The sequence below is a fragment of the uncultured Albimonas sp. genome, from assembly GCF_963977235.1.
Taxonomy (GTDB): Bacteria; Pseudomonadota; Alphaproteobacteria; order Rhodobacterales; family Rhodobacteraceae; genus Albimonas.
Genome location: NZ_CAXBOD010000031.1, coordinates 1 through 55384, shown reverse-complemented (window position 1 = coordinate 55384; position 55384 = coordinate 1). Strand labels below are relative to the sequence as shown.

Annotated in this window: 53 protein-coding genes and 1 other RNA gene; 27 read left to right on the top strand and 27 right to left on the bottom strand. The window is 72.8% G+C overall.

Annotation, left to right across the window (positions count from 1 at the left end; all coding sequences use genetic code 11):
• Positions 1-177: 177 nt before the first annotated feature.
• Both serB and AAC134_RS14625 read right to left on the bottom strand, forming a co-directional pair.
• Positions 178-1032: a phosphoserine phosphatase SerB gene (gene serB, locus AAC134_RS14630; protein ID WP_339949843.1), complete on the bottom strand. Its 855-nt coding sequence runs from the start codon at positions 1030-1032 to the stop codon at positions 178-180.
• Between the two features lie 86 nt (positions 1033-1118).
• On the bottom strand, positions 1119-2492 hold the full coding sequence (locus AAC134_RS14625; protein ID WP_339949842.1) for a 3-deoxy-7-phosphoheptulonate synthase class II: 1374 nt from the start codon (positions 2490-2492) through the stop codon (positions 1119-1121).
• A 260-nt stretch (positions 2493-2752) separates the two neighbouring features.
• Here AAC134_RS14625 and AAC134_RS14620 point away from each other — a divergent pair, with 260 nt between their 5' ends.
• The 3 genes from AAC134_RS14620 (at position 2753) to AAC134_RS14610 (ending at position 7165) form a co-directional block, all read left to right on the top strand.
• Positions 2753-3937, top strand: coding sequence for a mechanosensitive ion channel family protein (locus AAC134_RS14620; protein ID WP_339949841.1), 1185 nt, complete (start codon positions 2753-2755; stop codon positions 3935-3937).
• A 146-nt stretch (positions 3938-4083) separates the two neighbouring features.
• A complete protein-coding gene (locus AAC134_RS14615) occupies positions 4084-5883 on the top strand; it encodes a hypothetical protein (RefSeq protein ID WP_339949840.1) in 1800 nt (599 codons plus the stop codon).
• A 226-nt stretch (positions 5884-6109) separates the two neighbouring features.
• A complete protein-coding gene (locus AAC134_RS14610; protein ID WP_339949839.1) occupies positions 6110-7165 on the top strand; it encodes a GlxA family transcriptional regulator in 1056 nt (351 codons plus the stop codon).
• Positions 7166-7237: 72 nt separating this feature from the next.
• Here AAC134_RS14610 and AAC134_RS14605 read toward each other — a convergent pair whose 3' ends face one another.
• From AAC134_RS14605 to AAC134_RS14585, 5 genes are all read right to left on the bottom strand, one after another.
• Positions 7238-7702: a GNAT family N-acetyltransferase gene (locus tag AAC134_RS14605; protein ID WP_339949838.1), complete on the bottom strand. Its 465-nt coding sequence runs from the start codon at positions 7700-7702 to the stop codon at positions 7238-7240.
• A 12-nt stretch (positions 7703-7714) separates the two neighbouring features.
• The gene (gene fumC / locus AAC134_RS14600; protein ID WP_339949837.1) at positions 7715-9106 is read right to left on the bottom strand and encodes a class II fumarate hydratase; all 1392 of its coding nucleotides are present in this window, start codon (positions 9104-9106) and stop codon (positions 7715-7717) included.
• Between the two features lie 92 nt (positions 9107-9198).
• Complete coding sequence (locus AAC134_RS14595; protein WP_339949836.1) at positions 9199-9678, bottom strand: ClpXP protease specificity-enhancing factor SspB; 480 nt, start codon at positions 9676-9678, stop codon at positions 9199-9201.
• A 363-nt stretch (positions 9679-10041) separates the two neighbouring features.
• Positions 10042-10417: a transfer-messenger RNA gene (ssrA, locus tag AAC134_RS14590) on the bottom strand.
• Between the two features lie 75 nt (positions 10418-10492).
• Complete coding sequence (locus AAC134_RS14585) at positions 10493-10846, bottom strand: hypothetical protein (RefSeq protein WP_339949835.1); 354 nt, start codon at positions 10844-10846, stop codon at positions 10493-10495.
• A gap of 197 nt (positions 10847-11043) precedes the next feature.
• On the opposite strand from AAC134_RS14585, the gene AAC134_RS14580 reads away from it, so the two are divergent.
• Both AAC134_RS14580 and argE read left to right on the top strand, forming a co-directional pair.
• On the top strand, positions 11044-12204 hold the full coding sequence (locus AAC134_RS14580; protein ID WP_339949834.1) for a M20 aminoacylase family protein: 1161 nt from the start codon (positions 11044-11046) through the stop codon (positions 12202-12204).
• A 20-nt stretch (positions 12205-12224) separates the two neighbouring features.
• The gene (gene argE, locus AAC134_RS14575; protein WP_339949833.1) at positions 12225-13385 is read left to right on the top strand and encodes an acetylornithine deacetylase; all 1161 of its coding nucleotides are present in this window, start codon (positions 12225-12227) and stop codon (positions 13383-13385) included.
• Between the two features lie 78 nt (positions 13386-13463).
• Here the strand turns inward: argE and AAC134_RS14570 are convergent, their stop codons facing one another.
• Together AAC134_RS14570 and AAC134_RS14565 are read right to left on the bottom strand one after the other, a co-directional pair.
• Positions 13464-14225 (bottom strand): DUF2927 domain-containing protein, encoded by a 762-nt coding sequence (locus tag AAC134_RS14570; protein ID WP_339949832.1) that lies wholly within the window; start codon positions 14223-14225, stop codon positions 13464-13466.
• Positions 14226-14532: 307 nt separating this feature from the next.
• The gene (locus AAC134_RS14565) at positions 14533-14856 is read right to left on the bottom strand and encodes a hypothetical protein (RefSeq protein ID WP_339949831.1); all 324 of its coding nucleotides are present in this window, start codon (positions 14854-14856) and stop codon (positions 14533-14535) included.
• Positions 14857-15048: 192 nt separating this feature from the next.
• On the opposite strand from AAC134_RS14565, the gene AAC134_RS14560 reads away from it, so the two are divergent.
• The 4 genes from AAC134_RS14560 (at position 15049) to AAC134_RS14545 (ending at position 17622) form a co-directional block, all read left to right on the top strand.
• Positions 15049-15303 (top strand): DUF4169 family protein, encoded by a 255-nt coding sequence (locus AAC134_RS14560; protein ID WP_339949830.1) that lies wholly within the window; start codon positions 15049-15051, stop codon positions 15301-15303.
• On the top strand, positions 15300-15620 hold the full coding sequence (locus tag AAC134_RS14555) for a ribbon-helix-helix domain-containing protein (RefSeq protein WP_339949829.1): 321 nt from the start codon (positions 15300-15302) through the stop codon (positions 15618-15620). Before AAC134_RS14560 ends, AAC134_RS14555 begins: the two co-directional genes overlap by 4 nt.
• A 114-nt stretch (positions 15621-15734) precedes the next feature.
• Positions 15735-16991, top strand: a complete 1257-nt coding sequence (locus tag AAC134_RS14550; protein ID WP_339949828.1) for a DUF2333 family protein — start codon at positions 15735-15737, stop codon at positions 16989-16991.
• Between the two features lie 121 nt (positions 16992-17112).
• On the top strand, positions 17113-17622 hold the full coding sequence (locus AAC134_RS14545; protein ID WP_339949827.1) for a hypothetical protein: 510 nt from the start codon (positions 17113-17115) through the stop codon (positions 17620-17622).
• Positions 17623-17835: 213 nt separating this feature from the next.
• Here the strand turns inward: AAC134_RS14545 and AAC134_RS14540 are convergent, their stop codons facing one another.
• Positions 17836-18342 carry a DUF882 domain-containing protein gene (locus AAC134_RS14540; protein ID WP_339949826.1) on the bottom strand — a complete coding sequence of 169 codons (507 nt, stop codon included), beginning with the start codon at positions 18340-18342 and terminating at the stop codon, positions 17836-17838.
• A gap of 428 nt (positions 18343-18770) precedes the next feature.
• Here AAC134_RS14540 and AAC134_RS14535 point away from each other — a divergent pair, with 428 nt between their 5' ends.
• From AAC134_RS14535 to AAC134_RS14520, 4 genes are all read left to right on the top strand, one after another.
• Positions 18771-20609, top strand: coding sequence for a L,D-transpeptidase family protein (locus tag AAC134_RS14535; protein WP_339949825.1), 1839 nt, complete (start codon positions 18771-18773; stop codon positions 20607-20609).
• Between the two features lie 339 nt (positions 20610-20948).
• On the top strand, positions 20949-22028 hold the full coding sequence (gene lpxD / locus AAC134_RS14530) for a UDP-3-O-(3-hydroxymyristoyl)glucosamine N-acyltransferase (protein WP_339949824.1): 1080 nt from the start codon (positions 20949-20951) through the stop codon (positions 22026-22028).
• 144 nt (positions 22029-22172) lie between these two features.
• Positions 22173-22472 (top strand): phosphopantetheine-binding protein, encoded by a 300-nt coding sequence (locus AAC134_RS14525; RefSeq protein WP_339949823.1) that lies wholly within the window; start codon positions 22173-22175, stop codon positions 22470-22472.
• A 4-nt stretch (positions 22473-22476) separates the two neighbouring features.
• Positions 22477-23712 (top strand): beta-ketoacyl-[acyl-carrier-protein] synthase family protein, encoded by a 1236-nt coding sequence (locus AAC134_RS14520; protein WP_339949822.1) that lies wholly within the window; start codon positions 22477-22479, stop codon positions 23710-23712.
• A gap of 147 nt (positions 23713-23859) precedes the next feature.
• Here the strand turns inward: AAC134_RS14520 and AAC134_RS14515 are convergent, their stop codons facing one another.
• The 5 genes from AAC134_RS14515 to AAC134_RS14495 form a co-directional block, all read right to left on the bottom strand.
• Positions 23860-24579: an invasion associated locus B family protein gene (locus tag AAC134_RS14515; protein WP_339949821.1), complete on the bottom strand. Its 720-nt coding sequence runs from the start codon at positions 24577-24579 to the stop codon at positions 23860-23862.
• A 402-nt stretch (positions 24580-24981) separates the two neighbouring features.
• Positions 24982-25920 (bottom strand): metal ABC transporter permease, encoded by a 939-nt coding sequence (locus AAC134_RS14510; protein WP_339949820.1) that lies wholly within the window; start codon positions 25918-25920, stop codon positions 24982-24984.
• Positions 25917-27125, bottom strand: coding sequence for a metal ABC transporter permease (locus tag AAC134_RS14505; protein WP_339949845.1), 1209 nt, complete (start codon positions 27123-27125; stop codon positions 25917-25919). The genes AAC134_RS14510 and AAC134_RS14505 overlap by 4 nt, the downstream gene beginning before the upstream one ends.
• A 10-nt stretch (positions 27126-27135) precedes the next feature.
• Positions 27136-27897, bottom strand: a complete 762-nt coding sequence (locus AAC134_RS14500; protein ID WP_339949844.1) for a metal ABC transporter ATP-binding protein — start codon at positions 27895-27897, stop codon at positions 27136-27138.
• Positions 27898-28046: 149 nt separating this feature from the next.
• On the bottom strand, positions 28047-29069 hold the full coding sequence (locus tag AAC134_RS14495) for a zinc ABC transporter substrate-binding protein (RefSeq protein ID WP_339949819.1): 1023 nt from the start codon (positions 29067-29069) through the stop codon (positions 28047-28049).
• Between the two features lie 386 nt (positions 29070-29455).
• Here AAC134_RS14495 and AAC134_RS14490 point away from each other — a divergent pair, with 386 nt between their 5' ends.
• Positions 29456-30289 carry an SDR family NAD(P)-dependent oxidoreductase gene (locus AAC134_RS14490; protein WP_339949818.1) on the top strand — a complete coding sequence of 278 codons (834 nt, stop codon included), beginning with the start codon at positions 29456-29458 and terminating at the stop codon, positions 30287-30289.
• Positions 30290-30386: 97 nt separating this feature from the next.
• Here the strand turns inward: AAC134_RS14490 and AAC134_RS14485 are convergent, their stop codons facing one another.
• Complete coding sequence (locus tag AAC134_RS14485; RefSeq protein ID WP_339949817.1) at positions 30387-31172, bottom strand: DUF2189 domain-containing protein; 786 nt, start codon at positions 31170-31172, stop codon at positions 30387-30389.
• 225 nt (positions 31173-31397) lie between these two features.
• Here AAC134_RS14485 and AAC134_RS14480 point away from each other — a divergent pair, with 225 nt between their 5' ends.
• A complete protein-coding gene (locus AAC134_RS14480; protein ID WP_339949816.1) occupies positions 31398-31895 on the top strand; it encodes a calcium-binding protein in 498 nt (165 codons plus the stop codon).
• A 46-nt stretch (positions 31896-31941) separates the two neighbouring features.
• Here the strand turns inward: AAC134_RS14480 and AAC134_RS14475 are convergent, their stop codons facing one another.
• From AAC134_RS14475 to AAC134_RS14465, 3 genes are all read right to left on the bottom strand, one after another.
• On the bottom strand, positions 31942-32637 hold the full coding sequence (locus AAC134_RS14475; RefSeq protein WP_339949815.1) for an SCO family protein: 696 nt from the start codon (positions 32635-32637) through the stop codon (positions 31942-31944).
• Complete coding sequence (locus tag AAC134_RS14470; protein WP_339949814.1) at positions 32634-33206, bottom strand: hypothetical protein; 573 nt, start codon at positions 33204-33206, stop codon at positions 32634-32636. Before AAC134_RS14470 ends, AAC134_RS14475 begins: the two co-directional genes overlap by 4 nt.
• A 296-nt stretch (positions 33207-33502) precedes the next feature.
• Positions 33503-34051, bottom strand: coding sequence for a hypothetical protein (locus AAC134_RS14465; protein ID WP_339949813.1), 549 nt, complete (start codon positions 34049-34051; stop codon positions 33503-33505).
• A 231-nt stretch (positions 34052-34282) separates the two neighbouring features.
• Here AAC134_RS14465 and AAC134_RS14460 point away from each other — a divergent pair, with 231 nt between their 5' ends.
• Complete coding sequence (locus tag AAC134_RS14460; RefSeq protein ID WP_339949812.1) at positions 34283-34753, top strand: PaaI family thioesterase; 471 nt, start codon at positions 34283-34285, stop codon at positions 34751-34753.
• 39 nt (positions 34754-34792) lie between these two features.
• Here AAC134_RS14460 and AAC134_RS14455 read toward each other — a convergent pair whose 3' ends face one another.
• The 3 genes from AAC134_RS14455 to AAC134_RS14445 all read right to left on the bottom strand — a co-directional run bounded on the left by AAC134_RS14455 (position 34793) and on the right by AAC134_RS14445 (position 37761).
• The gene (locus AAC134_RS14455; RefSeq protein WP_339949811.1) at positions 34793-35572 is read right to left on the bottom strand and encodes a hypothetical protein; all 780 of its coding nucleotides are present in this window, start codon (positions 35570-35572) and stop codon (positions 34793-34795) included.
• A 151-nt stretch (positions 35573-35723) separates the two neighbouring features.
• Entirely contained in the window at positions 35724-36851 is a 1128-nt protein-coding gene (locus AAC134_RS14450; RefSeq protein WP_339949810.1) for a carboxylate-amine ligase, read from the bottom strand.
• Between the two features lie 226 nt (positions 36852-37077).
• Positions 37078-37761 carry a DNA-3-methyladenine glycosylase I gene (locus AAC134_RS14445; RefSeq protein WP_339949809.1) on the bottom strand — a complete coding sequence of 228 codons (684 nt, stop codon included), beginning with the start codon at positions 37759-37761 and terminating at the stop codon, positions 37078-37080.
• A gap of 306 nt (positions 37762-38067) precedes the next feature.
• On the opposite strand from AAC134_RS14445, the gene AAC134_RS14440 reads away from it, so the two are divergent.
• The gene (locus AAC134_RS14440) at positions 38068-38442 is read left to right on the top strand and encodes an MTH938/NDUFAF3 family protein (protein ID WP_339949808.1); all 375 of its coding nucleotides are present in this window, start codon (positions 38068-38070) and stop codon (positions 38440-38442) included.
• A 202-nt stretch (positions 38443-38644) separates the two neighbouring features.
• Here AAC134_RS14440 and AAC134_RS14435 read toward each other — a convergent pair whose 3' ends face one another.
• Positions 38645-38887, bottom strand: coding sequence for a hypothetical protein (locus AAC134_RS14435; protein ID WP_339949807.1), 243 nt, complete (start codon positions 38885-38887; stop codon positions 38645-38647).
• Between the two features lie 1111 nt (positions 38888-39998).
• Between AAC134_RS14435 and AAC134_RS14430 the strand changes: the two genes are divergently transcribed.
• Positions 39999-40595 carry a superoxide dismutase gene (locus AAC134_RS14430; RefSeq protein ID WP_339949806.1) on the top strand — a complete coding sequence of 199 codons (597 nt, stop codon included), beginning with the start codon at positions 39999-40001 and terminating at the stop codon, positions 40593-40595.
• A 219-nt stretch (positions 40596-40814) separates the two neighbouring features.
• Positions 40815-41441, top strand: a complete 627-nt coding sequence (locus AAC134_RS14425) for a hypothetical protein (RefSeq protein WP_339949805.1) — start codon at positions 40815-40817, stop codon at positions 41439-41441.
• On the opposite strand, the gene AAC134_RS14420 is transcribed toward AAC134_RS14425, so the two are convergent.
• Positions 41438-41575, bottom strand: a complete 138-nt coding sequence (locus AAC134_RS14420) for a hypothetical protein (RefSeq protein WP_339949804.1) — start codon at positions 41573-41575, stop codon at positions 41438-41440. The genes AAC134_RS14425 and AAC134_RS14420 overlap by 4 nt on opposite strands.
• Before the next feature lie 65 nt (positions 41576-41640).
• Between AAC134_RS14420 and AAC134_RS14415 the strand changes: the two genes are divergently transcribed.
• Positions 41641-41973: a hypothetical protein gene (locus AAC134_RS14415; RefSeq protein ID WP_339949803.1), complete on the top strand. Its 333-nt coding sequence runs from the start codon at positions 41641-41643 to the stop codon at positions 41971-41973.
• Between the two features lie 123 nt (positions 41974-42096).
• A complete protein-coding gene (locus AAC134_RS14410; protein WP_339949802.1) occupies positions 42097-42762 on the top strand; it encodes a hypothetical protein in 666 nt (221 codons plus the stop codon).
• 61 nt (positions 42763-42823) lie between these two features.
• Here the strand turns inward: AAC134_RS14410 and AAC134_RS14405 are convergent, their stop codons facing one another.
• The gene (locus AAC134_RS14405) at positions 42824-43387 is read right to left on the bottom strand and encodes a TIGR00730 family Rossman fold protein (protein WP_339949801.1); all 564 of its coding nucleotides are present in this window, start codon (positions 43385-43387) and stop codon (positions 42824-42826) included.
• Positions 43388-43535: 148 nt separating this feature from the next.
• Here AAC134_RS14405 and AAC134_RS14400 point away from each other — a divergent pair, with 148 nt between their 5' ends.
• Together AAC134_RS14400 and AAC134_RS14395 are read left to right on the top strand one after the other, a co-directional pair.
• Positions 43536-44861, top strand: coding sequence for a LysM peptidoglycan-binding domain-containing protein (locus tag AAC134_RS14400; RefSeq protein ID WP_339949800.1), 1326 nt, complete (start codon positions 43536-43538; stop codon positions 44859-44861).
• A gap of 136 nt (positions 44862-44997) precedes the next feature.
• Positions 44998-46848 carry an ABC transporter ATP-binding protein/permease gene (locus AAC134_RS14395; protein WP_339949799.1) on the top strand — a complete coding sequence of 617 codons (1851 nt, stop codon included), beginning with the start codon at positions 44998-45000 and terminating at the stop codon, positions 46846-46848.
• 518 nt (positions 46849-47366) lie between these two features.
• Here AAC134_RS14395 and AAC134_RS14390 read toward each other — a convergent pair.
• On the bottom strand, positions 47367-47867 hold the full coding sequence (locus tag AAC134_RS14390) for a phosphatidylglycerophosphatase A (RefSeq protein WP_339949798.1): 501 nt from the start codon (positions 47865-47867) through the stop codon (positions 47367-47369).
• A gap of 30 nt (positions 47868-47897) precedes the next feature.
• Positions 47898-49109: a bifunctional 2-C-methyl-D-erythritol 4-phosphate cytidylyltransferase/2-C-methyl-D-erythritol 2,4-cyclodiphosphate synthase gene (locus AAC134_RS14385; RefSeq protein ID WP_339949797.1), complete on the bottom strand. Its 1212-nt coding sequence runs from the start codon at positions 49107-49109 to the stop codon at positions 47898-47900.
• Between the two features lie 183 nt (positions 49110-49292).
• On the opposite strand from AAC134_RS14385, the gene dusB reads away from it, so the two are divergent.
• The 4 genes from dusB to AAC134_RS14365 all read left to right on the top strand — a co-directional run.
• Positions 49293-50351 (top strand): tRNA dihydrouridine synthase DusB, encoded by a 1059-nt coding sequence (gene dusB, locus AAC134_RS14380; RefSeq protein WP_339949796.1) that lies wholly within the window; start codon positions 49293-49295, stop codon positions 50349-50351.
• A 55-nt stretch (positions 50352-50406) separates the two neighbouring features.
• On the top strand, positions 50407-51534 hold the full coding sequence (locus AAC134_RS14375; RefSeq protein WP_339949795.1) for an ATP-binding protein: 1128 nt from the start codon (positions 50407-50409) through the stop codon (positions 51532-51534).
• Positions 51531-52985, top strand: a complete 1455-nt coding sequence (gene ntrC / locus AAC134_RS14370) for a nitrogen regulation protein NR(I) (RefSeq protein ID WP_339949794.1) — start codon at positions 51531-51533, stop codon at positions 52983-52985. Before AAC134_RS14375 ends, ntrC begins: the two co-directional genes overlap by 4 nt.
• Positions 52986-53134: 149 nt before the next feature.
• Positions 53135-55384 (top strand): PAS domain-containing sensor histidine kinase (locus AAC134_RS14365; RefSeq protein WP_339949793.1); only part of this gene is annotated, 2250 nt, incomplete at its 3' end.

The following is a 55384-nucleotide window of genomic DNA, read 5'->3' as shown; positions in this document are numbered from 1 at the left end:
TGCGATGCCTGAGCGACTCGCCCCCGCCGGTCAAGGACAAGCCCCCTGCGGGGGTCGCTTCGCGATCCCTGACCGGCGGGGCCGCGTCGCTCCGGGCGGCATCCGCGAGAGACGGCTCCGGGGAACAGGCGCTTTGCGGGCCCCGGCGGGCGGCGCGCCGGGGCGCCAGGGGCGGGGTCAGTCGGCGAAGTCGGACTCGGGGATGCCTTGCAGGCTGAGCAGCGCGGTCAGGTCCGAGACGAAGAGCACCGCGTTGGCCTTGGCCGCAAGCGCGGGCTTGGCGTGGTAGGCCACGCCCAGGCCCGCGGCCTCGACCATGGCGAGGTCGTTGGCGCCGTCGCCGACCGCGATCGCGGCGTCTAGCCCCACGCCCGCCTCGGCGCAGAGGCGGCGCAGCGCGTCGAGCTTGGCCTGGCGGCCCAGGATCGGCTCGCCCGGCTCTCCCGTCAGGCGGCCGGCGTCCTCGAGCAGGGTGTTGGCCTGGGCGTGCTGGAAGCCGGCGGCCTCGGCGACGCGGTCGGCGAACCAGGTGAAGCCGCCCGAGACCAGCGCGGTGACCGCGCCGCGGGCGTTCATCGTCTGCACCAGCGTGCGGGCGCCGGGGTTGAGCGCGATGCGCTCGCGCCAGACGGTTTCCAGCGCCTCGACCGGCAGGCCGCGCAGCAGGCGGACGCGGGCGCGCAACGCGCCCTCGAAGTCGAGCTCGCCCTGCATGGCGCGCTCGGTGATCTCCTTCACGCGCTCGCCCACGCCGGCGACATCGGCGATCTCGTCGATGCACTCGACCGGGATGATGGTGCTGTCCATGTCGGCGATCAGCAGGCGCTTGGCCCGGCCGGTCCTGGCCACCAGGTTCACGTCCACCGCTCCGCCGAGCGCGGCGTGCAGCTCGGCCGCCATGCCCGCCGTGCCCGGGATCTCGGCCGCGCGCGCGCCCAGCCGGCGCGGAGCGGCGGCGCAGATCTTCTCGGCCTCGGCGAGGAAAGCGTCGGGCACGCCCTCCTGCGCGGTCAGCACCACCACGTGGGTCATTCACAGCTCCTGAACGGAAACCGCCCGGACGGCCGCGAGGGCTCGTCCGGGCGGAAGGGCAGGGGGACGGGCCCCCGAAAGTCGTCTCAGACGGCGGCGGCGAGGCCGACCCGACGCTCGCGCTCCAGTTCCTCGGCCAGCAGGAAGGCCAGCTCGAGGGCCTGGGCCGCGTTGAGGCGCGGGTCGCAGGCGGTGTGGTAGCGCGAGGCGAGATCCTCGTCGGTCACGTCATAGAGACCGCCGGTGCACTCGGTCACGTTGGAGCCGGTCATCTCGAAATGCACGCCGCCGGCATGGACGCCCTCGGCCTTGCAGATCTCGAAGAACTCCGAGACCTCCTGCTGCACCCGCTCGAACGGCCGGGTCTTGTAGCCCGAGGCCGACTTGATGGTGTTGCCGTGCATCGGATCGCACGACCAGACCACCTTGCGGCCGGCCTTCTCGACCGCGCGGATCAGGCCGGGCAGATGCTCGCCCACCTTGCCCGCGCCGAAGCGGTTGATCAGCGTCAGCCGCCCCGGAACGTTGTTGGGGTTCAGCAGGTCGATCAGCCGCAACAGGCCGTCGGGCGTCAGCGAGGGGCCGCACTTCAGCCCGATCGGGTTGATCACGCCGCGGGCGAACTCCACGTGCGCGCCGTCGGGCTGGCGCGTGCGGTCGCCGATCCAGATCATGTGACCCGAGCCCGCAACATACTGGCCGGTCAGCGAATCCTGACGGCACAGCGCCTCCTCGAAGGGCAGCAGCAGGGCCTCGTGCGAGGTCCAGAAGTCCACCCGGCTCAGCTTCTCCTCGGTCGCGCGGTCGATCCCCGCGGCCGTCATGAAGTCCAGCGCCGCCGATATCCGCTCGGCCAGCGCCGCATAACGCTCCGACCCCGGCGTTCCGCTGGCGAAGCCCAGATTCCAGGCGTGCACGCGGTGGATGTCGGCGAAACCGCCCTGGGAGAAGGCGCGCAGCAGGTTCAGCGTCGCGGCCGACTGCAGGTAGGCCTGCTTCATCCGCTCGGGGTCCGGCTCGCGCGCCTCGGGCGTGAAGTCGAAGCCGTTGATGATGTCGCCGCGGTAGCTCGGCAGTTCGACCCCGCCGACCTTCTCGACGTCGGACGAGCGCGGCTTGGCGAACTGGCCGGCCATGCGGCCGACCTTCACCACCGGCATCGAGGCGCCGAAGGTCAGCACGATCGCCATCTGCAGCAGCACCCGGAAGGTGTCGCGGATGTTGTCGGCGCCGAACTCGTTGAAGCTCTCGGCGCAGTCGCCGCCCTGGAGCAGAAAGGCCCGCCCCTCGGCAACCTCGCCCAGGCGCGCGGTCAGGGCCCGCGCCTCGCCGGCAAAGACCAGCGGGGGATACGAGGCAAGCTGCGAATAGGCGGCGTCAAAGGCGCTCTTGTCGCGATAGACGGGCATCTGCAGGGCTTCGTGGTTCCGCCAGCTGCGCTTGGTCCAGGCCTCGGTCATTGGCTCCATCCCCGGGTCGGGTTTTCGTCAGGGCGCCCCCTGTAGCCGAGAACCCCCCCCGTTCCAAGCCGCGACGGTGGGGAATCGGGCGTTTTTGCGGCGCGGCAAGGCATCCGGGCCGCAGGTGGGCGAGGATCTTTCGCGGCGCACGCCCCGTCCCGGCTTCCTTCGGCGCCGCAGCAGGACATCCTGCCGCGCTGCACAACGATCAGGATGCCCTAGCTTGTCTGGACCTCCGCCGAAACCCGGGAGAGCCGCGCATGGAGGAGCTGGAGCCTGCCGCGACCGTCAAGGAGGTCGTCGGCTCGATCGACGCCCTGACCGCGCCGGCGCGCGATTTCGTCGCCGGGATCCCCGCGCTGATGATCGGCGCCAGCGCCATGGTGGCGGGGGTGCTGATATGTCTGGCGCTGAACTGGCTGCTGCGCCGGGCGCTCCTGCGCGCCACCCGCGGGGCCGAGACCGGCTTCCTCCGCGAGGTGGTCCGCCGCACCGGCGGGCTCAGCCGGCTGGCCGCGGTGCTGGTGGGGATGATCGTGACCCTTCCGGCCACCAACCTGCCCTACGAGTGGATCGACCTCGTCCGCCACGCGATCTCGATCATGCTGATCGTGCTGATCGGCTGGGCGTTGATGTCGACCGTCAGCCACACCGCCGACCGCTCGCTGCGCCGCTGGATGGGCGCGGACGAGGAGAACGTCGAGGCGCGCAAGAACCGCACCCAGATCCGGGTCTTCCGGCAGGTGATCAACATCATGGTGTTCATGATCACCGCCGGCGCCTGCCTGCTGACCTTCGACGGGGTGCGCGAATACGGGGCGGGGCTCTTCGCCTCGGCCGGCGTCGCGGGGATCGTGGCCGCGGTCGCCGCGCGCCCGGTGCTGGCCAACATCTTCGCAGGCCTGCAGATCGCCATCACCCAGCCGATGCGCATCGAGGACGTGGTCATCGTCGAGGGCGAGTGGGGCTGGATCGAAGAGATCACCGCCACCTACGTCGTGGTCCGCATCTGGGACTGGCGCCGCCTGGTTCTCCCGATCAGCTATTTCATCGAGAAGCCGTTCGAGAACTGGACCCGCGAGAGCGGGGCGATCATCGGCTCGGTGGTCCTGCATGTCGACTACGCCGCCCCCTTCGAGGCGCTGCGCGAGAAGTTCGACGAGGTGGTGCGCGCCTCGCCCTGGTGGGACGGGCAGGTCTCGGTCTTCCAGGTGATCGGCGCCTCGGAGCGCACGGTCGAGGTGCGCGCGCTGATGTCGGCCCGCTCCTCGCCGCGCGCCTGGGAGCTGCGCTGCGAGGTGCGCGAGAAGATCCTGCTGTGGCTGCGCGACAGCCACCCCGAGGCGCTGCCCCGCGACCGCGGCGACCTGCGTCTGCAGCCCGATCCGCGCGACGGGGTCCGCGACGGGCCCGGCCCCTTGCGCAGGCCCGCGGCGGCGGAATGACGCCGCAGCCCCGTCGCCGCATCATGGAATCGCATCCCGTTATCGTGTCCTGACCTTGCGTCGCCCCCGTCGCGCAATTTAGCCGTAGCAATTGCGCGCCGGGTCCACTTGCGTCGGCGCGCCCGCAGCTTCCTGGGGGGACTTCCATGCGACGCATCCTGAGCGGCGGCCTGCTCGCGCTCGTCTCGATCCTTGCGGCGGCCTGCGAGCCGTCGTCGCCGCCGGCGGCCCCGCGGACGGTCGAGACGCCTCCCCCCGGAGCCTCGGAGTGGCCCTTCGCCGGCGACGAATACCGCGACTACGTCGAAGCGATCCAGGCGCGGGGCGGCGACTTCATCGGGAGCAAGCGGATGATTTCCGACGACGGCAAGATCGAGCACCTGCGCGGCCGCGAGCCGGCGCCGGATCGGCGGCTCTACCTCGCCGTCGAGATCCGGCGCGAGGGTCCGATTCCCCTTTACCGTCTCAGGGTTCAGCCGATGGCGATCCCTGCCTGGATCCGCGACGGCTGGCGGGACGTGATGAAGCTCAGGGTCGGCAACACCACCTTCTACGCGCGGCTGCCCGATGAGCGGATGGCGGGGACCTGGATGAACTCCCCCTGGACGCTGTGCCTGTCCTGCGTGGGCCGCGAACCCGACGGGCGGGAGGCCCCCGGACCCTCCCCCGCCGCCAAGCGCTACGCCGTCGAAGACCTGGGCGCGGGGGCGCGCCTATGGTTCACGTATCGGTTCCAGGACAATCTCCCGCCGGGGATCCTGAGCGGCGACGCCGCGGTGGCGGAGGCGCGCCGGCTCGCCGCCCGGCTGGAGGGCGACCCGTCCCCCGCCGCGCGTCGCGACTACGAGGCGCTGCGGCGCGCCTATCGGGACTCCAACCCCGCCCGGCGGCTGGACGAGGTCTGCGAGGACGATCTGATGGCCGATTACGAGTGGCGGGCGGTGCTCGCCGGAGACGTCGACTACGCGGTCTCGCTCGACCGGCTGGAGCGCCGGATGCCGCGGCTGCTGGACTGCGCCGACGGCGTTCTGGCGGGCATCGACTGGGCGCGCCGCGCCGAGGAGGTCGCCGAGATCGCCGCGCGCGAGCGGACCCTGGCCGAGGTCGGCGAGTTACGTGCCGCCGACCGCTTCCAGGCCTCGCCGGCCGGCGAGATCGAGCAGGTCGAGGACTGGTTCGCCGAGCAGCAGTCCGGCTATCGCATCGGGGCCTCCGAGATCGCGGGACAGATGGCCGACGAGCGCGACGTGGAACGCCACCGCGCTCGGCAGAGGGCCGCGGCCGACGCCGCCTGGGCGCGCCTGGCCGCCGATCCGCTGGGCGATTGGCGCCGGCGCACCCAGGCGCAGATGGCCGACCTGGCCGACTTCAACGCCCGGGTGGAGCGGATGGCCGATCGCGGCCCGCGCGCCCTGCCGAGCGTCTCGTCCCCCGCCTCTCCCTCGGCCGACGCCGAGGCGGAGGCCCGCCGCCGCGAGAGCGAGGCGAACCGGGCGGAGATGGAGACCCGCGCCCGGATGGCCGAGGCCGAAGACCGGGACGCCGCCGAGGACGCCTCCGGGGGCGCCTCCCCTCGCGCCGAAGCCGCCGGGCAGGGCGCCCAGCCCGAGGCCGACGACCAGCCCACCTGGTCCGAGGCTCTGGTGGGCGAGGACGAACCCCGCCGCGGCGGCATGGAGGGCTGCGTCGAGGTGATCGAGACCCGCAAGAGCACCGGCTCCTCGGCCCTCTCGTCGTGCTCCTACGACGAGCCCGACCGGCCCTCGATGACCCTCGTCTATCAGAACAACTGCGGCTTCCCGGTGGATGTCGAGACCCGCATCGCCCTCGACACCGGCGAGAGCGACGTGTGGACCGAATACGCGATCAAGCCCGGCCGGCGGCGGACCACCGCCGACCTCTGCGGCCTGATCTCCTACGAGTTCGGCTATGTGGAGAACGATTGAGCCGCGCCTCGCCGCGGCCCCGAGTCGGCCCCCGCCCGCCGGGGCCGGGCCCCGCGCGTCAGGGGCGCGGCGCACGCCCGCGGCCGAAGTCGTCGCCAGGCCCCGTCCCGTCGCATTCCGATCTTCGCGCGCCCTTGCGGAAGGGCGCGCGAAGGCGGCCCTTGCGCGGCGAGGCGTTTTCGTTTGACTTCGCGTCTTTCGCTGGTGATTCCGGCTGGGAGATACGATGAACACGCGACCGGCATCCTCCCCCCAGACGGGCGCCGCGGCCTCGGCCGCGCCGGCTCTGTTCGTCTTCGTCCTGCTGGACAATTTCTCCCTCATCGCCTTCGCCTCGGCGATCGAGCCGCTGCGGCTGGCCAACCACGTCTCGGGGCGCGAGCTCTACCGCTGGCGGCTGATCTCGGAGACGGGGGCCCCGGTGCGCGCCTCGGCCGGGATCGACACGGCCGTGAGCGGCGGGCTGGACGAGCTGCCCCGCGGCGCCGTCGCGGTGGTCTGCGGGGGCATCGACGTGGCCCGCGCCACCACCCGGGGCGTGCTGAACTGGCTGCGCCGCGAAAGCCGGCGCGGCGTGACCATGGGGGCGGTGTGCACCGGCGCCTATGCGCTGGCCCGCGCCGGCCTGCTGGACGGCAAGCGCTGCACCATCCACTGGGAAAACCAGGACGGCTTCACCGAGGATTTCCCCGACGTGGAACTCTCGGACCAGATCTTCGTCATCGACCGCGACGCGATGACCGCCGCGGGCGGGGCGGCGGCGGGCGACATGATGCTGCGCGTGGTCGCCGGCGCCCATGGGCCCGACATCGCGGGCATGGTCGCCGACCAGATGGTCTACACCAACCTGCGCGGCGACGAGGATCACCAGCGCCTCTCGGTCCCCGCCCGCATCGGCGTGCGCCACCCCAAGCTGAGCCGGGTCATCGCCCTGATGCACGAGAACGTCGAGGAGCCGGTCTCGGCCGCGCGCCTGGCCGAAAGCGTGGGCATGTCCACCCGCCAGCTGGAGCGCCTGTTCCGCCGCTACCTCGACCGCTCGCCCAAGCGCTACTACCTCGAGCTGCGGCTCGAGAAGGCCCGCCGGCTGCTGCTGCAGACGGACATGAGCGTGATCAACGTGGCGCTCGCCTGCGGCTTCACCAGCCCGTCGCATTTCTCGAAATGCTACCGCGCCCACTACAAGCGCACCCCCTACCGAGAACGGGGCGTCTCGGGCCCCGCCGCCGGCCCCGGCGCGCCCGGGGGCGAGGAGATCGACGAGGCCGACCTCGAGGAGTGACGCCCGCGCAGGGCGCATTTCAATGCGCCGCCTGCGCCTGCAGCCTGCGCAACAGGCGCATTGAAATGCGCCCTACAGCGTCTTCTCGAAGAACACCCGGTCGAACCCCGCCTCGCGCCGCCGCCCGGTCTCGACGTAGCCGAGCCGCGGGTAGAGGCTGAGGTTCTCGGTCATCATCGCGTTGGTGTAGAGGCGGATCGCGGCGAAGCCCTGCCGGCGCGCCTCGTCCTCGGCGAAGGCGACCAGCATCCGGCCCAGCCCCGTGCCCTGCGCGGCGGTCGCGACCGCCACCGTCTCGAGGTGGAAGGCGTCATCTTCGCCCCAGGCGACCAGCAGGCCCAACGGACCGGCGAGCCCGTCGACCATCCAGCAGCGGCGGGCGGCGATGTCGGCGGGGAAGTCCTGCGCCATCGGCGCAGGCTCGCGCCCCATTCGGGGCGTGTAGAGGGCGAAGGCCGCGCGCACGAGGGCCCGCAGCGCGGGGGCGTCGGACGCCTCTGCCCTGCGGATCGCGGGCGCGGCCTTCGGGGACCTCATCGGCCTGTCGCCTCACTTCGGGCCGAGCATGTCCTCGGGGCGCACCACGCGGTCGAAGGTCTCCTCGTCCACATAGCCCAGCGCGATCGCCTCCTGCTTGAGGGTCGTGCCGTTCTTGTGGGCGGTCTTGGCGACTTTGGTGGCGGCGTCGTAGCCGATGGTCGGCGCGAGCGCGGTGACCAGCATCAGGCTCTCGCGCATCAGCTTGCCGATCCGCTCCTCGTCGGCCTGGATGCCGACCACGCAGTTGTCGGTGAAGGCCGAGGCCGCGTCGCCCAAGAGCTGCATCGACTGCAGGAGGTTGTAGATCATCATCGGCTTGTAGACGTTGAGCTCGAAATGCCCCTGCGAGCCGGCGAAGCCGATGGCCGCGTCGTTGCCGAAGACATGGGCGCAGACCTGGGTCAGCGCCTCGGACTGGGTGGGGTTCACCTTGCCCGGCATGATCGAGGAGCCGGGCTCGTTCTCCGGCAGGATCAGCTCGCCCAGGCCGCAGCGGGGGCCCGAGCCGAGGAAGCGGATGTCGTTGGCGATCTTGAAGAGGGACGCCGCCACGGTCTTCACCGCGCCCGACATCTCGACCACCGCATCGTGGGCGGCCAGCGCCTCGAACTTGTTGGGGGCGGTGTGGAAGGCCATGCCGGTGATCTCGGCGACGTTCTCGGCGAAGGCCTCGGCAAAGCCCACCTTGGCGTTCAGCCCGGTGCCCACCGCGGTGCCGCCCTGCGCCAGCGCCAGGATGTTGGGCAGCGCCCGCTCCACCCGGTCGATCCCCTGCGAGACCTGCCAGACGTAGCCCGAGAACTCCTGGCCCAGGGTCAGCGGGGTCGCGTCCTGGGTGTGGGTGCGGCCGATCTTGATGATGTCCTTGAACGCCTCCTGCTTCTCCTGCAGGGCGGCGTGGAGCTTCTGGAGCCCCGGCAGCAGCACGTCGCGCGCGGTCATCGCGGCGGCGATGTGCATCGCGGTCGGGAAGGTGTCGTTGGACGACTGGCCCATGTTGCAGTGGTCGTTGGGGTGGACGGGTTTCTTGGAGCCCATCTCGCCGCCCAGGATCTCGATGGCGCGGTTCGAGACGACCTCGTTGGCGTTCATGTTCGACTGGGTGCCCGAGCCGGTCTGCCAGACCACCAGCGGGAAGTGATCGTCGAGCTTGCCCTCGACCACCTCGGTCGCGGCCTCGACCATGGCCGCGCCCAGCTTCTCGTCCAGCACGCCGAGGCTCATGTTGGTCTTCGCGGCGGCGCACTTGATCACGCCGAGCGCGCGGACCACGGCGACGGGCTGCTTCTCCCAGCCGATGGGGAAGTTCTTCAGCGAACGCTGGGTCTGCGCGCCCCAGTAACGGTCGGCGGGAACCTCGAGCGGGCCGAAGCTGTCGGTCTCGGTGCGGGTGGCGGTCATCTGGGGGAACCTCCGGAAATGCGATCCGGTGGCTGTATACGGGCGCGCGCGGAACGGAGCAACGGCGTCGGCGCGGGGCAGGGGCCCCCGGCTCAGGACTTGCGGAAGCGATCCAGGCTGACGACCTCGCCCTTGCCGCCCTTGGGGGGGGAGGGATCGTCGTCGTCGTCGTCCAGGCTCTCGTCCAGATCGCCCAGCTCGTCCTCGTCGTCGACCTCGTGGGGATCGAACTTCAGGCCGAACTCGGCATGGGGGTCGACGAAGGTCAGCACCGCGTCGAAGGGCACCGTCAGCTTCACCGGGCGCTCCGAGAACGACAGCCCCACCGAGAACCGGTCCGAGGTCACCGCCAGGTCCCAGTACTCATGCTGCAGGACGATGGTCAGCTCCTCGGGGTACTGGGCCTGCAGCCAGTCGGGCACGTCGACGCCCGGGTGCGAGGTGTCGAAGGAGATGTAGAAGTGATGCTCGCCCGGCAGCCCCTCCTCCACCGCGACGGCGAGGGCCTCGTGCACCACCGAGCGGAGCGCTCGTTGCATCAGGCGGCCGTAGTCGAGGGGATTGGAGGTCATCGGCGGTTCCGGCGGCAGGGGTTGTTTCGGGGGACCATATCCGATTCTGAGCGCGATGAAAGTCGCTGTGCCCGGCCGGGGGCAGGGCGTCCGCGGGCCGCGGCGCGGGCCTGCCGCCCGGCGGGGCCGGGGCCGTCCGGCGGGGCGCTGGCGCGTGCAGAGCGCGGCGTTTCCAATCGCTTGCGCGGCCTTGGCCGGTCGCGGTCGAGCCACGCCCGGCCCCAGCCGGCGCGCGGAGGCCGGCCAGCACGGGCAAGATTGCCGCAGCCGCGGGGCAGCGCGATGGGACGCCCTTTCGCGCAGGCGCGAATCCACCGGGGCGCGAGTCGCCTTGCCGCCGAATATTCGAAGATGTGGGGGGTTAGTGCAGGCTTCTGTTGCCAGGCGCCTGCGAGCCCCGCCTGAAGGTGCAAACCCCCAGGACTTCAAGAATCGGTGGTTTAAGCTGCGTTACGCAGCGACGGCCACCGGAGCACGGTTGTCATTGGCAACTGTACAATTTGAGCCGGTAACGGTGGCATCCTGCCGAGCGAAAGCAAACACCTTTACACGTCCGTCGATACTGTTTCGGCCCCTCGCGTCCCCAGGATCCCTCGACCATGACCGAGAGGGGGGAGATTGGTGGAGCCGCCGGGTACCGCCCCCGGGTCCGAACCGCTTATTTCGTGCGCGTTTATCGCCATAGTCCCCTTGCGGGAACAGGACACATATAGACCCCTGCGGCGGAGATTTGAAGGGGGCGCCGCGCGCCGCGTCGGTCGAATTTTCAGCGCGCCGCCCGGGCGCCGCCCTACCCGCGCCCTCAGTCGCGCCCTCAATCGCGCACGTCATAAAGCGCGTCGGCGATGCACGCGACCATCCGCTTGCCGTTCGAAAGAACCACGATCTCGGGCCGATAGGCCGAGCCCAGGCGCGTCTGCGTGCAGGCCACGCTGCGGTCGTCGTCGATCAGCAGCACCCGCCCCGGCACGCAGCCGCCGAAGGTCTCGCTGCGCCCATTGGGGTCGATCGTGCCCGAGAGCTGGCCCGCGTAGATGATCTGCCAGCCCACGAAGTCGGCCACGTTCATCCGGCACGAGGCCTGCGCCGCGCCCGGCGGGGCCAGCGCGACGGCCCCCAGCAGCGCGGCTGCGGCCGGGCCGCGAAACGAAAGGGCATGGCGTCTCATCGACCGTCTCCCGGATGGCGTCGGGCCCGCAATCGCCGGGGCCCGGCGTCCACCCTGACGCGGCAGGGTTTGCCAATCCTTACCCGCCGCGCCCCCCTCGCGCGGCCCGCCGCCGACGGGCGCCCCTTGACCGGCCCCTCCGGCGGAGCGACCAATGTCCGAACCAATCCGCCCCACGCCTCGTCCCCGGAGCCCCCATGCCCGTCATCCCAGAGATCGCCGACCGCCTCGAGACCTTCGCCGCGATCCGTCGCGACCTCCACGCCCACCCCGAGATCGGCTTTCAGGAGGTGCGCACCTCGGGCATCGTCGTCGAGAAGCTCAAGGAGTGGGGGATCGAGGTCCATACCGGCATCGGGGGCACCGGCGTGGTCGGCGTCGTCGAGGGCAATGCGCCGGGCCGCACCGTGGGCCTGCGCGCCGACATGGACGCGCTGCCGATCGAGGAGGAGACCAACCTCCCCTGGCGCTCGACCACGCCGGGCGTCTCGCACGCCTGCGGCCACGACGGGCACACCACAATCCTGCTCGCCGCCGCCCAGCGCCTGGCCGAGACGCGCGACTTCCCCGGCCGGGTGATCCTCATCTTCCAGCCGGCCGAGGAGGGCCTGGGCGGCGCCCGCGCCATGATCGCCGACGGGTTGTTCGAGAAATTCCCCTGCGACGAGGTCTACGGCCTGCACAACTCCCCCTACACCGATCCGGGCGTGGTGGGGATCAAGCCGGGCGTGGCGATGGCCGGCGCGGATTTCTTCGACATCCGCGTGAAGGGCGTCGGCTCGCACGGCGCCTCTCCGCAGCATTCCAAAGACCCGATCATGGTCGCCACCGCGCTCGCCCAGGCGCTGCAGACCATCCGCTCGCGCAACGCGCCCCCCCATGAGGCCGCGGTGCTCTCGATCACCCAGATCCACTCCGGCGCGGCCTACAACGTGGTCCCCTCCGAGGCGACGCTCTCGGGCACCATGCGCTTCTTCACCGACGAGGCGGCCCAGCGGATGCGCACCCGCATGCGCGAGATCTCGGCCGGGCTCGCCGCCGCCTTCGGGGTCGAGATCGAGGTCGACATCCGCGACATCTTCACGGTGCTCGAGAACGACGGCGGGCTTTCGGAGATCGTGGCCGGCATCGCCGCCGAGGTCACCGGCAAGGACCTGGTCAAGATCCAGGACGAGGCCGCCACCGGCTCGGAGGACTTCGCCGACATGCTCAAGACCGCGCCCGGCGTGTACTTCACCGTCGGCCACAAGGGCGACGTGCCCCTGCACAACCCCGGCTTCGTGTTCGACGACGATGCGATCCCGCTCGGCGCCTCGATGCTGGTGCGCGTCGCGCAAGCCCGCCTCGCGGCCGGCTGAACGCAGGGAGCGACAGCGCCATGGCCCGACGATACACGCCCCGCGAGATGCTCGAGAAGCTGGTCGCCTTCGACACGACCTGCACCCGCTCGAACCTCGCGCTGATCGACTTCGTGCGCGACTACCTCGAAAGCCACGGGGTGGCCTGCACGATCACCCCCAACGCCGAGGGCGACAAGGCGAGCCTGTTTGCCAACGTCGGCCCGATGGTTCCGGGCGGCGTGGTCCTCTCGGGCCACACCGACGTGGTCCCGGTCGAGGGGCAGGACTGGACCCGCGACCCCTGGACCCTGACCGAGGAGAACGGCCGCCTCTATGGCCGGGGCGCCTGCGACATGAAGGGGTTCGACGCGCTCGCGCTCGCCATCGTGCCCGAGGCGCTGGAGGCGGGGCTGAAACGTCCCATCCAGATTGCGCTCAGCTACGACGAGGAGGACGGCATGTACGGGGCCCCCCCGATGATCGAGCGGATGCGCGCCGAGCTGCCCCACGCCGCCGCGGTGATCGTGGGCGAGCCCTCGAACCTCGCGGTGGTCGGCGCCCACAAGGGCATCCTCGAGCTGATCGTGCGCACCAAGGGGTTCGAGACGCATTCCTCGATCCGCCACAAGGGCGTCTCGGCGGTGCACCTGGCCGCGCGCTTCGTGACCTGGCTCGACGACCGCCAGGACGAGAACCTGGCCAACCCGCTGCCGGGGGCCGAGCTGTTCGACCCGCCCTGCACCTCGGTCCATGTCGGAGAGTTCCAGGGCGGCGAGGCCCACAACATCACCGCCGGCCGGGCCTGGTTCTCGGTCGACGTGCGGGCCTGTCCGCCGCAGACCTCGGCCGAGTGGCTGGCCCGGATCCAGGAGAAGGCCGCAGAGCTTCAGGCCGCCGCCCAGAAGGTCCGCCCCGAGGCGCGCGTCGAGGTCGAGATCAAGGCCGACGTCCCCCCCTGCGCGCCCGAGCAGAACGGCGCCGCCGAGACGCTGCTGCGCCAGTTGACAGGTGACAACTCTTCCAACGCAGTGAGTTACGCCACCGAGGCGGGCCTGTTCCAGGGCGCGGGCTACTCGACCGCCGTCTGCGGGCCGGGCGACATCGCCCAGGCCCACCAGCCCGACGAATACCTCGAGATCTCGGAGCTGGAGAAGGGCGAGGCCCTGATGAAGCGCCTCGTCCAGACCCTCTCGACCTGAGGCCCGAGGCTTGAGGCCCGGGGGAGCGGGGGGCGGGCGCCGGCGGGCCCCGCCCTCAACCCCCGCCTTCGGGCGGGCTCAGTCGGGGGCGGGGCCGGTCAGCGCGTCGACCAGCGCCTCGATCTCGGGCTCGGCCTCGTCGCGGGTCATGCCGGTCTTCAGACGGGGATCGTAGAGGATCGACAGCGCCAGCCAGTCGTAGCTGGTGGGGATCGTCTCGCCGCGGTCGTCGTTGAACAGGGTCTGCGCGACGGTGCGGCTGTCGTTGATCGGCCCCAGCGCCTGCATCACCTCCTCGTAGACGCATTCGGGCAGGTCGGGCGAGGTCTCGAGCGCCACCACCGAAAGCGCCAGCTCGGCCGAATCCTCGGCCCGGAAGCGCACCTCGGCAAAGCAGACCGGGCGGCCGCGGACCACGAAGGGCAGGGAGAGGCGGTCGAAGCGCCGGGCCGCCTGCGCCTCGTCCGCGCCGGCGAGCCGCGCCAGCCCCACCAGGCTCTCCTTCAGCCAGGCCCGCTCGCCCACGAAGATCATCAGCCCCGGCGGCCCGTCCCACAGCTTGATGCGCGAGCGCGGGATCAGGGTCAGCCCGGTCAGCGCGGGCAGCTTCTCGGCCAGCAGGCGGAACGGCCCCCAGAAGGCGGGGTTGGAGGCGAAGTCGGGATCGTCGGAATAGACCTCGACCGGCACGCCGCCGCGCCGGAACCGGCGCAGCCGGGCGTCCGACCAGTGGGGGGCGTCGCCGGGAAGCTGGAACATCTCCCGCCCGAACCCGATGTCGAGCGCGAGCTGGCGCAGCACCTTGGGGTCAAGCGTCTCGCCCCCCGGCAGCCGGATCATCGGCGGGGCCTGCGACGGGGCCTGCGACGGGTCCTGCGGCGCCACCTGTGCCGTGGAGGGGGCCTGAGTCGCCTCCGCGGGGGCCGGGTCCTGCCGCGCCCCCTCAGCGGGGGCGTCCGCCGGCTGGGCAAGGGCCGCGGGGCTGAACGCGAGCCACGCGGCAGTCAGCGCGAGGGCGAGCGGGGGGGGACGGAACATCGGGCCTCCGGAATCGGTCGCCGCCACGATGCCCCCCCATCGCGGCGAGCGCGAGGCGCCCCGAGCGAGCGGCCCCGGGGCGGCGCAGGGCCCCGCCCCGGCCCCCGTCTCAGGCGACGGGGGGCAGCGGCTCGTCGGCCTCCAGCGGCAGCGGCCAGGGGAACAGCGTCCGCAGCCCGGCCCATGTCAGCCAGCAGGCCGGCGCGAGCAGGGCCGCCTCGGCCCAGAACAGCCCGCCCGCCTCGCCCGAGAGCGCCTCGGCCAGCGCGGCGGCGCCGCCGTAGGCCGCGCCGAACACCACCAGGTAGCTGACCGAGGCGCCGAAGACGTAGCCTCCGATCCCGGCCCTGCGCCCCGGCCGGTTCAGCCACAGGCGCGCGAAACAGAGCAGCAGAAAACCGGCGTAGATCACCGGCGGTCCGTAGCGAAGCATGGAACGAAGGCTCCTGTCCCGGCGGGCGCCGCGCGCGCCGCCGAAGCGCCGGCCGAGCGCCGGCGATCGAAGCAATTGGGGGGTCGCTCCGCTTTGCGCAAGCGCCTCCGCGCCGCGACCGAAACGCCAGTCTCGCAGCCCCTCGCGCCCGCCGCGCCGGGGGGCTATCCTGACCGGGCAAGGGAGACGCCGATGGCCGAGATCATCAACCTGCGCCGGGCCCGCAAGCAGCGCGGCCGCGACGCCCGCCGCAAGGAGGGCGACGCCAACGCCGCGCGCCATGGCCGCACCGCCGCCGACAAGGCGCAGGAGGCGGCGCAGGACGCGCTCGCCCGCCGCCGCCTCGACGGCCACCGCCTCGAGGAGCGCGACGCCCCGGACGCGGGCGAAGGGGGCGAGGCGCCTGACGCCGAAACCCGCCCCGACCCCGGCGCGCCGGAGCGATGAGCGCGCCGGCCTCCTATGCGCCGCCAGAGAAACGCTCGCTGACCCTGCGCGGTCACCGCAGTTCGGTCTCGCTGGAGCCGGAGTTCTGGGCGGCCTTCCGGGCGCTGGCCGCCCGGCGCGGCCAGGCGCTGAACGCGCTCGCGGCCGAGATCGACGCCCACCGCCCGCCCGAAGTCGGCCTCGCCTGCGCCCTGCGCACCTTCGTGCTGCGCGAAGCGCTGGCCGGCCGCCTCGGCCCCAGCCGCGGCCCCGACCCCGACACGACTCCAGAGGCCGATCGGGAGGCCGGGATCGCGGCCCTCGACGCCCCGGATTGACCCCCCTCGGGCGCGCCCCGCGTCCAACCGCGGCGCCCCGACGCCCCCCTTCGGCTTTTACTGTCGCCCCCAAGCCGCTACCTGTTAGGCGCTAGAGCGAAACCGGAGCGCCCAATGACCCGCATCGTCGACTTCCTGGTGGAGATCCTTGAGCGGATCGGGAGGTTCTTCGGCATTCGCCGCAAGAGCGACCCGAACGATCCGTTCGCAGAGCCCGGCCGCGGCCTGTTCCGCCGCACGCTGCGCGCGCTGCCCGCGGTCCTCGCCATCCTCGCCATCATCTATGTCGGGGCGCTGTTCTGGCGGTTCTGCTTCTATCCGGGCATGGACATCGCCTATCCCCAGCGGATCATCCCCGAGGAGGGCGTGGTCCTCGACCGGCCCGAGGTGACGATTCCCGAGAACGTCCAGACCGAGCCCGGCGCCGCCAGCACTGCGAGCGCCGACTCGGGCCTGCCGGCGGGGGACACCGACGCCACCGGCGCGTCAGACCCGCGGACCTGCGCCCACTCGCGCATCGTGCAGATGCAGATCGGCCTGCTGGATCTGATGGTCAACCAGAACCCCTGGGTGCCCGGCGACCCGCAGTATCGCTTCGGCTTCTTCGGCCTGATCGACTTCGGCGACACGCCCTGGTTCGACAACAAGGCGGCGATGCAGATGGGCATGCTGACGGTGGTGCGGCGCGTCTCGCTGGACCTCGCCGACACGCTGGGCCGGGTGCGCGGCACCTCGGAGGCCGACCCCGACCTGCAGGCCGCGCAGGGCCGCCTGCGGGTGAACGAGCGGGCCTGGGTGCTCAACAACCCCTTCGATCCGCAGCTGCAGACGGTGATGGAGGGCGCGCGCCAGTCTTATCGCGGCGCGATCCCCCTCTATGAGGGCTACAACGACCGGCTCGGCGCCTGCAACGCGCTGTTCGACGTGCGCCGCGACAACCTGCGCACGCTGGTCGACCGGCTGGCCTCGGACCTCGGTTCGATGGCCTCGCGGCTCAACACCCGTTCCAAGGCGATGGAGTGGTCGGTCGCGCAGAAGGCCTTCGTCGAGGCGGGGGGCAACAACCGCGGCTACTTCGACTTCCGCGCCGACAACCTGTTCTACGAGGCCCGCGGAGAGCTGTTCGCCCTGCATGGCGTGCTGCAGGCGGTGCGCCAGGACTTCGCCAAGACCATCGACGTGTCGGACCTGATCCAGGTCTGGGACCGCATGGAGGCCCATATCGCCGAGGGCGCGCGCCTGTCCCCGATGATCGTGGCCAACGGACGCGAGGACGGCACCCTGACCCCCGATCACCTCTCGATCATGGGCGAGAAGCTGCTGCGCGCGCGGGCCAACATGGTGGAGCTGCGCGACATCCTCGACCGCTGAGGCGCGGGAGCCGCGCTCGACCCCGGGTCGGGAGTCGGGCAGGATGAGGGACGGCGCGCCCGGCCGCGGGGCCGGGCGCGCCCTGCGTTTTGCGTGACCGCGCGTGCCGGAGGCGGGTCGAATGGCGAGCACTCAGGCCGACCTCCGGGTCCGTCGCAGCGTCCGCGGCGCGCAGATCAGCGTCGTCTCGTCCTTCGCGCTGCTGATCGCGCTCGCCATCTACGGCTCGACGCTGGGGCTGAGCGAGGAGATCGGCCCGGGCGACGGCGTCGGCGACTGGATCGACGAGCTTGCCGCAGAGACCGACCCGCAGGCCGCCGCCCGCCTCGAGCTGTACGAGATCCGCCAGCGCTTCCGCGACCGCGTCGCCCAGTGCACCGGCGTGGCAGGGAGCACCTGGCCCGTGCATCTCGACGACATGCCGGGCCGGGCGATGCTGCGCCATGGCTCCGAGGCGATGCCCGCGTTGACGGTGGATTTCCGGGCGCTGAAGGCGCAGGGCCTTTCGGGCGACTTCATCCGCCGCGGGGTCAGCTCGCAGATCCCGGCCGAGCGGATCGACGAGATCCTCGCCGCCGGACTGCTGGGCGTCTTCGCCCCCGGCCGCGCCTGTCCGCCCTCGGCCGGCTGAGCCGGCGCGGGGCAGACGGATCCCGCGCCTCGATTCCGATGTGGACGCCCGAGCCGGGCCGCGCGCGTTGCGGTCTGGCCGTGGTCGCCCGGAGCTCAGAACCGGCGCCGCGAAACGACGGCGGCCGGGCGCAGGGCCCGGCCGATCCGCATCGTTGCAGCGCCCGCGCCCGGAAGGGCGCCGGCGAGGTTTCGCGTCAGGCGCGCGTGGCGCTCAGGCGCCCCAGGTGCGCACGGGACCGCAGTCCATGTGCACGAAGTTGGAGCGGGAGTAGCGCCCCACGCCGCCGGCGCTCAGGCTCTCGGCCGCGCCCGCGATCTGGCGGACCGAGCGGCTCTTGAGCTTCACGTCCACGGCCATCGCCCGGGTGTGGTAGCTGTTGCGCGCCACCCCCGAGGAGCGCTGCCGCATCGCCGCGTTGGTCTGCGGCGAGCGATAGCCCGAGACCACCTCGAACGGCTCGTTCACGTCCATCCTGCGATGGGCCGCGGCCAGCACGTCGAGCGCCCGCTCGTGGTAAGGCTTGACCAGGTCGGCGCGCCAGTCCCGAAGGATGCCGCTGATTTCCTGGAGCGCCTCGGGCACGTATTCGCCGTCGATCCAGTACACCGCGTCGAGCCGCTCCTGCAGCCGCGAGTTGACGAACTGGATGCGTCGGAACGCGCCCTTGCCGGAATTGAGGGATGGCGCTGCAAGGGCCTGCCCGCCCATACCCGCCATGACGAGCCCGCCTGCGAGACCCATGAGGGCCGCACGACGGGACATACGCCCGTAATCGGTCGGTTTCACTGTCTGTCGCCTCGTTCGTCCTTGCCGATGTTTCTCGGCGGTTTTTGGTGGACATCGGGACTATGCCACAGGGGCGCCGCGCGCAAAAGTGGCAGATTCGCAGCGGTTTCCGCGTCCGGCGCCCGAAAATCGGCGCCGTGCGAAGGGCGGAAGGGACCCCTGCCTGCCGCTCGGGCAGGGCGCCGCAGAACGGGACAGATCGCCGCCTGTCGACGGCCTCCGCCCGGTCCGGCCCATATCTGCGGCGGAATTCACACGCCCTTGGTCTAGCGCAACCGTCTGTCGGGGCGGATCCTCGTCGCCCCCCGGCGATCGCGCTATGATCGGGCAAAGCGGATCCCTGTGTCAGAGGCGCCACTATGTCGTTCAAGTTCCACATTGCCGCCGCATTCGCGCTGGGCGGACTCGCCGGCGGCGCGTCGCTGCTGGCCGCCGGCCCCGCCGCCGCTCAGGCCATGGGCCTGACGGCCGCCCCCACGACCCCATCGTCGGAGACCTCGTCCCAGGCCTCCGCCGACGCCCCCGCGACGGCCCCCGCGACGGTCCCCGAGGCCGCGCCCGCGACGAGCCCCGAGACCGCCCCCTTGACGGGCCATTCGGCCGCGTCCTCGGCGTCCTCGCCCGCCTCGATCGTGTCCGGCCCGGTCGAGACCCTGGCCGCCGCGCCCCTCACCCCGGTGCAGGACGCGATCCTGCGCGCCGCCGCGTCCGAAGACGACGTGCTGGCCTGGTACCAGGCGCGCGACGGGCGGCCGGCGTGGAGCGTCTCGGGCGGCTCGATGGACGCGCAGGCCCTGCTCGCGCGCCTCGACGAGGCCGAGAGCCATGCGCTGCCGGCCGCGACCTACTCGCCCGCCGCGCTGCGGGCCCGGGCGCAGGGCGCGCTCGACTCCGGCGGCCACCCCGAGGACGTCGCGCAGCTCGAGCTCGATCTCACCCACGCGCTGCTGCGCTATGCCGGCGACATGGCCGCGGGGGCGCTGAAGCCCAGCCGCGTCGACTCCGAGATCCACGTCTTCCCCGAGCGGCCCGAGCCGCTGACCATCCTGACCTCCGCCGTCGCCTCGCCCGACCTCGGCGCCTGGCTCGATGCGCTGGCCCCCCGCGATCCGGGCTACCAGCAGCTGCGCGCGGTCTACGCCCGCCTGCAGCAGGAGGCCGAGGCCGGCGGCTGGCGCGCCACCCTGTCCGAGGGCGGCACCCTGCGCCCGGGCGACGCGGGTCCCCGCGTGACCCAGCTTCGCGCCCGCCTCGCCGAGCTGGGCGAGGCCGCCCCCGCCACCGCGCAGCCCGAGCTCTACGACACCGGGCTCGAGCAGTCGGTGAAGGGGTTCCAGCGCCGTCACGGCCTGAACGACGACGGCATCGCGGGCGCGCGCACCTTTGCCGCGCTGGGCGCGGACGTGGGCTTCCGCATCCGCCAGGTGGCCGTGAACCTCGAGCGGATGCGCTGGGCGCCCGACGACCTCGGCCGGCGCTACATCGTGGTCAACCAGCCCGACTACCGCATGCGCCTCTATGAGGATGGCAAGCTGACCCACGAGACCCGGGTGGTCATCGGCCAGCGTCGCCACCGCACGCCCGAGTTCATCGACATGATGGATCACATGGTGATCAACCCGTCGTGGAACGTGCCGCGCTCGATCGCCACCAACGAGATCCTGCCGGCGCTGCGCGAGGATCCGACCTACCTCTCGCGGCAGAACATGCAGCTGATCGCCACCGACGGGGGGCCGGTGCCGGCCGATCCCTCGATGCATGACTGGAGCCAGTACTCGAAGGGCTACTTCCCCTACCGGGTGAAGCAGGCGCCGGGGAACGGCAACGCGCTGGGCAAGGTGAAGTTCATGTTCCCCAACCAGTTCGCGATCTACCTGCACGACACGCCCTCCAAGAGCCTGTTCCGCCGCGACGCGCGGGCCTTCTCCCACGGCTGCGTGCGGGTCGAGAACCCGTTCGACCTGGCCTACATGCTGCTCGCCCCGCAGTACGACGACCCGCAGGCGGCCTTTCACGGGTTCCTCGACTCGGGGCGCGAGCGCTGGGTGAACCTCGACGAGCCGGTGCGCGTGAACCTGACCTACCGCACCGCCTGGGTCGACGAGGCGGGCAACGCCCAGTTCCGCGCCGACGTCTATGGCCGCGACGAGGCGGTCTGGGCGGCGCTGGAGGAGAAGGGGCTCGCCCCCGCGCTCTGAGCCGCGCCGAGACGCCGATATCGCCCCCGCGCCGCGCTCCGGCGCGGGGGTTTTCGTTGGCGCCCGGGCGGCGAGGGCAGGGCGGCGCGGGCCCGATCCGCACGCGCGTCCCCCGCGCCGGGGCGTGCGGGGGGCCGCGTCCGGGGGCCCGTCGGTGCGCGCAGGGACTGGCCGTGGGGGAACCTGACCGCTAATCAGGGCCGCGCGGTCCCGCCGCGCCGACCCGACGACCCCGCCCGCCACCCCGACCCGACACGCCCGCCAGACGACCGGCCCGCCAGACCCGCCCGCCCGGATCGTCCGCCTGATCTTCCGCCGACCCCGCCAACGGAGCCGCCCATGACCGCCCACCGCATCGCCGACGTCGCCGCCGCCCTGGGCCTGGAGCATGCCGGCGACGGGGACCTGCTGGTGCGCCGCCCGGCCCATCCGACGCAGGCCGGCCCCGAGGAGCTGGCCGTGGCGATGGACCCCAAGTTCCTGGGCGACCTCGCGCAGGGCTCGGCCCGCGCGGCGGTGCTGCCGGCGGGGGCCGACTGGCAGGGGCTCGGCCTCGCGGCCGCGATCTTCGCGCCGCGCGCGCGCTACGCCATGGCCGGGCTGACCACCCGCTTCCGCCACCCGCTCGACGCGGCCCCGGGGATTCACCCGTCCGCCATCGTCGACGCTTCGGCGCAGATCGGGCCGGGCGCCTCGATCGGGCCGTTCGTGGTGATCGGGCGCGACGTCGTCATCGGCGCCAACGCCTGCATCCTGAGCCACGTCTCGATCGGGGCCGAGGCGCGGATCGGCGACGACGCGCTGTTGATGGAGGGCGTGCGCATCGGCGCCCGCACCCGCATCGGCCACCGTTTCGTGGCCCACCCCAACGCGGTCGCCGGCGCCGACGGCTTCAGCTTCGTCACCCCCGAGCCCGGCGCGGTCGAGGCCGCCAAGGACCGCGGCGCCTCGGACGTGTTCGGCGCGGCGGCGACGGTCTACGTGCGCATCCACTCGCTGGGCTCGGTCGCGGTGGGCGACGACGTCGAGCTTGGCGCAGGCGCCTGCCTCGACCGCGGTACGCTGACCGACACCAGCATCGGCAACGGCACCAAGATCGACAACCTGGTCCAGGTCGGCCACAACGTGAGGGTGGGCGAGCACTGCCTGCTGTGCGCCCATGTGGGCATCGCCGGCTCGGCGGTGATCGAGGACCGGGTGGTGCTGGGCGGCAAGGCCGGCATCGCCGACCACCTGACCATCGGACACGACAGCGTCATCGCCGGCGGCTCGGGGGTGGGGTCGAACGTGCCGCCGCGCTCGGTGATGATCGGCGCGCCGGCGATCAAGCGCGACGAGTTCAACCGCATGTGGATGGCCATGCGCCGCCTGCCGCGGACCATGGACAAGCTGCGCGCGGCGGCGGCGGGCCTGCGCTGAGGCCCCCCGCGGCCCCTGCGCGCCCCCCCGGCCCGAGGGCCGATTCCGCCTTCCCTGACCCGGGTCGAGGCGCTAACACGTCCCTCGGGCGGGACCGACGCGCCGCGTCGGCCCCGGGATTTCACCGATCCGTGGGAGGTCGAGATGACCGATGCCGCCGCAGCAGCCGCCGCCGACAACGACGACGAGACGACCCGCAAGGTGATCCGCATCGTGGCCGAGCAGGCGGTGCTCGACCCCGCGGAGGTCAAGCTCACGTCCACGCCTGACGATCTGGGGATCGACAGCCTCGGGATGGTCGAGGCGGTCTTCGCCATCGAGGAGGCCTTCGACATCTCGGTCCCCTTCAACGCCAACGACCCCGGCCAGAGCGAGTTCGAGATCGAGAACGTCGCGGCCATCGTCGCCGGGGTGAAACGCCTGATCGCCGAGCAGAAGGGCTGAGCCGGTGAGCGCCCGCGCAGACGCCGCCGGCCCCCGCCGGGTCGTCGTGACCGGAATGGGCGTGGTCTCGGCGCTCGGGCTCGACGCGCCGGCCCACTGGGCGGCGCTGAAGGCGGGCGTCTGCGGCATCGGTCCGCTCGAGATCCGCGACCTCGACCGGCTGTCGGTGACCATCGGCGGGCAGGCGAAGGGGTTCGTGGGCGAGGATCGCTTCGCCCGCTCCCAGCTTTCGCTCTACGACCGTCACACCCAGTTCGCGCTGACCGCGGCGGCAGAGGCCTGGGCGCAGGCCGATCCCGCCCCGACGCAGGACGAGGCCCTGCGCGCGGCCGTGGTGATCGGCACGGCGCTGCCGGGGATGCAGACGCTCGACGACAGCTACCGCGCCGCGTTCGAGGAGGGGAAGAGCCGCGTGCATCCCTTCGTGGTGCCGCGGCTGATGGTGTCGGCGCCGGCCTCGCACATCTCGATGATCCATGGGCTGAAGGGGCCGGCCTGGTCGGTCTCGACCGCCTGCGCCTCGGCCAACCACGCCATCGGGCAGGCCTTCCACCTGGTGCGCTCGGGCGCGGCCGACCTTGCGGTGACCGGCGGGGCCGAGGCGCCGCTGACCTTTGGCGCGATGAAGGCGTGGGAGGGGCTGCGGGTGATGACCAGGGACGTCTGCCGCCCGTTCTCGAAGGGGCGCGCGGGCATGGCCATCGCCGAGGGCGCGGGGGTCTTCGTGCTCGAGGAGCGTGGCCGCGCGCTGGCCCGCGGCGCCACGATCCTGGGCGAGATCGCGGGCTTTGGCATGTCGGCCGACGCGGGCGACATCGTGCAGCCTTCGGCCGACGGCGCGGCGCGCGCGATCGCGGCGGCGCTGGCCGACGGGGGGCTCGACGTCTCGGAGATCGCCTACGTCAACGCCCACGGCACCGGCACCGCGGCCAACGACCGGACCGAGACGGCGGCCCTGCGCCAGGTCTTCGGGGCCCATGCCGACGGGCTCTCGGTGTCCTCGACCAAGTCGATGCACGGGCATGCGCTGGGGGCGGCCGGCGCGCTGGAGTTCGCCGCCGTCCTGGGCGCCCTGCGCGAGGGGGTGATCCCCCCCACGATCAATCACCTCGAAGCCGATCCCGAGTGCGACCTCGACGTGACGCCCAACACCGCGCGCGCGCGCGAGACGCCCGCCGCCCTCTCCAACGCCTTCGCCTTCGGCGGTCTGAACGCGGTGCTCGCCCTGCGTCGCGGCTGAGGCCGCGGCGGCGAGGCCCGGGCCGGGCCTGGAGTCTCCTGACTTCCCGATCCCGCAGCCGCGCGCCGCGAGTCGCTGCGAGTCGCTGAACGCGAACGGGCCGCCCCTTGCGGGGCGGCCCGTCGAGTCTCGACCTGGGGCCGAGGATCAGTTCGCCGACAGCGCGTTGTAGGCGGCGGTGAAGCCCGAGAGCGAGATCGGGACGTCGTATTTCTGGCCGCCCTGGCCCTGGGGCACGACGAAGCCGAACCGCGCGGTCGCGCCCTTCTTGAGGCCCGCGACCATCGCGTTGGGCAGGGGCTCGCGCATCAGGCAACCCTCGGAGAGGCAGATCGAGAACTGGCCGCGCTGCGGCTCGGAGCTGTCGATCTGCAGGCTCATGCCCTCGCGCAGAAACACGCCGAGGGGGACGCGCACATCCATCACCGCCTCGACGGTGCCCTGCTGGGTCTGCTGGGGCTCGATCCGACGGATCGACAGTTCCATCACCTCGCGGCCGTCGGCGTTGAAGCCGAGCTGGCGCATGATGCAGGGCGGATCGCCGTCCAGGCACAGGATCGTCCAGTCGCCATGGGTGGCGACCACTTCGGGCTGCGGGCCGGCGGGCTGCTGCTGGCCCTGCTGGGCGGGCGCGGCCGGCGCCTGGGCCTGCGCGGGGGCGGTCTCGGCAGGGGCCTGGGCCTGGGCAGGGGCCTGGGCGGGCGCCTCGGCCGGAGCCTGGGCGGGGGCCTCTGCGGGCGCCTGGGTCTGGGCAGGATCGCTCGTCCCGGTCTGCGCCTGCTGGGCGAGCGCGGGGACCGCCGCGCCGGCGAGCAGCGCGGCAAGCGCCGCGAGGCGGAGGGAAGAGCGGACGTGGGTTCTCGGCATGTCGGTTCCTGTGCGCTTCGGGCTCGGTCTCCGCGACGCTCGCCCAGGCCCGGCGCCGGATCGGGGTCCGGTGCGGGGCGGCGCGGGCCAGTCGCGGCTCGGCTCGGTTCGGGGTTCTCGCCGCCGCGAAAGGCGAAATCAAGGCCCCGGACCGGGGAGGCGGCGGGACCTCTCCCAAAAATGAAAAGGACGCCCTCCCAAGCGTCCTTTTCCCGCGTGTGCGGCGTTCTTTTGTGGTCCGCTCCAAGTTTCGCCCGGTATCCGGGTTCTCTGCGGGGGCGGACCTTCAGGTCCCTGTCGGACTGGCCGTGCCAATCGCAAGGGGACGCTACGGTGAGTCGCAGGGGGGGTCAAGCCCCTCACGTAAGGTGGCAAGGCCGAAGTGGGCGCGGCGACGAATCCTCAGGCAGCCGTAGCGCCTGCGCGACGCCGCCGAGGGGCCGCAACACAGGCCACGGCGAGGATCGCGCCGGCCACCACGGCGATCATTCCCGCCGCCCCGACCGCGTCCGCGCGCCCGAACCAGCCCGGCCCGTAGCCCGCCAGCACATAGCCCGCGATGGCCGAGATTGCGGCGAACAGCAGGCTCCAGGCCACCTGCCGGCCCAGCCGGTCGGTCATCAGACGCGCGGCGGCGGGCGGGCAGACGAACATGGCGATGACGATGATCGAGCCCACCGCGTCGAAGGCCGCCACCGCCGCCACCGCGGTCGCGACCGCGAGCCCCGCCCCGATCAGCCCCGTCGGCAACCCGATGGCCGAGGCATGGCCGGGGTCGAAGGTGGTCAGCGCCAGCTCCTTCCAGAACAGCCGCATCAGGACGGCGATCACCGCCAGAACCACCGCGAGCCGCGGCGCCGCGTCCGGCAGCCCCGCCAGCGCCGCGGGATCGAGCAGCGACCCCCAGCCCATCGCGTCGAACCAGATCAGCGACTCGAGATTGCCGTAGAGCGCGTGCTGCACGTCGAGATGCACCGAGGAGGCGTCCGACCGCTCGAGCAGCAGGACGCCCGCGGCGAACAGCGAGGTGAACACGACCCCCATCGCCGCCCCGCTCTCGATCCGGCCGAGGCGGCGGACGGCCTCGATCAGGGCCACCGCCACCAGGGCGGCGGCGCCCGCGCCCAGCAGCATCGGCCAGGCGGCCACCGTGCCGGTGATCAGGAAGGCCAGCACGATGCCGGGCAGGGCGACATGGCTGATCGCGTCCCCGATCAGCGCCTGCCGGCGCAGCAGCAGGAAGTTGCCCGGCAGCGCGCAGGCGAGCGAGGCCAGCAGCCCCACCAGCATCGGGGGCAGCGAGATCATCACGAACTCGGGCGAGAGGATCTCCTCGATCATGCGGGGGCCCTCCGGAGGTCGAGGTGGCGGTCGATCTCGGCGACCTGGTCGGGGGTCAGGCTGTCGCCGATGGGGGAGAGTCCGTCGTAGCGCTCGGCGACGCCGGCCTCGGGCAGCAGGCGGCGGGCGAGGCTCCAGCGGGCTTCGTCGCGGGCGGCCGCGGCGGCGGCGGCGCGGCCCGCGTCGGTCATCGCCCCGTCGGCGCGGATCCAGCCGCGCGAGAACAGAAGCCGCAGGGTCAGGCGGTCGTAGACGGCCTCGCCCCGGGCCAGCGCCAGCAGGCCCTGGCGAAGATGCACGCGGGCCTCGAGCCGGCGGCGGCGCAGCACCTCGGCCAAGACCCCGCGGCGGGGCGAGGCGAGGAACGAGACGACGAAGATCGCGAAGGCCACCAGCACGATGATCGGCCCGGTGGGCAGCCGCCCCTCGATCGAGGAGATCGCGGCCCCGACAAAGCCCGAAACCCCGCCAATGGCTGTGGCGAGCAGCGCCAGCGTCGAGACCCGGTCGGTCCAGAACCGCGCCGCCACGGGCGGGATGATCAGCAGCGCCACGATCAGCACCAGGCCCACGATCTTGAGCCCCACCACCGTCACCAGCAGCGCCACGCCCATCATCGCCATGTCGGTGCGCCAGACGCCCACGCCGGTGGCCTCGGCATGTTCGGGATCGAAGGCGACGAGCGTCATCGGGCGGCGCAGGAGGAAGACCAGGCCCGCGGCCACCGCGCCGGCGAGCGCGATGGTCACCGCCTCGGACTGCAGCATTCCGGCGGTGGAGCCCAGCAGGAACCCCTCGAGCCCCGCGGCCTTGCCCGCAGGCACGGTCTGGATCACCGTCAGCAGCACGATCCCCAGCCCGAACGAGACCGAGAGGACCGCGCCGATGGCCGCGTCCTCGGCCAGCCGCGTGGCCCGCGTGATCCAGGTCACCAGCGCCAGACCCAGCCCCGCCGAGATTGCCGAGCCCAGCATCAGCCCCGGCAGGAAGCGCCCGTCGCCCCCGAAGGCGACCATCACCAGGAAGGCCGCCGCGACCCCGGGCAGGGTGGCGTGGCTGGCCGCGTCCGAGACCAGCGCCCGCTTGCGCAGGAACAGGAACGCCCCCGCCCCGCCGGCCGCGAGCCCCAGCATCCCCGCCCCGACGGCGACCAGCGAGGCGTTCCAGCCGCCCTGAAGGGTCAGCGCGGCGATCAGGCCCGTCAGAAGCTCCACCTCAGGCGCCCGCCGCGAGGCCCGCGGGGGCCGGCGCGTCCGGGCCCGCGAGGGTCGGGGCGCCGAGGTTCGCGGTCGCCAGTCGGCCGCCGTAGGCCGCCTGGAGATTGGCTTCGGTATAGGCCTCGGCGGTCGGGCCCTCGGCGATGCGGGCGCCGTTGAGGATCAGGACCCGGTCGAAATAGTCGCGAACCGTCGACAGGTCGTGGTGCACGCAGGCCACCGTGCGGCCGCCGTCGCGCAGGGATTTCAGGACCTCGACCAGCACCCGCTCGGTGGCGGCGTCGACGCCGGCGAAGGGCTCGTCGAGCAGATAGAGGTCGGCGTCCTGGGCGAGCGCCCGGGCCAGGAACACCCGTTGCTGCTGGCCGCCCGAGAGCTGGCCGATCTGGCGCTCGGCGAAGGCCTCCATGCCCACGCGCGCGAGGCAGGCGCGCGCGGTCTCGCGGTGGCGGCGGCCGGGCAGGCGGAACAGGCCGATGCGGCCGTAGAGGCCCATCATCACCACGTCCTCGGCAAGCGCGGGAAAGTCCCAGTCGACGCTGGCGCGCTGGGGGACATAGGCGACGCGGTCACGGGTGCGGGCGAAGGGGCGGCCGAACACCGTCGCCTCGCCGGCCACTTTCGGGATCACACCGAGCGCGCCCTTGAGGAAGGTGGACTTGCCCGCGCCGTTGGGCCCCACGATGGCGGTCATCGTGCCGGCGGGAAAGGTCGCGTCGACCCCGAACACCGCAGGCTTGCCGCCATAGGCCACCGTCAGCCCCCGGACGCAGAGCGGCGCGTCGGCGGTCTCGCCCGTCGCCGGCCGCGCGTCCGCGCCGCGCTCGGGGCCCTGCGCGCGGGGCGGATGGGCGCGGTCGGGCGTCGCCGGCGCCAGCGGGGAGCGGGACCCGAACGTCTCGAACAACCTCATCCCTCCAGCCCCGCCGAGAGGCGACCGTCCATGCCCTGCGCCGGCGCCGAGCCGCCGAGCGCCAGCGCGATGGCCGTCACGTTGTGGTCGATCATGCCCGGATAGGTCCCTTCGTAGGCGCCCGGCGGGCCCATGGCGTCGGAGTAGAGCTCGGCCCCCACCCGCGCCGTGTGACCGCGGGCCTTCGCGCCCTCGATCAGGGCGCGCACGTTGCGCTCGGGCACCGAGCTCTCGACGAAAACCGCGGGGATGTCGCGGGCGGCGAGCACGCCGACCAGTTCCTCGATCCGCGCCAGCCCGGCCTCGGATTCGGTCGAGAGCCCCTGGATCCCCATCACCTCGAACCCGTAGGCGCGGCCGAAGTAGCGGAAGGCGTCGTGGGCCGAGACCAGCACCCGGCGCGCCTGCGGGACGCTGGCCAGCACCTCGGCCGCGTAGGCGTCGAGGCGGGCCAGCGTCTCGGCCGCCTCGGCGGCGCCCTGCGCGTAGGTCTCCGCGCCCTGGGGATCGAGCTCGCTCAGCGTCGCCTCGAGCGTGGGGATCAGGCGGGCCCAGAGGGCCGGGTCCATCCACACATGCGGGTCCCAGCGGTCGGCGTAGGCCTCCGAGCCGAGGCGCATCTCGGCCGGAATCGAGGCCTCGGCGACGGGGAGCATCGGGCGACGCTCGCCCAGCTGGGCGAGGAACTCCTCCATCTGCGCTTCGAGATAGAGGCCGTTGGCCAGCACCAGGTCGGCGCGGGTCATCTTCACGATGTCGGTGCGGGTCTGGCGATAGGCGTGGGGGTCGACGCCGGGGCCCATCAGGGCCGAGACCGCGATGCGGTCGCCGCCGACCATGCGGGCGAGATCGGCGATCATCGAGGTGGTGGCGACCACCTGCACCGGCGCGCCCGCCGCGGATCCTGCGCGGGGCAGGGCCGCGGCCAGCGGCGCGATGGCGAGCCCGGCCAGCAGCGCCCGGCGCGAGGGTCGGGCGGGCCCGCGCGGCGCGGGGAAGGTTGGCGTCTGAGAAGCCATAGGGGGGGCGGGGCCTCTGGGTCTGCAATTGAGAAGCGTTCGCAAATAACATGGCGCATCCGCGCGCCCCGTCAAGGGGATTCGCCTCGGACGCGCGGTCGTTTTGCGGGCAGATCCCCGCAGGCGCCCCTCAGGCGGGCGGTTCTGCGGGGCGCGGCGCCGGAGAAACAGTCGCTGGAGGCGCCGCGAAGGTCGGCCCGGGCGCGCGATCGTGTCTTCAGGGCGGGCGGTCGTGGCGGGCGAAGACGAAAGCGACGGGATCGACCGTGGGGCGCCTCGGGGAGGCGAAATCCAGGCTCGCGCCGCGGCCTGCTGACAAGCGGCGCGCGGCGGGCGATGCTGGGGGGATGACGCGCCCGACGCCCCTCGCACGGATCTGTTCCTGAATGACAAGCCTTTCGCGCGCCAGAGCGTCCTGGCCGCCGCGCCATGCGGTGATCTCCGGCGGATCCTCGGGGATCGGGCTGGCGATGGCCCATGCGCTCGCGGCGCAGGGAACCCGGCTGACGCTGCTCGCCCGCGACCCCGCGCGGCTGGAGGGGGCGGCCGCGGCGATCCGGGCGGCGAGGCCGGGGGCCGAGGTCCTCGCGCTTCCCGCCGACATGCGCGAGGCGTCCGCGGCGGCGGCGGCCGTGGCGCGGGCCGAGGCGCAGGCCCCGCTCGATCTCGTCGTCGCCTGTGCGGGCGCGGTGCGGGCCGGCGCCTTCGCCGAGCTGCCGCCCGAGACCCATCGCGAGCTGATGGAGACCAATTATTTCGGCGCGCTGAACCTGCTGCGCCCGGCGCTCGCCCCGATGCGGGCGCGGGGTGCGGGGCGGGCGCTGATCGTGGGCTCGGCGGCGGGGCTGGCGGGGTTCTGGGGATACTCGGCCTATTCGCCCACCAAGTTCGCCCTGCGCGGCCTTGGCGAGGCGCTGCGGGCCGAGTGCCGGCCGGACGGGGTGAGCGTCTCGATCGCCCATCCCCCGGACACCGAGACCCCCCAGCTGGCCGCCGAACGGGCCGAGCGTCCGCCCCAGCTTGCCGCCATCGCCGGCGCCGCGCCCCCCTTGTCGGCCGAGGCGGTGGCCGCGGCGCTGCTGCGGGGCGTGCGGCGGGGGCGGGGGGACGTGCCGGTGGGGCTGGCGGCCTGGGCGCTGCTGCGTCTGGCGCCCGCGGCGCGGCCGGCCGTGGACGCCTGGTTCGCCTGGACGGCGGCGAGGGCCGGGCGCGGGAACTGAGGGCGCGGCGGCTTGTCGGGGAGGCGGGTGGGGCGCCTCGGGGGCGTCGAGCCCCCTCGCCGCCGGCGGGGCTTCGCGCGCCCGCCCGGGGGCGGCGTCAGGTCTCGGGGACCACGGCGCGCTTGTAGAGGTGCCAGGTCGCGTGCCCCAGCACCGGCAGCGCCACCAGCAGGCCCAGGAAGCCCGCGAGGATCGAGACCATCATCAGCGCCGTCACCGTCAGCCCCCAGCCGATCATCGGGGCGGGCGAGGTGGTCACCGCCTTCACCGAGGTGATGATGGCGGTGATGAAGTCGCGGTCCCGCTCGAGCAGCAGCGGGATCGCCACCACGGTCACCGAGAACAGCACGATCGCCAGCAGGCCGCCCGCCAGCGTGCCGACGCACAGGAACGTGAGGCCTTCGGGGGTGGCGAAGACCACCTTCAGGAACCCCTCGGTCGAGCTGAACGACATGTTCTGCAGGGTCAGCACCATGATGGTGCGGATCTGGTAGAACCAGATGAAGCAGATGAAGAGGGTGACGAAGGCCATCCAGCCGAGCTCGCGCTTGCGCTGCTCGAAGACCACGCCGAGCACCGAGGACCAGTCGAGCCGCTGACCGGCCGCCAGCCGGCGGGAGACGTCGTAAAGCCCCACCGCCACGAAGGGCCCCATCAGCGGGAAGGCCAGCGCCAGCGGCAGCATCAGCCAGGGCGCCTCGGCCCAGTTCAGCAGCAGCCACATGATCCAGCCGCCGACGAAATAGACGCCGCCGAAGAACAGACCGAAGCGGGGCGCGCGGCGGAAGTCGGAGACGCCGGCGCGGACCGCCTTGCCGAGGTCGTCAAAGGTGATCGGCCGCACCTGCGGCATCGGCCGGGGCCGGATCGTCGCCTGGCTCATGGGTCTCCCTCCCTCTGGCGGGACCGTCCTCGCCGCGGTCCTTTCCGCGATCATGCCGCAGCGCGCGCGCGGCCGAAAGCGTCGCGGCGCGATCGCGGGCCGAGCCCTCTTGCGCGGGCCGCCGGCCATCCCATTTCGATCCACGGAGCGGCGATCCGAGGATGCTTTCCAGGCGTCGGGGGCGGGGCGCCGCTCCATGCTGACTCAAGCAGGAGCTCAAGGCCCATGGCGAAACGCTGGACTTTCACGGGAAGCGGCCGCGACGACGATTTCGACGGCACGGACGGGCGCGATCTGGCCCGGGGGCGCGGCGGCGACGACCGCCTCGAGGGCGACGATGGCGACGACCTTCTGGTCGGCGGCCGGGGCCGGGATCGGCTCGAGGGCGACGACGGGGACGACGTGCTGCGCGGCGGCGCCGGCGACGACCGGCTCGAGGGCGGCGACGGCTTCGACCGCCTTTTCGGCGGCAAGGGCCGCGACCGATTCGAGGTCGACCACGACGACGACGCCAGGACCGTGATCATGGACTTCCAGCTCGGCAAGGACGTGATCGTGTTCGACGAGGACGACGACGACGGATTCTCGGATTTCGAGGACATGCTCGCCAGCGCCCGCCAGCGGCGCGACGACGTGGTGATCCGCACCGAGGACGGCGCGAAGGTGGTGATCAAGGACGTCGATCTCGACGCCCTCGACGCCGGCGACTTCCTGTTCGGCTGATCGCCTGACGGGCCGCGGACCCGCCCCGGGCGGGTCCGATCTCGCCTCACAGGTAGGAGGCGAAGACCTCGGCCATGCGCCGGGGCGAGATGATCGGGGGCAGCAGGGTCAGCACCTTGCCCTCGGGCCCCACCAGATAGACGAAGCTGCCGTGGGCGTAGACGGGCGAGCCGTCGGGCAGCTCGGCCACCTTCTCCATCTGCACCTGGAAGGCGTCGCGCACCGCCTGAAGCTCGGCCTCCGAGCCGGTCAGGCCAACCAGCTTCTCGTGCCACTGGGGCAGCGCCTCGGCGAGCGCTTCGGGCGTGTCGCGCTCGGGATCGATGGTGATCACCACCGGCGTCACCTCCAGCCCCGCGTCGAGCAGGATGTTCGTCGCCCCCGCGATCCGGGGCAGCACCACCGAGCAGATCGACTGGCACGACACATAGCCGAAGAAGATCGCATAGGGGCGCCCGGCGAAATCGGCCTCTGTCACCTCCCGCCCGGTCTGGTCGAGCAGGCGGAAATGCGGCTCGATCTCGAAGGGCAGGGGCGCGGTCCCGGGCATCGCCGCGGCTTCCTCGTCGCGCGCGGCCCGGCCCGCCTCGCGCAGCGCCTGCGCGGCCTCGGTCTCGGGGTGCGCCTCGCCGTCGTGGGCCAGCGCGAGGCCCCCCGTGAGGCCGACCGCGAGGCCCCCCGTGAGGACCAGCGCCAGGGCGGCGGCCAGCGCCAGCGAGCGGGCGGGAGAGATCCGGGTCATGGGAACCACTCTTCGAGGAAACGCGCGTCAGTCTCGAGCCCCAGGCCCAGCCAGCCGTCCCGCTCGACCAGCGCCATCACGCGCGGGTCCTTGCGGAACCAGGGGCCGGGGAGGTCGGCGAGGTCTGGATAGCGCTCCCCCCAGGCCTGCGTCCAGCGGTCGGCCTTCACGAAGCCGTCCGTTTCCGCGCCGCGGATCAGCTGCACCTGGAAGACCCGGGCGGGGGCGGTCTGAGGATCGCCGACCATCAGCCCGTCGACCTCCACCATCTGCCCGCACCAGGCCAGCAGGTCGAGCCCTGCGCCGGTGAACAGCGGCTGGCCGTTCTTCGCCGCCAGCACCAGCGCCCCGTCAGCCTCGCGCAGCAACCCAAGCTGGCGACGCCCCGCGCCGCAGTCCTGCGGGCAGTCGCCGGTCAGCTCGCACAGCACGTCGACCACGCGGGCCGAGAACCGGGCCTTCTCCTCGCCCGCCAGCCCCCAGGATTCGGCCTGGCTGCCCGCGGCGAAGGGCCCCTCCTGCGCCCAGGCCGGCGATGACGCGAGCCCCGCGGCGGTCAGCGCCGCCATCGCGGCCCCCAGCCCCCGGCGCCGCCGGGAGGCCGTGCGCGGCGCGGCGGGGCGCTTCGGGGCGGGCCGGCTCGGAATGGGATCGCCTGCGCCAGGCCGGGCCTGGCGTGGGCTCTCCGGGCCGGGACGGGCCTGGCCTTCGCCCTGTCGGCCGGGGCCGGGGTGCGCGCGAGCAGGGCGAGCCGCCGCCGGCCCGGTCAGATCGGGTCCAGTCAGCTCCGGTCCGCTCGGGTCGCGTCCCGCCGGGGAGAGGCGGACCGGCGGGGCGGAGGGCGGGGCGACGGCGCCGTGCACGCTCATTCCTGCGGCTCCGGGATCGCGAAGGGCGGGACCACGCCATAGTCCTCGTGGCTCGGCGTCACGGTTCCCTCGTTGGCGACGACCTGCTCGACGATGATGTAGGCGATCCCGTCGCGGCGATGCAGGATGCCGTCGGCGACCACGCGGTCGGACTGGATCTCGAGCAGCGTGTCGCCTCCCGCGACGTCGTCCGAGCCCGCCCATTTCAGGATCATGTAGACCTCGCCGTCGTCGCCCAGCATGCCCACCGGAATGCCGCCCGCCGCGCACCACATGGCGCAGGTGTGGTGGGCCGAGCCGGTCACCGCCTCAGGCCCCCCCATCACGCCCGAGAGATAGCACCAGGTGTCGATGATCTCGCCGGCGACCTGCACCCGCTCGCCCGCCGCGGCCTGGGCCGCGCCGGGCCCGATCGACAGGCCCGCCGTCAGACACGTCGCCAGGGCCGCGCCAAGCGAGAGGGCGCCCGCGATCCGCCCTCGCGCGCCCGGGCCGCCGCCCCGCTCCGGTTCCGGGCCTCGCCCGGCGCTCCGCCACGCGCGCATCGTCGCCTCCCTCGTCCGTGGATCCCGCCGCCCGCGACCCTCGCTCGCAGCCTAGCCGCCCCGGGGGCGTCGTGTCCTCACATGCTCGCGCGCGGGGCGAGAAACCGACCCGGGGGCCCCGGACGCGGCCGCTGCGCCGGCGCGGGGGCCGGCGCGGTCGAGGGCAGACACCCCGCCGCGCGCCTGCTATAATCTACCGACCGGCCGACAGGCTATGCAGCGGAGCCCGCGATGCGCCCCCCCGAGGGATTCTCCCCCCATTTCCGCACCAGCCCGCTGACCGAGCCGTGGGAGCCGATCCTCAGCCGCGTCGTCCCCGGCGAGGCGGTGCGCATCGGGCTGGTCCTGCGCGAGGCGCATTGCAATGGCCGCGGCTTCGTCCACGGCGGGCTGATCGCGGCGCTGGCCGACAACGCCATGGGCCTGTCCTGCGGCCTGGTCGGCGGCACGATCGCGATCCCCGGCGAGCCCTCCTCGCCCGATACGCAGTCCGCGGCCGCGCACCCTGCGGAGGCGCCTCGCCGCGGCTACCTGACCGTCGGCCTGACGGTCGACTACCTCGCCACCGGCCGCCCCGGGCAGTGGTTCGAGGTGCGTCCGCGAGTGATCCGCGTCGGCCGGCGCATGGCCTTCGCCGACGCGCTGATCGAGATCGACGGCAAGACCGCCGCCCGCGCCTCGGCCAGTTTCCAGGCGGCCTGAGGCGCCGAGATCCCCGGCGCGCCGCCAGCGCGGGCGGCCTCAGTCGAGCGCTTCCAGGATCCGCCGGCTCTCGTAGTCCACCAGGAAACGGGCGGTGGCGCCGGCGCCGGCCCGGCAGACTCTCTGCAGCCGGCCCTGCGGGACCGAGCGCCCGTCGCCGCGCAGCCCGCAGCAGCGCATCAGGTCATGCGCCGCCTCGGCCCAGGCGGCGAAGCCTTCGCCGCCGAATTCGAACTCGATGCTGCGGCCGGACTGGTAGGGGTTGGCGAAGGAGACGCTCACCCCCTGGGCGTTGCGCAGCTCATCGGCAAACAGGATCGTCGCTTCCGCCCGCCAGCGGCGCGCGTCCGCCCCCTCGCGCGGCAGGTCCAGAATGGCGTCGAGCGTCAGGTCCCCGCCGGCCTGGGGCCGGACCCGGTCCATCTCCTGCGGACTCCAGCGCATCCGGGCGCCGTTCGCCGCGAAGACCGCGCGCAGGCGGCGGGTCTCGCGGGCGCCGTAGAAGACGAACGCCTCGGCGTCGGAGTCGATCTCGGCGACCAGGAACGGCTCGCGCAGCGTGTAGCGGGGGTCGGAGCGCAGCGGATATTCGGTCACCGCGCAGACCATCCCCAGCCGCGCCGCGCCGTCGCCGGCGCGCGAGGCGATCTCGGGGCCGAAGCTGACGGCCATGGTCACCGTCTCCGGCTGCCCGCCCGAGCTCTGCGCCGCGGCCCCGCCCGCCAGCAGGCCCAGCGCCAGGGCGGCGCATGACGCGCGCCGGCTGCCGAGGGACCACAGGGAGACGGACGAGACGGCGCGCCGGCGGCGAGGGGGCAAGGCGGTCTCCTGCAGGCGGGCGCACGGGCAGGCGCGCGGATCGGTGAAGAATGGATGAACGGGGCGAGAGAACACCCGCGCCGCCCCCTTCGTCAACGCCCCCGTTCGAGGCCGCGTCGCCGCGCCTCTGCGGGGGCATCGGGCGTTCGGCTCAGGCCTCCAGGAATTCCGCGATCAGCCCGTCGACGACCTTGCCCAGCGCCTCCTGGTGATCGGCCCCCGCTTCCCGCGCGCCGGCATAGGCCGCGCGCTGGCGGGCGGCCGAGTCGCCCTCGGCCGCGATCCGGCGGGCGTGCAGCAGCTCGGCCCGGCAGCCCAGCGTCTCGGCGTCGGGCAGGGTCAGCTCGAGGATCTCCTCGACGAGGTCGGCATAGGGCGCGAGCCGCTGGCGGCCGTGGTCCACCAGCTTCGCGCCCGCGCCATAGCGCTGCGCCCGCCAGCGGTTCTCGTTGACGAGCGTCGCGGGATAGACGCGCCAGCGCTGGTTGCGCGTGCGCAGCCGCAGCAGGAACCCCAGCAGCGATTGCCAGACGGCGGCCACGGCGGCCGCGTCGCGCACCCGGGAGCAGACGTCCGTCACCCGCTGCTCGAGCGTGGGAAACTTGTCCGAGGGGCGCACGTCCCACCAGATCCGCGTCGCGTCCTCGATGCAGCCCGAGGCGACCAGGTGCTCGGTCAGCCTGCGGTATTCGGACCACGAGGCCAGCGGGTCGGGCAGGCCGGTGCGGGGCAGGGCGTCGAACACCGTCAGCCGGTAGGAGGCCAGTCCGGTGTCCTCCCCCTCCCAGAACGGCGAGGAGCAGCTCATCGCCAGCAGGTGGGGCAGGAAATAGGCGGCCTGGTTCATCAGGTCGATGCGCAGGTCGTCGTCCTCGATGCCCACATGCACGTGGCAGCCGCAGATCAGCATCCGGCGCACGGGGTGGCCCAGGTCCTCGCGCAGGGCGTCGTAGCGGGCCTTGCGGGTGTGGGTCTGCTCGCGCCATTTCGCGAACGGGTGGGTCGAGGCGGCGATGGGGGCGTAGCCGAAGGCCTCGGCCGCCTCGGCCACGGCGCGGCGCAGGGCGGTCAGCTCCTCGATCGCCTCGGGGACCGAGGCGTGGGGGCGGGTGCCGACCTCGACCTGGCATTGCAGGTATTCGGGCGTCACCCGGTCGCCGAGCGCCTCCGAGCATCGCTCGAGAAACCCCGGGTCGGGCGAGCGCACGAGGTCGCGAGTCTCGCGGTCGACGACGAGGTATTCTTCCTCGATCCCCAGCGTCAGGCTCGGACGATCCATGGCGCGCCTCCCTTGCGTTCCCCCGGGCCGGAGATTGCCCGGCGCGGGAGCGGGGGGCAACGGCCGGCTGCGTGTGGGCATCCCCTGCCGCCGGAGGCGCTACCTGAAAGAGAGTGTCCCGCAACGGGGCGCTTCCCGCGCCCGCCTGGCCGCGATTGCGTCAGTTCAAGACGATACCTGACAGGCAGCGTCCCGTTTCGACGCGCCCGCCGGTCTTGCGCGACGCTCAGGCCGCGCTCGGCCCCGTGGTCAGCGCCAGCACCTTGGAGATCTGCATCATCGGCCGCCCGCTTTCGGAGTGCCAGATGTCGAAGGCGGTCTGCACCGCGCGCATCGCCTTCTTGGAGGTCGCGGCGCCCTCGATCACGCCCTCGCGCTGCAGGGCGGCGGTGACGTCGGGCGAGAGCACGAACCCGTCCACCCCGCGCCAGCGCAACAGGTACATCCCCGTCAGTCCGCCCAGCCGGGCGCCGCGGGTCTTCAGCATCTCGAGCAGGCCCACGTAGTCGGTCCTGGGCCAGTCGGCGAGGACGTGGCCCGCGGGCTTCTTGCGCTCCTCCGACAGGGCGCAGAGGAAGGCCGCGTTCTCGCGGATCGACTCCATGCGCATGCGGTTGCGGATCAGGTCGCGGTTGGCCGCCAGATCGTCGAGCGCGTCGTCCGACAGCATCCGGATCTTCCAGGGGTCGAAGCCGTCGAAGGCGCTCTCGAAGGCGGGCCACTTGGCCTCGACCACCTTCCAGTTGAACCCGGCCGAGAACACCCGCTTGCCCATGTCCGAGAGCCACTGGCTGTCCGAGATCGCGTGCAGAGCCTCGGGCGTGGCCGGCTGGGGCAGTTCGGACTCGACCGCCGCGTGACCTCCCTTGCGCGCCCGCGCCATTTCCCAGAGATCCTTGAACGGGGTCATCGCCGTCTCCCTCTCCTTGCGCGTCAGGGCCGACCCCCGACCGCCCTCAGCAAGCCTCGCCGCCCCGCCTCCTGTCCACCCCAATCGCGCGGGCCGGAGGGGCGCGCGAAGATCGGGCGAGGCCTGTTCACGGGGAGGCGACAGCGGTCCCCGGACCGCGCGCCCGCCGGAGGGGACACGCCGCGCGCAGCGCCCGCGATGACGCGTGCCGGCGCGGCGCGCCCTTCGTCGCGCCCCGGGTTCGACTCTGCGCCTCTGCGGCGCTACCTTCGCCCCGCCCCCAAATCCGCGCAGGAGACCCGCCCCATGCGCATGATCGAGATCGACTACGAGGCCCGCCCCCCCATCGACGCCTACGGCGGCGGCGGCTTCCGCATTGCCGGCGAGAAGAGGCTCGGGTCGCTGCTGCACCTGCCCTCGGGTCTGTCGCCCTGGTCGGCGGCGACGCCGGCCGACGCCACGCCCGAAGCCTTTGCCGCGGTGCTCGCCGAGGCCGGCGACATCGACGTGCTGCTGGTCGGCATGGGCCCCGACATCGCCCCCCTTCCGCGGGCGGCGCGCGAAGCGTTCGAGGCCGCCGCGCTGGGGGTCGAGACGATGTCCACCGCCGCCGCCTGCCGCACCTTCAACGTGCTGCTGGCCGAGGACCGCCGGGTCGCCGCCGCCCTCATCGCGGTCTGAGCGCCCCCGGTCACGCGAGCGCCCCGCCTGTCGCGCAAGGCCCCGGAGCGGACCGCGCGCCTGACGCGGGTCGCAGCCGGCGCCCCGCCGGGTCGGATGGAAACCGTCCCGGCCAGACCGCGAGCAGCCGGCGCGGGGCGGGGCCTTCAAGCGCGCAGGACCCCGAGCCGCGGCCGCGGCCCCGCGGGCCGCGACCGGACGCTCAGCCGAACAGGAAGTCCGAGGCCGAGAGGTCGGCCGCCTCGAGCCCCTTGTCGGCGATCAGCGTCTTGTCGCCGTCGTGCCGGATCAGCACGCCCGCCTTCACGTCCTTGGTCGTCAGCCGCTTGAAGCGGCCGCTGTCGAAGTTGATCTGCTCGAGGCCCAGGTCGAACTTCACGATCCGGTCGGTCTTGCCGTCGCTCGACAGGCGGAAGACGTTGGCGCCCGCGCCGCCGCCCAGCACGTCCTTGCCGCCGTCGCCTCGTGGACCAGGCGGCGGTCGTCGTCGCTCTCGAGATCGCTCTGGCTCGGGTCGAAGAACATCGGCTGGCCGGAGGGGGACGTGAAGGTCTGCACCATGCGCACGAAGCCGCCCTCGCGCGGGGCGAAGATCTCGATCTCGAAGACCCCGTCGCCCGCGTCCTGCGCGAAGGTGATCGACTCGAAGTCGTCGGTGTTGCTCGCCTCGCTCGGGCGCAGCCGCGCCGGGCCGCGCCGAAGCCGCCCCAGCCGTGCAGCACCACCGGGTCTCCGAGCCCCTCGTCCCTGGCGTCGTCGCTGGCAAAGCCCAGGAAGACTCCCTCCGCGTTGGTGTTGGCCAGGACCGTGGCGTCGGCGTCCGAGCCGAGGTCTGTGAGGATCGTGACCTCGATCTCCACGGTCTCGTCGCCGGGGTTGTGGAACACCTCCATGAAGCGGGCGACGCCCCGGCCCTCGGGGTCCGCCACCAGGTCGAAGACGCGCGAGACCTGCAGGCCCGCGACGCTCAGCGCCTCGGTCTCGAGCCCCTGGTCGAAGGCGCGGAGAAAGGCGATCTGGTGGTCCACGGTCTCGCCCGCGATCAGCAGCCGGTGGCCGCCGTCATAGGCGTCGTTGCTGCCGTTGGTCGCCGCGAGGCCCCCGCCGGGGACGCTTGCGAGGTCCCAGAGGTTGCCCTCGGCGTCGGTGAAGTCCTTTGCGATGGCCATGTCCCGCTTCCCCCGGCTGGCGCGACGGCCCGGCCGCTGCGGACGCCTGCAGGGGAGAGACGTTCCGTATCGAGATCGATGACGCTAGGGAAACGCCTCCGGGCGGCGCGCCCGGTGCAGGCGCGGCCGCCCGTGTCGGCCCCCCCTCGCGCCCCCCCTTCAGGTCGGTCCCTCATGCCGGGGCGCCCGGTTCCATACCCCGGCGCCGCGTTTCGTTTTCGACCGACACCCCTTGGACGCCTGCGGAGCGGGGGCTATGTGTTGTGCGCGGCCGGGCCCCCCGAGCGTCCCCTGGGACGTCTCTCCGGCCGCCAGAATGTCTCAGCGGCGACCGCCGCGCCGGAGGCCACGCCTCCGGTTTCCCAGAAAACGACCGGGAGCTTTCCAATGGCCTTCGAACTTCCCCCGCTGCCCTATGCTCATGACGCCCTGGCCGACGCCGGCATGTCCAAGGAAACGCTCGAGTTTCACCACGACATCCACCACAAGGCGTATGTCGACAACGGCAACAACCTGATCAAGGACACCGAGTGGGCCGGCAAGCCCGTCGAGGAGATCGTCAAGGGGACCTACGACAAGTCCGCCGTGGCGCAGTCCGGGATCTTCAACAACGCCTCCCAGCACTGGAACCACACCGAGTTCTGGAAGATGATGGCCCCCAAGATGGCCATGCCCTCCGAGGTCGAGAAGGCGCTGAAAGAGGCGTTCGGCTCGGTCGACGAGTTCAAGAAGGAGTTCTCGGCCGCCGGCGGCGGGCAGTTCGGCTCGGGCTGGGCGTGGCTGGTCAAGGACTCGGGCGGCGCGCTCAAGGTCACCAAGACCGAGAACGGCGTGAACCCGCTGTGCTTCGGCCAGACCGCGCTGCTCGGTTGCGACGTGTGGGAGCATTCCTACTACATCGACTTCCGCAACAAGCGCCCGGCGTATCTGCAGAACTTCCTCGATAACCTGGTGAACTGGGAATACGTGGCCGCCAAGCTCTGAGGCGACTCGACGCGGGCCCCGCGCGCCCGGCAGACCCGAAGGCTCCGCCCCCCAGGGCGGGGCCTTTTCCATTGGCGCGCCCTCCGCCCCGCGACATCGCGCGTCGCGGGGCGACTGCGGTTGATCATAACGATTCGATGTGTTGGGATCGAAATGGTTGCAACTGAAACCAATCCCGGAGCCTGCGGGCCGTTCGCCCGCCGACCTGAGAGACGCCTCATGCACCGCGTTGTCCCTGCGGCCGTTTTCCTGGCCGCGCTGCTCCCCGTCCCGCTGTGGGCGGCGAGCGTGTCGTTGACCGTCACCACGCTTTCGGCCTCGGCCGATCATCCCGCCATCCTGGTCGAGAACCGGTCAGAGGACGGCGCGAGGCTGCTGGCCCTGAACCTGAGTGTGGGCGACACGCGCTTCAACTTCGATCGCGTCACCAACCGCCGGCGCTTCGGCGTCAGCTCTGCCACGCTGACCAAGGGCGGCACGGGGCAGGCGGGTCAGCGGACCGACGCGATCGCGTTTGCCTTCAGCGGCTTCGACCCGGGCGACTCGTTCAGCTTTCGCGTCGAGCTCGACCCTGACGGCGGCTCGGGCACGGTCGACTTCCGCTCGATCTTCTTTGGCAACGACGGGGACGGCGCGGTTCCCAACGCCACGATGACGGCGCTGTTTGACGGCGACCGCACCCTGACCGCCCGCTTCGGGGAGGCGTTGGCCCCCGCCGAGTCCCATACCATCGTCGCCGAGGACAGCGGCGCGGTCACGCCCATCCCGCTTCCCGCCGCCGCCCCGGCGCTGGTCGGGGGCGCGGCGCTGCTGTGGGCGGCGGCGCGCGGGCGCGCCCGGGGCTAGGCCGCGCGCCGGGCGAGGTCGCGCAACCTGGGCGCTCCGCAGTCCTCGAGCCCGCAGGGCTTCAGCTTCCGCAGGCTGGCCTCGATGCCGGCCGCCGTCTCGCGGGGCGCCTTGCGCAGGCGCACCGCCTCCATCGCGGCCGCGCAGCTTCTCCGTGGCGGTCGCGACCGCCTCGCGATGCGCGCGGACGGACGGACGCATGGAGCACGAGTTCATGGGTTTCTTCTCGAAGACCAGGCGCAGGCGGGTGGTCAGCCTCTCGACCATCGCCGGCCAGCCGCGGTCGATCATCGCGAACCGCGCCGGGGCGCGCGCGGCCCGGGCGGCGCCCGCTCAGGGCGAGGCCGCGAGGGTCGATTCGACGTTTTCACGCCCTCCCCGCCAGACTCGCCCGGCCTTCCATTTTGGAGCGCGGATATCGCAAAAATGGAAGCAAAGCGTCTCCAAGAAGAACGAACGGCTTTCACCTGTCGGAAGCTGGCGTCGTTCTCCGACATCCGACGTCGCAATTGAGGAAGTGAACCGATGTTGACTAAAAAATTGTTGCATGGCGTCACGAACCCCGTAGAAGCTGAACGAAACGAGGGCGGCCGAGCGCTGGGGAGCGCAGGTGTGTGGGCCTGAACCAAGCCGTCTCTCACTGGAAGGACTACCGATGAAGAAGTTGCTCCTTGCCGCCGCGGCCGCCGCGGCGACCCTGGCTTCGGCCGGGACCGCATCTGCCCTGACGGTCGGATTCGAGATGGTGGTCACCTCGACCGGCGCCACGACCGACCGTCCCCTGGTCCGGATCCAGAACACCAGCACCTCGGGGCTGACGCTGACGGCGTTCACGCTCAACATCGGCGGCACGAACACGATCTTCGACCGGGCCGACACCTTCAACCTCAACCCGACCGGGTCCGCCTCGCCGGTGACCACGGCCCTGCTGGTTGCGGGGGACGCCGTCAACAACGGCCAGGGCGTGAAGACGCTGGGCTTCACGTTCACCGGCTTCGACCTCAACGACCTGTTCAGCTTCCGGGCCGAGATCGACGTGCCGGGCACGAACGCCACCAATTCCGATTTCCGCACCATCTTCTTCAACAACGGCGGGATCGGGGTCGCCAACGCCGAGGCGACCGCGACCTTCAGCAACGGCCAGTCGCTGGACGTTCGCTTCGGCTCGACCTCGAACTCGTCGCTGACGACCTACACGGTCTCGGCCAGCGCCACCGAGTTCGGCGAGACCTCGCCCGTGCCGCTGCCCGCAGCCCTGCCGCTGGCGGCCCTGGGCTTCGGCGCCCTGGGTCTGGTTGCGCGCCGCCGCGCCCGCGGCTGAGCGCGCTCCTGCGGAGCCGACCTGAGGGGCGACCGGAGCGATCCGGTCGCCCCTCGCGCATTCAGCCTTCGGCCAGCGCCTCCAGCCGCGCGAGCAGGTCGGTGACGTCCTCGAGGCTCTCGTAGAGGCTCAGGAAGCTCTCGCCCGCCATGCCCTGGGCGACCACGTGCTCGATCAGCGCCAGCAGCGGGTCCCAGTAGCGCTCGGTGTTGAGCAGCAGCACCGGCTTGTCGTGCAGGCCAAGCTGGCGCCAGGTCAGCGCCTCGAACAGCTCGTCGAGCGTGCCCGCGCCGCCGGGCAGGGCCACCACGGCGTCCGAGTTCATCAGCATCACCTTCTTGCGCTCGTGCATGGTCTCGGTGACCACGTAGGAGGTCAGGTCCCGCCGCCCGACCTCCAGCGCCTCCAGGTGGCGGGGGATCACGCCGAAGGTCTGGCCCCCGGCCTCGCCGGCCGCGCGCGCCACCTCGCCCATCAGCCCCACGTCGCCGGCCCCGTAGACCAGCCGCATGCCGCGCGCCGCGAGGCCCCGGCCCAACGCCTCGGCCGCCAGGCGATAGCCCTCCCGCGCGCCGTAGCGCGAGCCGCAGTAGACGCAGACGCTGTAGGGATGGGGGCGGGGCATGGAACCTCCTGGACGTCGGGCGAGGGGAGGGCGATGGGTCGCCCGCATTCGCCATGAAACGGACATGAATTGCGCCGCGGCGCGTTCGGGCGCATGTTATTCCTAGCGAAAGCCCCGCGGGGCAAGGGAAAAGGTCAGGAACCCCCCGATGGTCGACTCGAAGGCGACCCTGCGCATCGCCGCCCTGGTCGTCGTGGCGGCGGCCGGCGCGGCCGCGCTGGCGATGACCGGATGGCTGGGGCCCTCGGGGCCCGGCGCGCCCGGCGGCGCCACGGATGCGGCGCCGGTCGCGGCAACCCGCGCGCCGACGGCGGGGCAGGGGGGCGCGAGCCTGGCGCCCGCCCCCTCGCCCGTGGCGCGCACACCGGCGGCCGAACCCGCTCCCGCGCCGGGCGCGGAGGTCCTCGCGGCCCCCGCCGCCGAGACCCCGGCGGTGGCGACCGGGGCCGAGACCCCCGGCGCCGGGCCCTCCGACCCGGAGCTTCCCCGGTTCGACCTGGTGCGGGTCGAGCCCGACGGCGCGGCGCTGGTCGCCGGGCGCGCGGCCCCCGGCGCGCGGGTCGAGGCGCGGCTCGACGGGCAGAGCGTGGGCGAGACCACCGCCGACGCCGCGGGCCAGTTCGTGCTGTTCGCCGAGCTGCCCTCGGGCGGCGCCGCGCGCGAGCTGAGCCTCGCCTCCCGCCTGCCGGACCGGCCCGAGGCGCGCTCGGCGGAGAATGTGCTGATCCTGCCCGCCGCGTCGCTGCCGACCGCGCCGCTGCAGGCCGCGCCGGGCGCGGCCGGCCCCGCGATCGCGACCGCCGCCCTTGCCGGCGCTGCGGGCGCGCCGGGCGGCGCCAGCGAGCCTGCCTCTCCGCGCGAGACGGCGCTTGCCGGCGCGCCGACAGTTCAGGCGCCAGCCGGCGCCCCGTCAGATCAGGCGCTTGCCGCGGCGCCCTCGCCGCCGGTGCTTCTCAAGACCTCCTCGACCGGCGCCGTGTCGGTCCTCGACCCCGAAGCGCTGGGGCCGGCCCGGGGCGTCACCCTCGATGCGCTGACCTACACCGCTGCGGGCGAGGTGCATCTCTCGGGCCGCGGCCGGGCCGGTCGCGCCGCGCGGATCTATGCCGACGACCGCCGTCAGGCCGATGCGGCCATCGATGCGCAGGGCGCCTGGCGGGCGGTGCTGACCGGCCTGACCCGGCCCGGCCGCTACACCCTGCGCGTCGACGAGATCGGCCCCCGGGGCCAGGTCACCAGCCGCATCGAGACCCCGTTCCTGCGCGAGTCCCCCGAGGCGCTGGCCCCCGGCGCCGAGCGGGTGGTGGTTCAGCCCGGCCACAGCCTGTGGGCGATCGCGCATGCGAGGTATGGCAGCGGGACGCGCCACGCCCTAATCTATGGGGCGAACCGGGACCGCATCCGCGATCCTGACCTGATCTATCCCGGACAGGTGTTCGACCTGCCCTCGGGAGAGGCGCCGCCCCCCCGCTGACCGCGGCCGGCGCGCGGCGCCCCCCTCCCGCCCCCGCTTCCGAGCGCCCGCGCGCGCGCCCCGCGCCGCCGCGTCGCCTCCCGCCCAGCCGCCGCCCGCCCCTGCGCGAGGCGCGCCCGCCAGGACCCCGAGCCGCATGAAACGCATCCGAACCCCGCCCCGCGGCGCCCCTGACGCGCTCGAGGGGGCCGACGGCGACCTGCGCATCCTCGCGCGCGTGGCCCCGTGGCTGTGGCCCGAGGGCGAGGGCTGGGCCAAGCGCCGGGTGGTCGCGGCCCTGGTGCTGCTGGCCATCGCCAAGGCCGCCACCGTCTCGACGCCCTGGTTCTACAAGGCGGCGGTCGACGCGCTCGCGCCCGCGCAGGGGGCCGGGGACGGGGCCGGGGAGGTGGGCTTCCTGCTCGCCGCCGGCCCGATCGCGCTGGTGATCGCCTACGGCATGTTCCGCCTGGCCGGCGCGGGCTTCCAGCAGCTGCGCGACGCGGTCTTCGCGCGGGTCGGCCAGCGGGCCCTGCGCAAGATGGCGCTGACCACCTTCCGCCATGTCCACGCGCTGAGCCTGCGCTACCACATCGGCCGCCAGACCGGCTCGCTCAGCCGGATCATCGACCGGGGGGTGAAGGCGGTCGACTTCCTGCTGCGCTTCCTGCTGTTCAGCCTGGCGCCGCTGGTGATCGAGCTGTCGCTGGTCGCGGTGATCTTCCTGCTGGCCTTCGACTGGCGATATTTCGCGGTGGTGGTGGCGATGATCGTGGCCTACGTCGGCTTCACCTTCGCGGTGACCGAGTGGCGGGTCCGCATCCGCCGCAAGATGAACCACGAGGACCAGGAGGCGACCCAGAAGGCGGTCGACAGCCTGCTGAACTTCGAGACGGTGAAGTACTTTGGCGCCGAGGCGCGCGAGACGGCGCGCTACGACCGCTCGATGGCCGGCTACGAGGACGCGGCGGTGAAGACCGCGACCTCGCTCGCGGCCCTCAACGGCGGCCAGGCGGCGATTATCGCCACGGGCCTGGTGGCGGTGATGGCGATGGCCGCCCAAGGCGTGCAGGCGGGCGAGCTGACCGTGGGCGACTTCGTGCTGGTCAACGCCTACATCGTGCAGATCACCATGCCGCTGGGCTTCCTCGGCACCGTCTACCGCGAGATCCGCCAGGCGCTGGTGGACATGGGCGAGATGTTCCGCCTGCTCGACCAGCCGCCCGAGGTCGTGGATCGTCCCGACGCGCCGCCCCTGCGCGCGGGCGCGGGCCGCATCGCCTTCGAGGACGTGCATTTCGCCTACGAGCCCGACCGCCCGATCCTGAAGGGCGTGACCATCACCGCAGAGGGCGGCGAGACCGTCGCCGTGGTCGGGGCCACCGGCTCGGGCAAGTCGACGCTGGGGCGGCTGCTGTTCCGCTTCTACGACGTGCAGTCCGGCCGGCTGACGGTGGACGGGCAGGACGTGCGCGACGTGGCCCAGGTCTCGCTGCGCGAGGCGGTCGGCGTGGTGCCCCAGGACACGGTGCTGTTCAACGACACCATCGGCTACAACATCGCCTACGGGCGCGAGGGCGCGAGCCAGGCCGAGGTGATCGAGGCCGCCCGCGCCGCCCGCATCCACGACTTCATCGAGTCGCTGCCCAAGGGCTACGACACGGTGGTGGGCGAGCGGGGCCTGAAGCTCTCGGGCGGGGAAAAGCAGCGGGTGGCGATCGCGCGCGCGATCCTCAAGAATCCGCCGATCCTGGTGCTGGACGAGGCGACCTCGGCGCTCGACACCCAGACCGAACGCGAGATCCAGGAGAGCCTGAAGCGCCTGTCGCAGGACCGCACGGTGCTGGTGATCGCCCACCGCCTCTCGACCATCGCCGACGCCGACCGGATCGTGGTGCTGGAGGAAGGGCAGGTGGTCGAGAGCGGACGCCACGCCGAGCTGCTCGGCCGCAACGGGCGCTACGCTCAACTGTGGCGGCGCCAGCAGGAGGCGGACGAGGCGGCCTGAGAGGCGACGCCGTGGCGCTCCCGCGCCGCGTCGCGCGGGGGCGCCTGCGAGGCCAGGAATGGCGTCCTGGAGCGGGGGCGCCCTGCGGGCGGGCATGGCTGCGTCGCGATTGGGGGGAGGGGCGCCCTGGGCTTTGGGGGCGGGAGCCTCCGGTGGGGAGGACGAGAGCCTCCGGCGGGCTCCTGACTCACCTGAGAACAGGGCCGCGCCTGTCCTCCGCAGCCGTCCGTCGCTTCTGATGCCTGAGCGACTCGCCCGCAGGGGTCAAGGACAAGCCGCGCTGCGCGCGGTCGCTGCGCGATCCCTGACCCCTGCGGACGAGTCGCTCTGATCGGCATCAGCGACGGACGGCTCCGGAGAACAGGCGCTCGGCGCACCATGGTGGGTGTCGCGCCAGAGGCGCACGGGTTGGTGTCGCGCCAGAGGCGCGCGGGTTGGTGTCGCGCCAGAGGCGCGCGGGTTGGTGTCGCGCCGGAGGCGGGTGAGGGCGGGCTTGGTTGGCGGGGCGCCGGGGGCGCTCAGACGAACCAGGCGTGGGCGACGGCGGCCGAGGCGGTGACGACGATGGCGGCCAGAAGGCCCGCGACCAGGTCGTCGGCCATCACGCCGAGCGCGCCGGGAAGACGCTCTGCGGTCGAGACCGGGGGCGGCTTGACGATGTCGAACAGGCGGAACAACACGAAGGCTCCGACCCAGCCGGGCCAGGGGAAGACGTGGGCCGGCGCGCCCACCAGCCACAGGCCCAGCGACAGCGGCGCCAGCGCCAGCATCTGGCCGGCAAGCTCGTCGGCGATCACCTCGCCGGGGTCCTCGTCGTCGGTGCGCGCGGACAGGTAGCGGTCGATCGAGGTGTAGCCCAGCGCCACCGCCACGATCAGACCGAAGGCGAACAGCGGGAAGCCCCCCGCCCAGTGCAGCGCGAAGGACACCGGCAGCGCCACCAGCGAGCCGACCGTCCCCGGCGCCACGGGGCTCGCCTCGCCCAGGCCGAACAGCGTCGCGAAACGGGCGGAGATCATGCGCACGGATCCTTCATCGCGCCCCCGGGGTCACGCGGCGGGGCGGGTGGCGGGCAGGGCGAGAGAGGCTGCGGCCTGCGCCGCGATCCCTTCGCCTCGTCCTGGAAATCCGAGCCGCTCGGTGGTGGTGGCCTTCACCGACACGCGCTCTGGCTCGATCTCCATGATCGCGGCCAGCCGCGCCCGCATTTGGTCGGAATGAGGGCCGATCTTGGGCGCCTCGCAAATCAGCGTGATGTCGGCGTTGATCAGCCGGCCGCCGCGGGCGGCCACCCGCTCGACCGCCTTGCGCAGGAAGATCTCGGAGGCTGCGCCCTTCCACTGCGGGTCGGAGGGCGGGAACCAGCGGCCGATGTCCCCCTCGCCCAGCGCCCCGAAGATCGCGTCGGTCAGCGCATGCATGCCCACGTCGGCGTCGGAATGACCCGCAAGGCTGCGGTCGAACGGGATCTCGATGCCGCACAGCCACAGGCTGTCGCCCGGCGCGAAGGCGTGCACGTCGAAGCCGGTCCCCACGCGGGTCTCCTCGGCGAGGCCGCGCAGCCAGGTCTCGGCCCGGGCGAAGTCTGCCGGCGTGGTCAGCTTCAGGTTGGCCTCGTCGCCCTCGACCATCTCGATCTCCTCTCCCGCGGCCTGGACCACGGCCACGTCGTCGGTCGCCTCGGCCCCCCCCGCGGCGGCGCGATGCGCGGCGAGGATGGCGGGCAGGCGGAAGCCCTGCGGGGTCTGGGCGCGCATCAGGCCGGCGCGCGCGACGCCCTCGCCGGCCGGACCGCCCGGCGTCCCGCGGCGCAGGGTGTCGACAACGGGCAGGGCGGGGCAGGCGCCCGAGGCCCGCTCGAGCGCGGCCAGCACCCGGCCCGCGAGCGCCGCGTCCGCGAAGGGGCGGGCGGCGTCGTGGATCAGCGCCACCCCCGCCTCGCCGTCCGCAGCGATCGCCTCGAGGCCGAGGCGCACGCTCTCCTGGCGCGTGGCGCCGCCGTGCACCGGAGCGGCGAGGCCTATGCCCTGCGCGGCGTCAGCATAAAGGTCGGCGTCGTCGGGATGGATCGCGACGCGCACGCGCGCGGGCGAAACCCCCGGCCAGCTCAGCACGGCGGCCAGCGTGCGGCGCAACACCGTCTCGCCGGCGAGCGCGCGATACTGTTTGGGTCCCCCCGGGCCCGCCCGCACGCCGCGGCCGGCGGCGACCACCAGGACATGCACCGGGCCGGAGCGGTCGGGAGCGGGCGAAACGGTCACGGGCGGCGGCGCCTCCGGCTGGGGTCGGGAGCGGCGGCGGCGCGGCCGGCAAGCCACGCTCCGACGCGGGAACGAGGCCGCGCGCAGGAATAACGGCGCGGCGGAGGCGATGGGTGGCACGCGGCCTTGCGTCCCGCAAGGGGCGGCGATATCCCTTGCGCGCACTGCATAAGGAATGGGCAGGTGACCTTCGCGATAGGCAATCTGGCGTTGCGAAATCCGGTTCTGCTCGCGCCGATGGCAGGAATCACCGACTTGCCCTTCCGACGGCAGGTCGCGCGGTTCGGCCAGGGCGCAGACGGAGCCGGCGTGAACGCCCCGGGACTGATGGTCTCCGAGATGATCGCCTCGCGCGAGGCGGCGCTCGGCGACGCGCGCGCCCGCGCCAAGGCCGAGATTGACGGCGCGCTCGGCGCGACCTCGGTCCAGCTTGCCGCCCGCGACCCCGAGTGGATCGCCGAGGCCGCCCGCTATGCGCAGGGGCAGGGCGCCCCGGTGATCGACATCAACATGGGCTGCCCGGCGCGCAAGGTCACCGGCGGCCAGTCCGGCTCGGCCCTGATGCGCGAGCCCGACCACGCGCTGCGCCTGATCGAGGCGACGGTCGCCGCGGTCTCGGTTCCGGTCACCGTCAAGATGCGGCTCGGCTGGGATCACGATGCGCTCAACGCCCCCGCGATCGCGGCCCGGGCGCAGGCCGCGGGCGTGGCCATGGTCGTCGTGCACGGGCGCACCCGCTGTCAGTTCTACAAGGGGTCGGCCGACTGGGCCGCAGTGCGCGCGGTGGTCGAGGCGGTCTCGATCCCGGTGGTGGTCAACGGCGACATCCTCGACGGCGAGACCGCGGCGCAGGCGTTGCGCCTCTCGGGCGCGGCGGGGGTGATGGTGGGCCGGGCGGCGCGCGGCCGGCCGTGGCTGCCCGCCCAGATCGCCGCCCACCTCGCCGGGCGCCCCGCGCCGCAGGTCCCCGGCCTTGCCGAGCAGGCCGGCAGCCTGATCGACCACTACCGCGACATGCTGGCCTTCTACGGGCGCGACGTCGGCCTGCGCTGCGCGCGAAAACACCTCGACTGGCGGCTTTGCGAGCTGGCCGGCGGCGGCGCCCTGCGCGCCGCGCTGCTGCGCGATACCGATCCCGATCGCGTGCTCGACCAGCTTTCGCGCCTGCCCGAGCTGGCCGCCGAGGCGGCCCACGCGGCCGTCTGCGACCCCTCTTCCGACGCCGCCCATCTGGCCGCGTGACCCGCCCCGATCCGTCCCCGCCCGCGTCGCCCTTCGACACGCAACCGGTTCCGAGATGACAGAGATCCCAGCCCAGACCTGCCCCGCCATCTGGAACGCCGTGCCCTTCGCGGCCCTGGTCCTCGACCCCGAGGACCGGGTCGAGGACGCCAATTCGGCCGCCGAGGTGTTCTTCGGCCTCTCCGCCCGCTCGCTGACCGGGCGCTCGCTGCACGGCATGTTCGGCCCCGCCTCGCGCGTCGCCGACCTCGTCGAGCAGGTGCGCCACGGCTCGGTCAGCCTCGCCGAGCACCAGATGGAGCTTTCGGCCATCGACCGGGCGCCGCGGGTGGTGGACCTTTACGTGAGCCTCGTCTCCGACGACGCGGGCCAGGTGCTGGTGATGATCCAGCCCCAGACCATCGCCGAGAAGATGGACCGCTCCCTCTCCCATCGCGCCGCCGCGCGCTCGGTCACCGGCATGGCCGCGATGCTGGCTCATGAGATCAAGAACCCGCTCGCCGGGATCTCGGGCGCGGCGCAGCTTCTGGCCATGCAGCTCGGCGACGAGGAGACCGAACTGACCGACCTGATCCGCGAGGAGGCCGAGCGCATCGCCTCGCTGCTCAACAAGGTCGAGCTCTTCGGCGACAGCCGCCCCGCCCCGCGCGAGCCGGTGAACATCCACGACGTGCTCGATCGGGCCAAGCGCTCGGCCGCCGCGGGCTTTGCGCGCCACGTGCGCTTTGTCGAGGAATACGACCCCTCGCTGCCGCCCACCGCGGGCGATCCCGACCTGCTGATGCAGGTGTTCCAGAACCTTCTGAAGAACGCGGCCGAGGCGACGCCCCAGGTGGGCGGGATGATCACCATCCGCACCTCCTACCGCCCGGGCATCCGCATGGCCGTGGCGGGCGGGGGGACCGAATCCCTGCCGCTGCAGGTGACCATCTCCGACAACGGCTCGGGCGTGCCCGATCAGTTGAAACGCGACATCTTCGAGCCGTTCGTGACCTCGAAGGCCACCGGCTCGGGGCTGGGGCTGGCGATGGTCTCCAAGCTCGTCGCCGACCACGGCGGCGTCATCGAGTGCGAATCCGATCCCGGCTGGACCACCTTCCGGGTGCTGCTGCCGGTGTGGTCCGATCCCGCCGCGAAAAAGAAGAAGCCCGCGCCCCGGCGCCGGAAGGAGAAGACGGCATGACCGGCCGCATCAACGGCACCATTCTCGTCGCCGACGACGACCGCGCAATCCGCACCGTGCTCAGCCAGGCCCTGTCGCGCGCCGGCGCGCGGGTGCGCTCCACCGGCTCGGCCTCGACGCTGTGGCGCTGGGTCGAGGACGGCGAGGGCGACCTGATCGTCACCGACGTGATGATGCCCGACGGCGACGCGCTGGATCTGCTGCCGGCGATCCGCAAGAAGCGGCCCGACCTGCCGGTGATCGTGATGTCGGCGCAGAACACCATGCTGACCGCGATCCGCGCGGCCGAGGTCGGGGCCTACGAATACCTGCCCAAGCCCTTCGACCTGCGCCAGGTCCTCGAGCATGTCGAGCGGGCGCTGGAAGGCGTCCGCAAGCCCGCCCCCACCGCCTCCGAGGGGCCGCGCGACGAGGGCCTGCCGATCATCGGGCGATCCCCTGCGATGCAGGAGGTCTACCGGATCATGGCGCGCCTGATGAACACCGACCTGACGGTGATGCTCAACGGCGAGTCGGGCACCGGCAAGGAGCTGGTCGCGCGGGCGCTTCATTCGTTCGGGTGGCGCAAGCAGGGGCCGTTCGTGGCCGTCAACATGGCCGCCATCCCCCGCGACCTGATCGAGGCCGAGCTGTTCGGGCACGAGAAGGGCGCCTTCACCGGCGCCACCGAACGCTCGGCCGGCAAGTTCGAGGCCGCGGCCAACGGCACGCTGTTCCTCGACGAGATCGGGGACATGCCGCTCGACGCGCAGACGCGGCTGTTGCGGGTGCTCCAGGACGGGCAGTTCACCCGCATCGGCGGGCGCACCGCGATCAAGGCCGACGTGCGGGTGATCGCGGCCACCCACCAGGACCTGCGGAGCCTGATCAACGAGGGCGCCTTCCGCGAGGACCTGTTCTACCGCCTCAACGTGGTGCCGATCCGCCTGCCGCCGCTGCGCGACCGGACCGAGGACATCCCCGACCTCGCCCGCGCCTTCCTGCGCAAGGCCGAGTCCGAGGGGCTGCCCCGCAAGGCCGTGGCCAACGACGCGGTCGAGGCGCTGAAGGCCCAGGCCTGGCCCGGCAACGTGCGCGAGCTGGAAAACCTGATGAAGCGCCTCGCCGCGCTGTGCGCCGACGAGATCATCACGCTCGCCGACGTCGAGCGGGAGCTGGCCGCCCGCCCCTCGGCCGCCGCGCCGGAGATGGAGCGGGGGGCCTCGCTGGGGGCCTCGGTCGAATCCCACCTGCGGGCCTATTTCCAGCTGCATGGCGACGCGCTGCCGCCGCCGGGCCTCTACGACCGGATCCTGCGCGAGGTGGAGCTTCCGCTGATCGCGCTGACCCTCTCGGCCACGCGGGGCAACCAGCTCCGCGCCGCGGACCTGCTCGGCATCAATCGAAACACCCTGCGCAAGAAGATCCGGGAGCTTGACATTCCGGTCACGCGCGGCAAGACATTGATGTAAGTTTGCAACAGTGACTGGCGGCGGCCCACGGGCCCGCCGCCCGCGCGCTCCGGGACGGTGGGGGATCCGAGGGCGACGCGAGGATGTCGCGCGGGCCTCGCAGCCCTGCGCCGGCGCCGTCGCAACCGTGGCGCAACCGGGGAGACCGAGTGACCCAGCGCACGATCCGCGCCGCCAGATCCGCCGTCGAGGCGATGGCGGCGCTCCCCTCGCTCGCCCTGCGCGGCGAGCTCTCGCGACGCACCCGGGCGCGCTTCACCCTGGTGATCGTGGCGCTCGGCCCGGTGCTGGCGGTCGTGACCGGCATCGCATTGTCCGGCGGCGACCGCGGCCCCGTCCGCCAGGAGGTGCTGCGCGGGGTCTTCCTGCTCGATCTCGTCTACATCCTGGTGATCGCGGGGCTGGTGGCCTGGCGGGTCGCGGCGCTGATCTCGGCGCGGCGCGCGCGCTCGGCCGGCTCGCGCCTGCACCTGCGGCTGACCGGGGTCTTCGCGGCGATGGCGCTGGCCCCCACCATCCTGGTCGCGGTCTTCGCCACCCTGACCGTCAGCTTCGGCATCGAGGGCTGGTTCTCCAACCAGATCGGCTCGGTCGTGCGCAACAGCCTCTCGGTCGCCGAAAGCTATGAGGAGGAGCACCGTCGCCGCATCCGCGGCGAGGCGCTGGCCATGGCCAACGATCTGGCCGGCGAGGCGGCGGGCATGATCAACGACGCCCAGCTCGGCGACATGCTCCGCGCGCAGGCCTACCTGCGCGAGATCCCCGAGGCCTATGTCTTCGACGGCTCGATGGAGCTGCGCGCCCGGGGCGAATTCTCCTACCTGTTCAACTTCACCCCGCCCACGCCCGAGCAGATGGCCCGCGCCCGCGAGGGCCAGGTGGTGGTGATCTCCGACGAGAACGAATCCGAGGTCCGGGCGCTGGTGGCGCTGAAGGGCTTTGTCGACTACTACCTCTACGTCGGGCGAAACGTGGACGGCAACGTGCTGCGATTGCTGGACGAAACCCAGGACACGGTGCGCCTTTACGAAGCGCTCGAGGGCCAGCGCAACACCATCCTGCTGGAGTTCGCGATCCTCTACGTGGGCTTTGCGCTGGTGGTCACGCTGGCCGCGATCTGGGCCGGCCTCTATTTCGCCGAGCGTCTGGCGCGGCCCATCGGACGGCTCGCCGGCGCCGCCGAACGGGTCGGGGCGGGGGACCTCGACGTGCGCGTGCGCGAGGAGCGGGGCGACGACGAGATTGCCGTCCTCGCCCGCATCTTCAACCGGATGACCGAGCAGGTGAAGGCCCAGCGCGACGCCCTCGTCGCCGTCAACCAGGAGACCGAGCGCCGCCGCCGCTTCTCGACCACCGTGCTCTCGGGCGTCACCGCGGGCGTCGCGCGCCTCGACGCCGAGGGCCGGGTGGAGCTGCTCAACGAGGCCGGCGCCCGGATGCTGGGGGTCACGCCGGCCGAGGCCGCGGGCCGTCCCATCGCCGACGTCGCCCCGATGTTCCCGACCCTGCTCGCCCAGGCGCGCGAGCGTCGCGGCGGCCAGACGACCGAGCGCATCCACGCCCGCGTCGACGGCGCCGACCGCGACTTCCTCGCCCGCGTCACCCGGGTCGCGCCCGAGGGCGACGCCGAGATCTTCGTGCTGACCTTCGACGACCTGACCGAGCTGGTGACCGCCCAGCGCATGGCCGCCTGGGGCGACATCGCGCGGCGCATCGCCCATGAGATCAAGAACCCGCTGACCCCGATCCAGCTCTCGGCCGAACGCCTCAAGCGCAAGTTCGCCGACGGGCTGACCGGGCGCGACCGCGAGCGCTTCGACAGCTACGCCGACATGATCGTGCGCCAGGCCGGCGACATCCGCCGCATGGTCGACGAGTTCTCGCGCTTCGCCCGGATGCCGGCGCCCGAGCTCGCCTCCGACGACCTCTCGGCCATCGTCACCGACGCGGTGCTGCTGCAGGCCGAGGCCGGCGGCCCGGTCGCCTTCGCGGCCGAGGGCGCCGACACGCCCCTGCCGCTGCGCTGCGACCGCACCATGCTGTCCCAGGCGCTGACCAACCTGCTCAAGAACGCGGGCGAGGCGGTCGAGGCCCGCCTCGCGACCAGCCCCGAGCCCCCGGGCCGCGTGATCCTGGAGCTGCGCCGCGACGCCGAGGCGGCCGAGATCCGGGTGATCGACAACGGCGTGGGCCTCCCCGACACCGGCCGCGCCCGCCTGCTCGAGCCCTACGTGACCACGCGCGAGAAGGGCACCGGGCTCGGCCTCGCAATCGTCAAGAAGATCGCCGAGGAACATGGCGGCAGCTTCTCGCTCGAGGACGCGCCCCTGGACCCCGAAGCCGGCCGGGGCGCGGCTTCAGGCGACGCGCCGCGAGGCGCGATCCTCAGTGACGCGCCG

Coding starts and splice junctions, on each gene's coding strand:
- serB (WP_339949843.1), bottom strand. CDS start 1,032: ATGACCCACGTGGTGGTGCTGACCGCGCAGGAGGGCGTGCCCGACGCT.
- AAC134_RS14625 (WP_339949842.1), bottom strand. CDS start 2,492: ATGACCGAGGCCTGGACCAAGCGCAGCTGGCGGAACCACGAAGCCCTG.
- AAC134_RS14620 (WP_339949841.1), top strand. CDS start 2,753: ATGGAGGAGCTGGAGCCTGCCGCGACCGTCAAGGAGGTCGTCGGCTCG.
- AAC134_RS14615 (WP_339949840.1), top strand. CDS start 4,084: ATGCGACGCATCCTGAGCGGCGGCCTGCTCGCGCTCGTCTCGATCCTT.
- AAC134_RS14610 (WP_339949839.1), top strand. CDS start 6,110: ATGAACACGCGACCGGCATCCTCCCCCCAGACGGGCGCCGCGGCCTCG.
- AAC134_RS14605 (WP_339949838.1), bottom strand. CDS start 7,702: ATGAGGTCCCCGAAGGCCGCGCCCGCGATCCGCAGGGCAGAGGCGTCC.
- fumC (WP_339949837.1), bottom strand. CDS start 9,106: ATGACCGCCACCCGCACCGAGACCGACAGCTTCGGCCCGCTCGAGGTT.
- AAC134_RS14595 (WP_339949836.1), bottom strand. CDS start 9,678: ATGACCTCCAATCCCCTCGACTACGGCCGCCTGATGCAACGAGCGCTC.
- AAC134_RS14585 (WP_339949835.1), bottom strand. CDS start 10,846: ATGAGACGCCATGCCCTTTCGTTTCGCGGCCCGGCCGCAGCCGCGCTG.
- AAC134_RS14580 (WP_339949834.1), top strand. CDS start 11,044: ATGCCCGTCATCCCAGAGATCGCCGACCGCCTCGAGACCTTCGCCGCG.
- argE (WP_339949833.1), top strand. CDS start 12,225: ATGGCCCGACGATACACGCCCCGCGAGATGCTCGAGAAGCTGGTCGCC.
- AAC134_RS14570 (WP_339949832.1), bottom strand. CDS start 14,225: ATGATCCGGCTGCCGGGGGGCGAGACGCTTGACCCCAAGGTGCTGCGC.
- AAC134_RS14565 (WP_339949831.1), bottom strand. CDS start 14,856: ATGCTTCGCTACGGACCGCCGGTGATCTACGCCGGTTTTCTGCTGCTC.
- AAC134_RS14560 (WP_339949830.1), top strand. CDS start 15,049: ATGGCCGAGATCATCAACCTGCGCCGGGCCCGCAAGCAGCGCGGCCGC.
- AAC134_RS14555 (WP_339949829.1), top strand. CDS start 15,300: ATGAGCGCGCCGGCCTCCTATGCGCCGCCAGAGAAACGCTCGCTGACC.
- AAC134_RS14550 (WP_339949828.1), top strand. CDS start 15,735: ATGACCCGCATCGTCGACTTCCTGGTGGAGATCCTTGAGCGGATCGGG.
- AAC134_RS14545 (WP_339949827.1), top strand. CDS start 17,113: ATGGCGAGCACTCAGGCCGACCTCCGGGTCCGTCGCAGCGTCCGCGGC.
- AAC134_RS14540 (WP_339949826.1), bottom strand. CDS start 18,342: ATGGCGGGTATGGGCGGGCAGGCCCTTGCAGCGCCATCCCTCAATTCC.
- AAC134_RS14535 (WP_339949825.1), top strand. CDS start 18,771: ATGTCGTTCAAGTTCCACATTGCCGCCGCATTCGCGCTGGGCGGACTC.
- lpxD (WP_339949824.1), top strand. CDS start 20,949: ATGACCGCCCACCGCATCGCCGACGTCGCCGCCGCCCTGGGCCTGGAG.
- AAC134_RS14525 (WP_339949823.1), top strand. CDS start 22,173: ATGACCGATGCCGCCGCAGCAGCCGCCGCCGACAACGACGACGAGACG.
- AAC134_RS14515 (WP_339949821.1), bottom strand. CDS start 24,579: ATGCCGAGAACCCACGTCCGCTCTTCCCTCCGCCTCGCGGCGCTTGCC.
- AAC134_RS14510 (WP_339949820.1), bottom strand. CDS start 25,920: ATGATCGAGGAGATCCTCTCGCCCGAGTTCGTGATGATCTCGCTGCCC.
- AAC134_RS14495 (WP_339949819.1), bottom strand. CDS start 29,069: ATGGCTTCTCAGACGCCAACCTTCCCCGCGCCGCGCGGGCCCGCCCGA.
- AAC134_RS14490 (WP_339949818.1), top strand. CDS start 29,456: ATGACAAGCCTTTCGCGCGCCAGAGCGTCCTGGCCGCCGCGCCATGCG.
- AAC134_RS14485 (WP_339949817.1), bottom strand. CDS start 31,172: ATGAGCCAGGCGACGATCCGGCCCCGGCCGATGCCGCAGGTGCGGCCG.
- AAC134_RS14480 (WP_339949816.1), top strand. CDS start 31,398: ATGGCGAAACGCTGGACTTTCACGGGAAGCGGCCGCGACGACGATTTC.
- AAC134_RS14475 (WP_339949815.1), bottom strand. CDS start 32,637: ATGACCCGGATCTCTCCCGCCCGCTCGCTGGCGCTGGCCGCCGCCCTG.
- AAC134_RS14470 (WP_339949814.1), bottom strand. CDS start 33,206: ATGGCGGCGCTGACCGCCGCGGGGCTCGCGTCATCGCCGGCCTGGGCG.
- AAC134_RS14465 (WP_339949813.1), bottom strand. CDS start 34,051: ATGCGCGCGTGGCGGAGCGCCGGGCGAGGCCCGGAACCGGAGCGGGGC.
- AAC134_RS14460 (WP_339949812.1), top strand. CDS start 34,283: ATGCGCCCCCCCGAGGGATTCTCCCCCCATTTCCGCACCAGCCCGCTG.
- AAC134_RS14450 (WP_339949810.1), bottom strand. CDS start 36,851: ATGGATCGTCCGAGCCTGACGCTGGGGATCGAGGAAGAATACCTCGTC.
- AAC134_RS14445 (WP_339949809.1), bottom strand. CDS start 37,761: ATGACCCCGTTCAAGGATCTCTGGGAAATGGCGCGGGCGCGCAAGGGA.
- AAC134_RS14440 (WP_339949808.1), top strand. CDS start 38,068: ATGCGCATGATCGAGATCGACTACGAGGCCCGCCCCCCCATCGACGCC.
- AAC134_RS14430 (WP_339949806.1), top strand. CDS start 39,999: ATGGCCTTCGAACTTCCCCCGCTGCCCTATGCTCATGACGCCCTGGCC.
- AAC134_RS14425 (WP_339949805.1), top strand. CDS start 40,815: ATGCACCGCGTTGTCCCTGCGGCCGTTTTCCTGGCCGCGCTGCTCCCC.
- AAC134_RS14420 (WP_339949804.1), bottom strand. CDS start 41,575: ATGGAGGCGGTGCGCCTGCGCAAGGCGCCCCGCGAGACGGCGGCCGGC.
- AAC134_RS14415 (WP_339949803.1), top strand. CDS start 41,641: ATGGAGCACGAGTTCATGGGTTTCTTCTCGAAGACCAGGCGCAGGCGG.
- AAC134_RS14410 (WP_339949802.1), top strand. CDS start 42,097: ATGAAGAAGTTGCTCCTTGCCGCCGCGGCCGCCGCGGCGACCCTGGCT.
- AAC134_RS14405 (WP_339949801.1), bottom strand. CDS start 43,387: ATGCCCCGCCCCCATCCCTACAGCGTCTGCGTCTACTGCGGCTCGCGC.
- AAC134_RS14400 (WP_339949800.1), top strand. CDS start 43,536: ATGGTCGACTCGAAGGCGACCCTGCGCATCGCCGCCCTGGTCGTCGTG.
- AAC134_RS14395 (WP_339949799.1), top strand. CDS start 44,998: ATGAAACGCATCCGAACCCCGCCCCGCGGCGCCCCTGACGCGCTCGAG.
- AAC134_RS14390 (WP_339949798.1), bottom strand. CDS start 47,867: ATGATCTCCGCCCGTTTCGCGACGCTGTTCGGCCTGGGCGAGGCGAGC.
- AAC134_RS14375 (WP_339949795.1), top strand. CDS start 50,407: ATGACAGAGATCCCAGCCCAGACCTGCCCCGCCATCTGGAACGCCGTG.
- ntrC (WP_339949794.1), top strand. CDS start 51,531: ATGACCGGCCGCATCAACGGCACCATTCTCGTCGCCGACGACGACCGC.